The sequence below is a fragment of the Streptacidiphilus melanogenes genome (genome assembly GCF_000787835.1).
Lineage (GTDB): Bacteria > Actinomycetota > Actinomycetes > Streptomycetales > Streptomycetaceae > Streptacidiphilus > Streptacidiphilus melanogenes.
In genome coordinates, this window is record NZ_BBPP01000041.1 from 27,432 (window position 1) to 78,406 (window position 50,975).

Genomic DNA, 50,975 nt, shown 5'->3' on the forward strand with positions numbered 1-50,975 from the left:
GGCCTGCAGCGCGGCCAGCGCCCCCGGGTCGGCGTGCGGGGCGACCGCCAGCGCGACCCGCGCCGGCCGGGCCACCGGCGCGCCCTGCGACTGCTCGCGCTGCGGGCGCGGATAGATCGCGGGCCCGGACGTCGATCCGGTCGCCGACGTGGTGTCACCGTCCACCGGCTGTGGGCTCGTCCCCTGCGTCGACACCTGCGCGGCCGCCCGCGGGCCGACGTCGGCCAGGGCGGAGGGCGCGCTGCCGACCAGCCCGCTGCCGACGACGGCCGCGACGGTGAAGGCGGCGCTCGCCTTGAGCGCGGCGCTGCGGGTCCGCACCTGCGCGCGCACCTGCTCGGGGAGCATGCCGAGCAGCGGTGCGGTGCCCTTGAGCTGGGAGATCAGCCGGTCGGCGGTTTCCGGCGCCAGCCGCCGCGCCGTCCGGGCGGCCGTCCGCCGCGCCGTCAGCACGGTCGTGGACCTCAGCAACTGCTGCAGCGCCTGATGCTCCGCCACCGTCCGCCGCAGGCTGCTGCCCAGAGCGGCGACGAAGCCGTCGGAGCCTGCTGCCGGTTCGGGCCGGTGGTCCACGGGGACTCCTGATGCCGTGTCGGGTGTGTGCGTCACTGCATGCTGTTCTGTGGTGCGTGCTTCGTCTTCTGCGGCAGGGGCGAAAAAAGCCCGGGGGCGCGGGCAGCCGTGCGATCGTCGCCCCGCGCCGAAAAACGGCTCGTCAGCGGTGTGTCGCACAGCTCCCCGCGCCCCCGGAAGCCGTTCCCGTCCGGCCAGGACCAGCGGTCCGGCCGAACTCCTCAACCCCACCATCCCCGACCTTGGCATGTCAATGCACGGGCGTGTCCACTCGTATACGGGAGAGTGAACTCCGGTTGCCGGATCGTGCTCGAAGCGACCGGGTGCTCGCATCACCCGGTCGTCGGTGTCGCGGGCCCGGCCCGATGGGTAGGTGTCCTGGGCCGGTCGCAGCCGTTGAACCCAGGGACGCGCACTGCACCGAAACGCAGAGGAGAGCCTGTGGCACCCGAGGCCCACCGTCCCTTCCCCGCGGGCGCGAGTGCCCTGGAGACGCTGGCCCACGCCTACGGCGTGGACACCGAGTTCGAGGGCCGCGCCGTGCCGCCGGACACGCTGCGTGCGGTGCTCGCCGCGATGGGCGTGGACGCCGGCGGCCCCGAGGCGGCCGAGGAGGCCCTCGCGGGGCTGCACGCGCGCCGCGCGCACCGGCTGCTCCCGCGGGCGATCGTGCTGCGCGAGGGCGTGAGCGAGGAGGTGCCGCTGCCCGCCGCCGCCGAGGCCTGGGTGGAGCTGGAGGACGGACAGACCGTCACCGTCGTCACGCCCTTCCCGCGCGGCCTGCACATCAGCGAGGCGGGCGAGACCCGCCCGCCCCCCGCCGACCTCCCCGTCGGCCGCCACACGCTCTGCGCCCGCCTCGGCGACCGCGTCTCCACGGCCGCACCGCTGCTCGTCGCCCCGCACCGGCTGACCGGCCCGGTCGGGCGCAGCTGGGGCTTCCTGGTCCAGCTCTACTCCATGCTGGGCGAGCGCTCCTGGGGCATGGGCGACCTCGGCGACCTCGCCGACCTGACCGGCTGGTCGGGCCACACGCTCGGCGCCGGTTTCGTCCAGCTGAACCCGTTGCACGCGGGCATGCCGCCCGGCCCCGACGGCACCTCCGACCCCTCCCCCTACCGCCCCTCCTCGCGCCGCTTCGCCGACCCCGTCTACCTGCGGATCGAGGCCATCCCCGAGTACGCCTACCTCAAGCCCGAGGCGCGCGAGCGCGTCCAGGACGCGGCGCGGCGCGGCGCGCGGCTGCGCGAGGGCGTGTTGATCGAGGAGGCGCTGATCGACCGCGACGCGGTCTGGGCCGCCAAGCGGGAGGCCCTGGAGGTGATCCACGCCGTCCCGCGCGGCGTCGGCCGCGAGGCCGCCTACCAGGCGTTCCTACGCCGCGAGGGCGAGGGCCTGCTCCAGTACGCGACGTGGTGCGCGCTCGCCGAGGTCCACGGCCCCGCCTGGCGCGGCTGGCCGAGCGGCCTGCGTGACCCCGGCAGTGCGGCGGCGCTCCGGGCCCGCGTCGAGCTGGCCGACCGCGTCGACTTCCACGCCTGGCTCGCCTGGCTGGTCGACGAGCAGCTCGCCGCCGCGCAGGCGGCGGGCCGGGCCGCAGGCATGCCCGTCGGCCTCGTCCACGACCTCGCCGTCGGCGTCCACCCGGACGGCGCCGACGCCTGGGCGCTGCAGCACTGTCTCGCCGAGGGCATCAGCGCGGGCGCGCCGCCGGACGCGTTCAACGCCCACGGCCAGGACTGGGGCCTGCCGCCGTGGCGCCCGGACGCCCTCGCCGACGCCGGCTACGCGCCCTACGCCGAGCTGCTGCGCGCCAACCTGCGTCACGCGGGGGGCCTCCGCGTCGACCATGTGATGGGCCTGTTCCGGCTCTGGTGGGTCCCCGAGGGCCGCCCGCCGACGGAGGGCACCTACGTCCGCTACGACCACGAGGCGATGCTCGGCGTCCTCGCGCTGGAGGCGCACCGCGCGGGCGCGATCGTGATCGGTGAGGACCTCGGCACCGTCGAACCCGGCGTGCGCGAGCAGCTGTCCGCACGCGGCGTGCTGGGCACCTCCGTGCTCTGGTTCGAACGCGACTGGTCCGAACAGGGCGGCGGCTCCCCGCTCCCGCCGGACCGCTGGCGCGAGGACTGCCTGGCCACGCTCACCACGCACGACCTCCCCCCGACGGCGTCCCGCCTCAGCGGCGACCACGTCGAGCTGCGGCACCGCCTTGGCCTGCTGTCCCGCCCGCTGGCGGAGGAGCAGGCCGAGGACGACGAGGAACGTGAGGAGTGGCTGGGCGAGTTGGCCCGCGAGGGCCTGATGACCGTCCCCCCGTACGGCGAGGGCCCCGCCGCGGACCCGCTGGAACCCCCGGACGGCCGCCACCTCCCCGAGGCCGTCGCCGCCCTCCACCGCTACCTGCTCCGCACCCCCGCCAAGCTCGTCGGCGTCTGGCTCCCCGACGTCCTCGGCGACCCCCGCCCCCAGAACCTCCCGGGCACCTCGACCGAGTACCCCAACTGGCGCCTCCCCATCGCCGACGCCAACGGCAAACCCGTCACCCTGGAGCATCTGACGACCGCGGAGCGCACAGCGGAGTTCGGCGCGGTCATGCGCCAACCGTCCGACGACCCGGCCGAGTAGCCGCGCCCCACAGGGCCGCGAGGCGGTGCCGATGTGCGGCTCTGCCGCGTGGGCGCGGCGGTCGGTGTGTGCTGCTGCGGGTGGTTGCAGCACGCTGAAGGGGCGCGAGGAACTGCGCGACAAGCCACTCTTCGTGGCGTGTCGCTGCGCGAGCCGGGCCATCCGCACCGGGTGGTTGCTCGCGCCCACGCGGCGAAGCCGCAGATCGGTGCAGCCTCGCGCCCCTGGACAGTGCAACTACCGCTGTGCGGCCGCGCGGTCCGCCGCCTGGGCCTTGAGCGCGCGCTCGACGCCGCTGCGGCACTCGACGACCATGCGGCGCAGCGCCGGGGCCGGCGCGTTCGCGTCGAGCCAGGCGTCCGTCGCCTCCAGGGTCTCCGTGGAGACCTGGATCGTCGGGTACAGGCCGACGATGATCTGCTGGCCCATCTCGTGCGAGCGCTGCTCGAAGATGCCCTTGATCGCGGCGAAGTACTTCGCCGTGTAGGGGGCCAGCAGGTCCGCCTGCTCCGTCTGCACGAAGCCCGCGATGACCGCCTCCTGGACGGTGTTGGTGAGGGTCTCCGCCTCGACCACCGACGCCCACGCCGCCGCCTTCGCCTCGGCCGTCGGGCGCGACGCCCGGCACGTGGCCGCGTGCGCCTCGCCGGCCGCGGTGGGGTCGCGCTCGAGCTCCTCCATGACGGAGGCCTCGTCCGCGACACCCGTCGCGGACAGCCGCTGCAGCAGCGCCCACCGCAGCTCGGTGTCGACGGCCAGGCCGTCGATCTCGACCGACCCGTCGAGCAGGCCGGTCAGCAGGGCGAGGTGCTCCTCCGTGGACGCCGCCGCGGCGAACGCCCGCGCCCACGCCAGCTGGTGGTCGCTGCCGGGCTCGGACGCGCGCAGCAGCCGCTCCGCGGCCTCCGCCCAGGTGGACCGGCCGGTCGGACGCCACTCGGGCGCGGCGTAGAGCTCGATCGCCAGGCTCGCCTGGCGCTGCAGCGACTGCACCACGCCGATGTCCGACTCGCGGCCCACGCCCTGCAGCACCAGCTCCAGGTAGTCGCGGGTGGCCATCTCGCCGTCGCGGGTCATGTCCCAGGCCGCGGCCCAGCACAGCGCGCGCGGCAGCGACTCCGCGAAGTCGGCGATGTGCCTGGTGACGTTGGCCAGCGAGAAGTCGTCCAGGCGGATCTTCGCGTAGGAGAGGTCGTCGTCGTTGAGCAGGATGACGGCCGGACGGTCGCGGCCGACCAGCTGCGGGACCTCCGTCAGCTCGGCCGCCTCGATGTCCAGCTCGATCCGCTCGACTCGCTTGAGGGCCGAGCCCTCCAGCTCGTAGAGGCCGATGGCGATACGGTGCGGCCGCAGCACGGCCTCGCCGCGCGCGCCGGCGGGCAGCGCCGGGGCCTCCTGGCGGACGGCGAAGGAGGTGATGACGCCGTCGGCGTCGACCTCCAGCTCCGGGCGCAGCACGTTGATGCCGGCCGTCTCCAGCCAGGACTTGGACCACGCCTTCAGGTCGCGGCCGGAGGTCTGCTCCAGCGCGCCCAGCAGGTCGGACAGCCGGGTGTTGCCCCAGGCGTGGCGCTTGAAGTAGGCCTGCACGCCCGCGAAGAACGCGTCCTGGCCGACGTAGGCGACCAGCTGCTTCAGCACCGACGCGCCCTTGGCGTAGGTGATGCCGTCGAAGTTGACCTGGACGTCCTCCAGGTCGTTGATCTCCGCCATGATCGGGTGGGTGGACGGCAGCTGGTCCTGGCGGTAGGCCCAGGTCTTCATCTGGTTGGCGAAGGTCGTCCAGATGTTCGGCCAGCGGGTGCCCTCGGCCTCGGCCTGGCAGACGGTCTCGGCGAACGTCGCGAACGACTCGTTCAGCCAGAGGTCGTTCCACCACTCCATGGTGACCAGGTCGCCGAACCACATGTGCGCCAGCTCGTGCAGGATCGTGGTCGCGCGGCCCTCGTAGGCGGCGTCCGTCACCTTGGAGCGGAAGACGTACTGGTCGCGGATGGTCACCGCGCCCGCGTTCTCCATCGCACCCGCGTTGAACTCCGGCACGAACAGCTGGTCGTACTTGGAGAACGGGTAGGCGAAGTCGAACTTGTCCTGGAAGTAGTCGAAGCCCTGCCGCGTCACGTCGAAGATGTGGTCCGCGTCCAGGTACTGCGCCAGCGACGGACGGCAGTAGACGCCCAGCGGCACCCGCTGCTCCCCGTCCGGGCTCACGTACTCGCTGAAGACGCCGTGGTACGGGCCCGCGATCAGCGCAGTGATGTACGTCGACATGCGCGGGGTGACCGGGAACCGGTGCAGCTCGGTGCCCTCGACGGCGCCCTTCTCCGGGTCCGGGGAGACCTCGTTGCTGATGACTTTCCACCCGGTCGGCGCGGTGACCGTGAACAGGAAGGTGGACTTGAGGTCCGGCTGCTCGAAGGAGGCGAAGACGCGGCGCGCGTCCGGCACCTCGAACTGGGTGTACAGGTAGGTCTGCTGGTCGACCGGGTCGACGAACCGGTGCAGACCCTCGCCGGAGCTGCTGTAGGCGCAGTCGGCGACGACGCGCAGCTCGTTCTCGGCGGCCAGGCCCGGCAGCGCGATCCGGCTGTCGGCGAAGACCTCGGCCGGGTCGAGCGCGACGCCGTTCAGCGTCACCTCGTGCACCGCGGGCGCGACCAGGTCGATGAAGGTGGAGGCGCCGGGCGTGGTGGCGGTGAACCGGACCACGGTGGTGGAGCGGAACGTGCCTCCCTCCGCGGCCGTGCTCAGGTCGAGCTCGATCTCGTAGGCGTCCACGTGGAGGAGCTCTGCCCGGGTGCGGGCCTCCTCACGGGTCAGGTTGGTGCCAGGCACGCTGGGTGACTCCTTTGTCGACTGTGTCTTCGCTGGCATCTTTGCACGTCCGGGGTGACGCCCTCAGTGCATTACGCGCAGCTTGACGGTGATGCCCGTCGTGGCGCGGATAGGGTGACAACCCGTATGTGGGGACGAAGGGGGCATCCGCATGGACGGGTCTCGCGCGCCGGGATCACCGGGCGGGACGGTCGACGACCTGCAGTCGCTCGACGCGTTCACCGTCGGCATCGACTACGGACGCGAGCACGCGACCTTCTGGGTCACCCCGGCGGGACAGTCCGAACCCGTGGTCCGGATGCACAAGGACCATCCCTACGACGTCGCCGTCCGCCCCTACTACGTGTACCCCGTGGCCGCACCGGAGCAACTGCTCGGCTACGTGAAGATGGGCAAGGCCTGGGACGCGCAGCAGACCGAGATCGGCGCGGTCGGCGACATGCGGAAACCCCAGCGGATGCACCAGGGGCCGATCGTGCAGCACGGCCTGGGCGCGCTCACGCCCACCCGGCCGGGTGTGCGGGGCACCGTGCACAAGGTGGCCGCGTTCGTCGAGGACCTGGTCGGCGGCGGTCTGCTGACCGACCACGACGTCCTGGACGCGGCGATCGCCGCCCACGTCCACTGCGCCGGCCCCACCTCGCAGGGCTTCGAGCTGACCCGCAGGGCCGGCGTCACCGCCACGTACGAGGTCGTCGTCCGTGACCCCCGCGTCTCGCGGCTGCTCATCCTCGCGTACGTCGACTGCTTCAACGACCACTCGGCCTTCGACCTGCGCCATGTGCGCGCCACGCTGTCGACCAACCCGCTGCGCAACATCACCGAGAATCGCCGGATGAAGCTCGAAAAGCAGCAGCGCGAGCGGTCCTAGGCTGGGCGTATGCCGCCCTCCAGCGAACTCGTCCCCACCGACGCGGGCGACGCCCGCGTCACCTGGCACCACCGCGACCGCGCGTCCGACGGTGTGCTCCTGCTCGGCCACGGCGCGGGCGGCGGCATCGAATCCCCGGACCTCCAGGCCATCGCGTCCGGCCTCGGCTTCCTGTCCGTCGCCCTCGTCGAACAGCCGTGGCGCGTCGCGGGCAAGCGCATCGCCCCGGCTCCGAAGACCCTGGACGCGGGCTGGCTCCCGGTCGTGGCCCACGTGCGCGCCGAGGTCGGCGACTCCGCCCCGCTCTTCGTCGGCGGCCGCAGCGCGGGCGCCCGCGTCGCCTGCCGCACGGGCGCCGCGACGGGCGCGGCAGGCGTGATCGCCCTGGCTTTCCCCCTGCACCCGCCGGGCAAGCCGGAACGCTCCCGGGCGGAGGAACTCCTGCAGACGGACCTCCCCACCCTCGTCGTCCAGGGCGCCCGCGACGCCTTCGGCACTCCGGCCGAATTCCCGCCGCTGCCACCGAAGACGCACCGTCTCGTCGGCCTCGATGCGGGGAACCACGCATTCGCCGTACGCAAGACGGAACCTGACGTGGTGCCGGATGTGGTGCGCGCGGTTGCGGATTGGCTGCAGGGTCAGATCCGGTAGGGAACTTGTCCGTGGTCGTCCCTATGATGTGTTCGGGCTGTCAGCCGAATAACGGGGAGGCACTCGGTGAGTGGATACGAAGTAGATCTGAGCTACCTGCAGGACACAGTCAAGAAGCTGCAGGGTGTTGCGGACGGCATGGATGACGCGAACCAGAAGGCGCAGTACCAGACGAACCTGACGCGCACCCAGGTCGGCGGCACCATGTTCGTCGAGGCCGGCAACCTCCACACTGCTCACGACAACATGAAGTCGCAGTTGGCGAACATGATCAAGACGCTTCAGACGATGATCCAGGAGTTCACCGACAAGACCGGCAGCGCCCACGACCAGTATTCGGCGCAGGACACCCAGACCGGCCAGAACTTCTCGAGGGGGGCCTCCTGATGGCTGACGCGGCAGCCGATTACCAGTACGCGCAGCAGCAGGCCAAGGCGCGGCAGCAGGCCCAAGCCCAGGGCGACAAGGACTGGAAGAAGTACCTCGACCAGAACAAGGGCGGCAAGACCGGCTACGACGGCTACACGACGGACTTCGAGTCCGCAGGCGGCTACGACGGTCTCCGCAAGATGATCGAGGACGCCGACCCGGGCGCGATGACGACGGTCTCCCAGCACTGGGGCTCGATCGCCTCGATGCTCACCGAGACGGCCGGCGCCCTCGGCACCCACGTCAACAACATGCTGGAGCACTGGACCGGCGACAGCGCGGACGCGTTCCGCTCGAACGCCCAGGACCTGAGCACCAGCCTGACGAACGGTTCGCAGTACGCCAAGATCGCCGAGGGCGCGATGAGCCAGGCGAGCACGGCACTGACGACCGCGAAGGCCCACTTCCCCGGCCCACCCAGCAACTGGGACAAGTTCACCCACTCCGGGGGCAGCGATGCCCAGTTCCACGAGGACGCCCTGAAGTACGGCCTAACCAAGGCCTTGCAGATGGACGGTGGCGACCTCAGCGCCTGGGAGCGGGTGCACCAGCAGGCGGTCGTCGTCATGCAGTCGTTGGGCACCTCGTACAACGACTCGGCGGCCCAGATGGGGAACACGCCTGGATCTCTGGCCAATTACGGTGTCTGGCCCGCGCCTCCGGCGGATGCAACGCCCAGCCCGATCTCGCACACCGGCGGTACGCCGGAGGGCCCGAACGGCGGAGGAGACGTCGGCCTGAAGCCGATCACCGGTGGTGACGGTGGCGTGCACGACAATTTCAAGCCCGGTCAGAACGGCGGAAACGGCTTCGTGCCGGGCGGCGGCGGGGTCGGCGGTGTCCACGGCGGCGGAGGAGGGGTCACTCCTCCCAAGATCGGTGGCACGCTTGACGGCACGCCAGGCGGCCTGAGGACCGGCACCGGTGTGGGCGGTGGTATTCCCGGCGCTGGCGGTGTCGGCGGTGTCTCCGGCCTTGGTGCGGGCGGCGGCGGCGGTGGTGGCGCCTTCGGCGGCGGCGCCGGGGGTCTGAGCGGTCTCGGGGCCGGTGGACTCGGCGGCGGCACTGGTATGGCCGGCGGCGAGAGCGCCAACGGCTTGTCGGCTGAAGAGAAGGCCGCGATGGGCGCCGAAGGCGAAGGCGCCGGCGGCGCCGGCCAGGGCGAAGGCATGGGCATGGGCGGCGCAGGCGGCCTGGGCTCCGGCAACCGGAAGAAGAAGCAGCGCAAGGCCCGTGCCGGTTATCTGGTGGAGGACGAGGAGACCTGGAACGACAACGCCGCGTCGAACCCGGGCGTGATTGAGTTCTAAGTGTCAAGTAGTGTCCTGTTCGTCGGTTGAACGAAGACGAGCGGGGTGACGGTATGGGCTTCAGTCGAGCACTGCGAAGTTTGGGAGGGGCAGCGCTCGCTGGAGCCCTCGTCGTCGGTGTGGCACCGATGGCCCACGCTGACGAGGCCCGAAGCGCCCAATGGCCCATTTCGGAATACCAAGCGAGTAAGTACGTATGGCCCAAGAGCACCGGCAAGGGCGTCACTGTCGCGGTGATCGACACTGGTGTGCGGGCCACTCACATCGACCTGGCTGGGCAGGTGCTGTCCGGTAAGGATTTCGCGTTCGGTGGCGACGGCGAGACCGACCATTCCCCTGAAGGCCACGGGACCGCGGTCGCCAGCCTCATCGCGGCGCACGGGCACGGTCCGAGCGACGCTGACGGGATCATCGGCTTGGCCCCCGGAGCCAAGATCCTGCCGATCGGCGTGGGTGCTGGAACCGGCGGGGGCGGAACCGACTACGTTCCCCAAGCCATCCGCTATGCGGTCGATCACGGTGCGCAGGTCATCAACATGTCACTCGGCGGTGCCACCGCACCTGCCGATGAGGAACAGGCCATCGCCTACGCGGAGCAGCACAACGTCGTAGTCGTGGCTGCCGCAGGCAACGAAGGCATCAGCGTTCCGCAGTACCCGGGCTCCTACCCGGGTGTCATCAAGGTGGGAGCGGTCGACCAGAGCGGAACGCTCTGGCCCCAGTCCAACACCGGCGGCATCACCGTGGTTGCACCGGGTGCGGGGATCGTCGGCGACGGGGCTCAGAGCGATACCGGATACGGCAAGGGCGACGGAACCAGTTTTGCGACGGCTTATGTCTCGGCGATCGCGGCGATCTACCGCTCCGCGCACCCGAACCTGACCGCTGGCCAGATCGTCAACTATGTCATCAAGACGGCCATCATGCCCAAGGGGATGACGGCACCCGATTCGGCCTACGGCTACGGGATCGCGTCGCCCGATCTCAACATGAAGGTGGCCGCCGGTCCGGCCGCAGGGCCGCTGCCGCAGGCCACTCCGTCGGCGGGTGGCGGCTCGTCCGACGGTGGCAGCAGCGCGGCTCCCGGAACCTCGACGACCGCGTCCGACTCCTCCAGCAGCGGCTCGATGGGGATCATCCTCGGGGTCCTGGGCGGGCTCGTGGTCCTCGTGATCATCATCGTGGTCATCGCGCGTAATCGCCGTGGTGGCGGTGGTGGGAACGGCGGAGCCGGTGGGGGCGGGGGACAGCCCGGGTACCCGCAGCAGCAACAGCCGCAGCAGGCGTACCAGCCGCCGACGGGGCAGTACGGCGGCCAGAGCCCGTACGGTCAGCCGCCGCAAGCGCAGAACCCGTACGGCGGGGGCAATCAGCCGTATCCGCCGCAGCAGAACCCGTACGGCAACCAGGGGCGGTAACAGCAACGAAGAGGGCGTCAACCGAGCGGTGCTCGGCTGACGCCCTTTCGTGTGTCCTGGCCCAGCGGCTACTTGAAGAGCTGCACCGCCTTGCCGGTGGCGTCGGGAGTGGCCAGCAGGACCTGGCCGTTGGGCAGGAGGTAGACCGTGCCGGGGCTGTAGTCCACCGCGGTGAGGTCCGACGGGAGCTTGGCGATGACCGTCGACTTGCCGGAGGCCGGATCGAGGGAGACGATCTCCGGGCCGGAGTTCGAGCTGTAGCCCGGTACGAAGGAGATCGCGTACACCTTGCCCGTGCTGCCAGAGCCCGAGCCAGAGCCTGAGCCGGAGGCGCTCTGCGGGGTGCGGACGAGGACCGCGCCGCCGTGCGACTCGCCGTCGTAGGTCCAGAGGGCGACGCCCGTGCTCGGGTTGACCGCCGTGATGCCCTGCTTCGACGAGCTGCTGTTGGTCGGGACGAGCAGGGTCGAGGAGTCGACGGACACCGCGCCGGAGTCGGCGCTGTTCAGGCGCATCGGCGCCTGGACCGGGTTGGGCAGGGAGAGAGCCGTCGCGTTGCCGCTGCTGTCGTAGCGGTACGCGGCCTGGGAGCCGCCGCTCTCCGTCGTGGCGACGATCGGCGACCCGGTCATCACGCTGCTGATCTGGGTGTGGTCGGACTCCTGCTTCTGCCAGATCTGCTTGCCCGTCGCCGCGTCCAACGCGGTCAGGGTGTAGGTGGGGCTGACGTCGGCGCAGTAGTCGTCGACGATGACCGTGCCCGCGCCGCCGTAGGGGTAGGCGTTGCAGTACTGGCCGCGGGCCTTGTAGCCCCAGACCACGTGGCCGTTCGTCAGGTTGACGCCACCCAGCACGTTGTCGTTGACGATGACGCCGACCTGGTTGTCGACGAAGGTCGACGTGGAGGACGCCTCGGAGTGCCCGGACGAGGTGAGGGAGGTGGACCACAACGTCTTGCCGGTGTTGGTGTCGACGCCGACCAGGGTCGTGCAGCTGTCGGCGTTGGGGCCGAAGCCGACCGTGCCGATGCCGGAGGCGGAGACCGTCGGCGACATGGCGCAGGGGACGCCACCACCGGAGAGCGGCTGGGCCGTCCACGCGGGGGCGCCGTTGCTGAGGTTGTAGGCCTTGACGCCGGCCGAACTGGCGCGGACCAGGTACTGGTTGGTGACCCAGGTGCCGATCTGCTCGTCGGAGACGCTGCCCGACACCGTCCACCCCGCCGCCAGCGTGCGCACGGAGCCACCACCGCCGCCTCCGGTCCCGCCACCGCCACCGCCGCCACCGGAAGCGAGTGCGACGGCCGCCACCGCGACGACCACCAGGGCGACGCCGCCGGCGATGATGCCGGTGATCGCGTTGCGGCTCAGGCCGCTCCGCGGGGGAGCGGCGGGCTGCGGGTAGCCGGGGTAGGGGTACCCGGTCTGCGGCTGACCCTCCATCGGGAGCGGCGGCATCTGCGGCCACGGTCCCTGTCCGTCGGGGCCCACCCCGGGTTGGCCGTACGGCGGCTGCCCGTAGGGTGCCTGCCCGGACGGCTGCTGCCCGTACGACGGCTGCCCGTACGACGGCTGCTCGTACGGCGGCTGCCCGTACGGTGCCTGCCCGGACGGCTGGGCGAACTGCCCCTGCTCGAACGGCGGCTGGCCGTAGGGGGCTTGCTCGTACCCGGGCTGCGGGCCGTAGGGGGACTGCCCGTACGGGAGCTGTGCCATCGGCTGGCCCATCGGCGGCGCCATCGGGTTGGGCACCGGATCGCCCATCGGCGGTAGCGGGTAAGGCTGCTGGGCGGGGGCCGCGCCGCCGTCGGCCTGCGGCGGCGCGCCGGGACCGGGGTAGCCGTAGCCCTGCGTCGGCGCGGCCGCGAACGGCTGCTGCGGGTGCGGGAAGCCGTACCCGGCTCCCGGCGGCATCTGGCCCGTACCCGCCCCCGCAGCGCCCGGCCCTGCTGCGCCCTGCGCCGGTGCCGACGTGTCAGCGCCACCCTGGGTCTGGTGCGGGACCTGCGGTGTGGCCATCTCCGTCGGGGTGTAGGCCCAGCCGGGTTGGCCGGAGAGCTGCGGCGGAGGGCCGTCCGTTCCGGCCCCGCCTGCCGCGTCCGCTGTGGACTGCGGCACCGCGTCCTGTGGCGTACCCGCCGACAGGCGGTAGTCGTCGTCTCTCTCGTCCGAGCCCGAACCGTGGTCTGTCATCCCGTGCGCCTCTCCAACACCGTCGACTGACGATCAGCCAACGCGAGGGCATGCAGCGCCACGCCCCCGTCCAGCCAGCCTAGCGGGGCCGGACAGACGGGGGCGAAACACTCCAGGAGATGGACTCAGCGCGCGTCGCAGACCTGCGCGCGCAGCGCGCGGGCGAGGTCGTCGCGGCACTCGCGCACGAGACGGCGCAGCGCGGGGGCTGCGTCCTCGTGCTCCGCGAGCCACTGGTCGGTGCGGGCCAGCGTCGCGTCCGTGCTGATCAGGCGCGGGAAGAGGCCGTTGACGATGCGCAGCGCGATCTCGATGGACCGCTCCGCCCAGACCTTCTCCAGCACCTCGAAGTACGGCTCCGCGTACGGGGCGACGAGCTCGCGCTGCGATGCCTGCTGGAAGCCGGCGATCTCCGCCTCCAGCAGGGCGTTCGGCAGCTCGTCCGTCTCCACGACCGCATGCCAGGTGCGGGCCTTGGTCTCGGCGTTCGGCGCGGCCGCACGGGCGGCGGTCTCCAGGCGCTTGCCGCTGGCGGTGTTGTCGCGCTGGAGTTCCGCCCGCAGTTCGGCGTCACCCGCGCGGCCGCTCGCGACCAGCGTCTGGAGCATCGCCCAGCGCAGCTCCTGGTCGACGTCGAGGCCGTCGACGCGGGCGGTCCCGGCCAGCAGCCCGGCCACCAGCTGGAGTTCGGACTCGACGTGCGCGGACTGCGCGAAGAACCGCGCCCACGCGAGCTGGTGGTCGCTGCCCGGCTCCGCCGCCCGCTGCTCCGTGAGCGCGCCCGCGGCGATGGCCTGGGCGGCGGCCTCGCGTCCCTCCGGGACGACGTACTGCTCCAGCGTCAGCCGGGCCTGGGTGTGCAGCTGCTGGAGCACGCCGATGTCGCTCTCCAGGCCCGCGAAGCGCAGCACCAGGTCGAGGTAGTCGCGGGCCGGCATCAGGCCGTCGCGCGTCATGTTCCACACGGCCGACCAGCACAGGGCGCGGGCCAGCGGATCCTGGACGGTGCCGAGGGAGGCCCGCAGCGTGTCCAGCGACTCCTCGTCGAAGCGCATCTTGCAGTACGTCAGGTCGTCGTCGTTGACGAGCACCAGCGCCGGACGCGGCGCGCCCGCCAGCTCCGGCACGGACGTCCGAGCCTCGGCCCGCACGTCCACCTCGACGCGCCGGCTGCGCACCAGGCGGCCGTCCTCCGTCAGGTCGTAGAGGCCGACGGCGACGCGGTGCGGGCGCAGCGTCGGGTAGTCCTCGGCGGCGTCCTGCAGCACCGCGAAGTCGGTGATCCGGCCCTCGGCGTCGACGGTCAGCTCCGGGGTGAGCGCGTTGACGCCCGCCGTCTGCAGCCAGGCGCGGGACCACTGCGCCATCGCCTCCTCGCCGCGACCGCTGGTCTCGGCGAGGACGGCCAGCAGGTCGTTCAGCGTGGTGTTGCCGAAGGCGTGGCGCTTGAAGTAGCGACGCGCGCCCTCGAAGAAGGCGTCCCGGCCGACGTAGGCGACCAGCTGCTTCAGCACCGCCGCACCCTTGGCGTAGGTGATGCCGTCGAAGTTGAGCTTCGCGTCCTCGAGGTCGCGGATGTCCGCCGTGATCGGGTGCGTGGTGGGCAGCTGGTCCTGACGGTAGGCCCACGCCTTGCGACGGTTGGCGAAGGTGATCCAGCCGGACTGGTACTTGGTCGCCGCGACCTGCGAGAACGCGCCCATGAAGTCCGCGAAGGACTCCTTCAGCCACAGGTCGTCCCACCACTGCATGGTGACCAGGTCGCCGAACCACATGTGGGCCATCTCGTGCAGGATGACGTTGGCCCGGCCCTCGTACGCCGCCTCGGTCACCTTGGAGCGGTAGATGAACTCCTCGCGGAAGGTGACGCAGCCCGGGTTCTCCATGGCGCCGATGTTGTACTCGGGCACGAACGCCTGGTCGTACTTGCCGAACGGGTACGGGTAGTCGAACTCCTCGTGGAAGAAGTCCAGGCCCTGCTTGGTGACGTTGAAGATCTCGTCCGAGTCGAAGTACTGCGCCAGCGACTTGCGGCACAGCGCACCCAGCGGGATCTCCAGCGTCGTGCCGTCCGGCAGCTCGCGGCTGTAGTGGTCGCGGTCGACGTGGTACGGGCCGGCCACGATCGCGGTGATGTAGGTGGAGATGCGTTGCGTCGGCGCGAAGCTCCAGGTGCGCGACCGGTCCTCGTTGCGCTTCGGCTCGCCCGTCGCGGCGGAGTTGGAGAACGCCTCCCAGTGCGCGGGCGCGGTCACCGTGAAGGTGAACGGCGCCTTCAGGTCCGGCTGCTCGAAGTTGGCGAAGACGCGGCGAGCGTCGGCCGGCTCGTACTGGGTGTAGAGGTACACCTCGCCGTCGACCGGGTCCACGAACCGGTGCAGGCCCTCGCCGGTGTGGCTGTAGGCGCAGTCGGCGTCGACGACCAGCTCGTTCTCGGCGGCCAGGCCCGGCAGGGCGATCCGCGACCCGTCGAAGACCTCGGCCGGGTCAAGCTCCCGCCCGTTCAGCGTCACGCTGCGCACGTGCGGCGCCAGCAGATCCGCGAACGAGTCCGCGCCCGGCTCGGAGCAGCGGAACCGCAGCGTCGTCCGCGAGCGGAAGACGCCGCTGTCGCCGAGCGCGCTGCGCACGTCGAGCTCGACGGTGTACCCGTCGACCGCGAGGATCCGTGCCCGCTCGCGGGCCTCGTCACGGGTGAGATTGGTGCCGGGCACGTCGGTTACTCCTCGTGCTGATGGGGCGCGCCGGGGTGGTGGCGCGGCTTAGCCGTGGATCTCTTGTCCTGGCATCTTGTCACGCCCAGTGGTGCTGGGAATGGTGTCGTCGGCGTGTGCGTTCGTGAGGGGGAGGAGCGGTTCCGGCGTCGTATCGTGACGACCGGGCACGACTCGGACAAGCAGGACAGACAAGCAGGTCAGACAGCAGGACAAGGGAGCACGTACATGTCCGTGGACGCCGCAGCAGCGCCCGTCACCGCAGACTTCTGGTTCGACCCGCTGTGCCCGTGGGCGTGGATGACCTCACGGTGGATGCTGGAGGTCGAGAAGCAGCGCCCGATCAAGGTCAGATGGCACGTGATGAGCCTCGCGGTGCTGAACGAGGGCCGTGACCTCCCGGAGAAGTACGCGAAGCTGATGGACGAGGCCTGGGGCCCCGTCCGCGTCTGCATCGCCGCCGCCCAGAAGCACGGCGAGGGCGTCCTCGCCCCGCTCTACACCGCCCTGGGCACCCGCTTCCACAACGGCGGCGAGCCGCGGAACCGCGAGACGGTCGAGGCCGCGCTGGTCGAGGCCGGCCTGCCGGCCTCCCTCGCGGACGCGATGGACTCCACGGACTACGACGACGCGCTGCGGGTCTCCCACAAGGAGGGCATCAGCCTGGTCGGCGAGGACGTCGGCACGCCGGTCATCTCCGTCCCCGGCCCGACGGGCGAGCGCATCGCCTTCTTCGGTCCCGTCGTCACCCCGGCCCCGAAGGGCGAGGCGGCGGGCCGCCTCTGGGACGGCACCATCCTGGTCGCCTCGACGCCGGGCTTCTACGAGATCAAGCGCACGCGTACTCAGGGTCCGATCTTCGACTGAGGTCGGTGGCACTACCTCAGGGGCGCGGGGAACCGCGCCCCTGGACGTGTCTGCACCTACCTCTTGCGCGCCCAGAGCAGGCCCAGTCCCGACAGGACCCCCGTCGCGCCCAGCGTCGTCGCCAGCTGGACGCGGTTGCCGTGGCTGAGCAGCATCAGGGCGAGGACGGCCACGACGCCCGCCAGGGTCACCCAGGTGAGGTACGGGAAGGCCCACATCTTCACCGTCAGCCGTTCCGGCGCCTCGCGCTCGACGCGCTTGCGCATCCGCAGCTGGGCGACGCAGACGAACGCCCACACGACGAGGACCGCCGCCCCGACGGCGTTCAGCAGCCAGGCGAAGACCGTCGTCGGCCACCAGAAGTTCAGCAGCACCGCGAAGAAGCCGAAGGCCGAGGACGCCAGCACGGCGAGCCGGGGCACACCCCCGCGCACGCGGGCCAGCGCCTTGGGGCCGAGGCCGCGCTGGACGAGCGAGTACGCCATCCGGGACGAGCCGTAGATGTTCGCGTTCATCGCGCTCAGCAGGGCGATCAGGACGACCACGTTCATGATCTGCGCCGCCGCCGGGACGCCGATGAGGTTCAGGGTCGCGACGTAGGGGCCGGTTTTCACCACGTTCGGGTTGTTCCAGGGCAGCAGGGTGACGATGACGGCCATCGAGCCGACGTAGAAGATCGCGATGCGCCACATCGCGGTCCGCACCGCATTGCCGACGCTGCGCACGGGGTCCTTCGACTCGGCCGCGGCGATGGTGACCGTCTCCAGACCGCCGTAGGCGAAGACGGACGCGAGCAGGCCGGTGACCAGGCCGTTGACGCCGTGGGGGAGGAAGCCGCCGTGGCCGGTCAGGTTGTCCAGGCCGGGGGCGCCCTTGCCGACGACGCCGAGCACGGCGAGCACGCCCAGCACCAGGAAGCCGACGATCGCCGCGACCTTGATCGCGGCGAACCAGAACTCGAACTCGCCGAAGTTCTTCACCGCCGTGAGGTTGCTCGCGCAGAAGAAGGCCATGAACAGGGCCACCCACATCCAGGTGGGCGTGCCGGGCAGCCAGTTGGTCATGATGCCGGCGGCGCCCGTCGCCTCGGCGGAGACGCCGACGCAGAGCAGCAGCCAGAACAGCCAGCCGGAGGCGAACCCGGCCCAGGCGCCGATCTCCTTCTCCGCGTGCACCGAGAAGGAACCGGAGGCGGGTCGCGCGGCGGACATCTCACCGAGCATCCGCATGACGAGCATGACCAGCACGCCGGAGGCCGCGAAGGCCAGCACGATGGACGGGCCCGCCGCGGCGATGCCGGCTCCGGAGCCGACGAAGAGGCCGGCGCCGATGACGCCGCCGAGGGCGATCATCGAGAGGTGGCGCGGCCGGAGGCTGTGGGACAGGCCCGGCGTCGCGGGCCGGCCGGTCTGCGGAGTGCTCTGCTGCGAGGGCTGAGGTGCGGTCGTGGTGCTCATCTGTCCTGCAGGTAGGTGTTCGAATACTGAACCGGTGTGCTCACTATTCGGGCAATGGTGCCTGCGTCGGCAGGGATCCCGGCCCGCGCGGCCAGCATGCGAACGGCGAAATCACCCAGCGCGACGCTTCGACCGCTTTCCGTTGTCGAGCCGTCGGGCTTGCCTAAGCCTTGACCTGCGGTTTTGTGGGAAGCGCCCTAAGCGCTCGGCTCGCCCGTGGGGATAGGTTCACGATCGTTCACTCCTTGCCCGACACCCACCCACCACCCCACAGGACCACAGGAGCCCAGCCGTGAGCCTCGCCGCACCGATCGCCCGTCCCGGCGCCGTCCTCGCCGACCTGCTGCCCGCCGCCGGGGCCACCCGCGGTCGCGCGCGAGTCCGCGACGCCGCGCTCGTCCTCGGCGGTGCCGCGTTCACCGGTCTGGCCGCGCAGCTGTCCGTGCCGGTGCCGGGCTCGCCGGTGCCGGTGACCGGTCAGACGCTGGCCGCGCTGCTCGTCGGCACCGCCCTCGGCACCAGCCGCGGCGCGGCCTCGATGGCGCTCTACCTGCTGGCCGGCATCGCGGGCGTGCCGTGGTTCCAGGGCGGCAGTTCCGGCGCGACCGGCGCGGTGCTGTACACCCTTGGCTACGTCGCCGGCTTCGTCGTCGCGGGGGCGCTCGTCGGCGCGCTGGCCCGGCGCGGCGCCGACCGCTCGCCGCTGCGCACGGCGGGCGCGATGGCACTCGGCAACCTCGCCATCTACGCCGTCGGCGTCCCGTGGTTGGCCGCCGCCGCGCACGTCTCCCTCGCCCAGGCCGCCTCCCTCGGCCTCTACCCGTTCCTCCTCGGCGACGCCCTCAAGATCGCTGTCGCGACCGGCCTCCTCCCCGCCGCTTGGAAGATCGCCGGCCGCCGCGCCTCCGGCGACCAGGGCTGACATAATCGCGCCATGCGCGTCTACCTGGGATCCGACCACGCCGGTTTCGAGCTCAAGCAGCACTTCGTGAAGTGGCTGACCGAGGCCGGCCATGAGCCGATCGACTGCGGTCCGCACATCTACGACGCGGTCGACGACTACCCGCCGTTCTGCCTGCGTGCCGCCGAGCGCACCGCGGCGGACCCGGAGGCCCTCGGCGTCGTCATCGGCGGCAGCGGCAACGGCGAGGCCATCGCCGCCAACAAGGTGAAGGGCGTCCGCGCCGCGCTGGCCTGGAGCCTGGACACGGCCAAGCTGGGCCGCGAGCACAACAACGCCAACGTCATCTCCATCGGCGGCCGCATGCACAGCGTCGAGGACGCCACCTCCTTCCTGGAGGTCTTCCTCAACACGCCGTTCTCCGCCGAGGAGCGCCACATCCGTCGCATCGACATGCTGACGGAGTACGAGACCACCGGCGAGCTGCCGCCCATCCCGGCCCACCACCCGCAGGGCTGAGCAGGGACGCCGCAGCAACCGTGCCCGAGGGCCACACCATCCACCGACTGGCCGCCGAATACCACCGGGTCTTCGGCGGCCAGGCCGTTGCCGTCTCCAGCCCGCAGGGCCCGTTCGCCGAGGCCGCACGGCAGTTGGACGGCCACGAGCTGAGCGCGACCGACGCCAAGGGCAAGCACCTCTTCCTCGGCTTCGGAGCCGCAGGCTGGGTGCACATCCATCTCGGCCTCTACGGCAAGGTCTTCTGGGGCCACGGCCCCGCCCCTGACCCCGTCGGCCAGGTCCGGCTGCGGATCGCCTCCGACGAGGCCTACGCGGACCTGCGCGGCCCGAGCCGGTGCGTGCTGGTCACCCCCGGCGAGAAGCAGGAGGCCGAGGCCCGCCTCGGGCCCGACCCGCTGCGCTCCGAGGAGACGGGCGACGCGGCCTGGAAGCGGATCAGCGGCAGCCGCACCACCATCGCCGCCCTGCTGATGGACCAGAAGGTCCTGTGCGGCGTCGGCAACGTCTACCGCGCCGAGGTCCTCTTCCGACAGGGCGTCGACCCGCACCGCCCGGGCCGCAGCCTGGACCGCGCCGAGTGGGACGCGATCTGGAACGACCTGCGCCCGTTGATGCGTGACGGCGTCCGCCTGAACCGCATCGACACCGTCCGCCCCGAGCACACCCCCGAGGCGATGGGCCGCCCGCCCCGCGTCGACGACCACGGCGGCGAGGTCTACGTCTACCGCCGAGCAGGCCGACCGTGCCTGGTCTGCGGCACGGAGGTCCGCACCGAGGAGCACGCGGCCCGCAACCTCTTCTGGTGCCCCCGCTGCCAGGCCTGACGGCCCGTCAACGATCAGTTTCGGCGGGCGACGTCACGAGGTCACGAGGTGGTGAGGGTGAGCACCAGGGCCATCACGCCGAACACCCCCGCGCCCACCAGCAGCGCCAGCACCGCGAAGCCCAACCGTCCCGCCCCGCGCGCGGCCCGGGGGCTGTGCTCCGCCCGGCGGCCCAGCAGGGCGGAGGGCAGCGAACCCGCCAGCATCAGGCCGAACAGGATGAGCGCGAGCCAGCCCACCGAGTGGGACAGGCTGATCGGGCCGTAGTCACCGGCGCCGAGGCGGTCGACGTCCAGCGTGTGGCCCTTGGCGGGATGGCCGGAGGCCGGGACCGTCGCCACCGGGTCCGTGACCGAGCCGTCCGTGGCGCGGAACACGCCCGTGCAGCCGCCGGTGCCGGAGGCGCCGCACGAGGCCACAGTCAGCGTCCCGGGCGTCCCGGCGAGCCCCGTGGAGTACGCGGCCCGGTAGCCGCCCAGGAAGACCAACCCCAGCCCTATGACGGAGATCACCAGAAGCAGCGGCAGGCTGGCCTTCACCTGCGCGGGGCGGGTCCTGCGGTCGGTCGCGGTAGACATACGCCGACGCTATCTTGAGCCGGGCGCGACGGTCTCGTCAGGGCCGCCGCCCGCGACCGGCTCGGGGTCCGCCTCAAAATGGCGCGATCGCTGCAGCCCGCAACCGCGACACGTCGACGTGCGGCGGCGGCGGTCGGTAGGGTCTCCGGAACATGGCACGCCGCGACGCCGGGGGACACCCGGTCGACACCCGTACGGTCCGCCTGCGCAGGGCGCAGCGACGGGCCTGGCGACGGGTGCGCAGGGCCGCCGTGGACTACTTCCGCGGGGACGGCGCGGACTGGATCGCCTTCGTCTCCCTGCTGCTCCTCGTGCCGTTGCTCACGTTCGCCACCGTCTCGCTTCCGGTCTGGTTCCCGCCGACCGTGCTCGTCATGCCGGTGATCTCCGGCGCATTGCTGCTGCGGCCCAGCAGTCTCGTGCTTCTGTACGCCGCCGCGGCGGCGGCCCTCGCCGCCGAGTCGGTGCTGCTCGGGCCCTACGACGGCGGGGACTTGACCCGGGTGACGCCGGGGAGCGTGCTGACCGTCGGCGCGGTCGGCGCCGTCGGGCTGGTGCTGGCGCAGTTCCGCAGCCGCGTCGGGGTGCCGTGGCGACGCGGCGGGTCGATGCTGTTCGACCTGCGCGAGCGGCTCAAGGTGCAGAGCCGGATCCCGGCCCTCCCGGCGGGCTGGCACGCCGAGATGGCGCTGCGTCCGGCCGGCGGCCAGTCCTTCTCCGGCGACTTCGTCGTCGCCGCCCGGACCGGCACGGGCAAGCGGGTGCTGGAGGCGGTGCTCGCGGACGTCTCCGGCAAGGGCATGGACGCCGGTTCGCGCGCGCTGCTCCTCTCCGGCGCGTTCGGCGGCCTGTTGGGCTCACTGCCCCCGCACGACTTCCTCCCGGCCGCCAACGGCTACCTGCTGCGCCAGGGTTGGGAGGAGGGCTTCGCCAGCGCCGTCCACCTGGTGCTGGATTTGGACACGGGCGAGTACGAACTACTGTCGGCCGGTCATCTCCCGGGCATGCAGCGGGTCAACGGCACCGGTCGTTGGCAGACGCAGGAGGCCGAGGGGCCGCTGCTCGGCATCTACGACGGCGCCAAGTTCGAGGGCGTGCGCGGCGTGCTGGCCCACGGCGACGTGCTGATGCTCTGCACGGACGGCATGGTCGAGGCCCCCGGCCGGGATCTGTCCGAGGGCATGGACCGACTCATGGGCGAGGCCGACCGGTTGATCGGCAGTACCTTCGCCGGCTCCGCCTGGCGGCTGATCGAGAGGGTCGCCAAGGACCGCAGCGACGACCGGGCCCTTCTGCTGCTCTGGCGCGAATAGGCGTATCGCTGGCCGCACTTGTACCATCCGTCACACGATCTTCGGACAATCTCGGCTGATAGTGCACTCCGGCAGTGCAGTGTGAGCCAGAACCGCTTTACGGAGCCCGTTGATCCGGAGAGACTGACTAAGCGGGCGAGCGTGAGCTGGGGGTGGTGCCGTGGTGACGCGGTGTGGCCTCGGCGCCGGGCGTCCCTCAGCTGTTGACGTAGCCGTCGTCACGCTCGAAGCGAGGAAGTGGGGCCCGTGACAACCTTCTCCATCTCCGCGGTGGTCCTGTTGGGGATCCTGCTCGTGGTGTTCCTCAGGAACAAGAGCATCAAGATGAGCTACACGGCTCTCGCGGTGCTCTTCGGCTTCTTCCTGGCGAAGACCTCGGCCGCGGCCCCGATCCAGACCTTCCTCACCCAGATCGCCGACACGATCAACCAGATCACGAAGTGAGCCCCTCGGCACGGGCTCGGCACGGCCGGCACGAGTTCGTGTGACCCACCTGAGCGGTACGGCGGGATGAATCAGAGCAACCGGCGCAACAGGGCCATGGGCGCGGGCGGCTGACTCCGCGTCCGCGCGTCGCCCAGCGGCGTCGCGTCCGACGGTCCGGAGGGGGTCTTCGGCGACGCGGTCTCCGCATCGCGCAGGGCGTCCGGGTCGCGCGTGAGCAGCAGGTGGCACCGAGCCCAGGCAAGGTGCTCCCCGCGTGGCCAGTCGAGCGCACGCAGGGCCGCCGATGCGGCGGGCACCGGCTCGCCGTCGACGCGCACCTCGGCGATCTCGTCGTTGGCGCGCCCGCCGAAGAACAAGCGCACTCCGTGCAGCACGCGCTCGTCCAGATGCGGCAGTACCTCCACGGCCAGCGCGGGCAGCAGGTGGTTGCCCTCCACCCAGGCACTGAGCGGCTCGCTGCGGAACCCGAAGACGGCCGCCGGCCCTTGCACCGAGTACCAGCCGGGCACCCCCGCGGGCGCGCCGGGCGGGAAGACGTCCCCGTGCACGCCGCGCCGCTCCAGCAGCTCGACGACCGCCGCCGCGGTCGTGGTGCGCCACATCCGCACCCCGTTCTCGAGCCGCTGCTCCTCGGTGCGGCCCAGCCCGCTCACGCAGTCCCAGACGACCGGCCCCTCGCCGTCGCCCAGCCGCAGCGCGTAGCCGAGGTCGAGATGCGGCACGGCCCCGGCGTCCGCACCCGGGTCGCGGTGCTCACGCACGGCCACGGCCGTGCTCCCCGGGCCGTGCACGACCTGCTCGTCGACGTGGAACCGACGTCCGAGCGCGGCCATCTCCCGCACCACGCTGCGCCGTATCACGTCCAGCCGCTGCTCGGCTCGCAACCTGCCGCCCCTCGTGAAGCCCCTGTGAAGCCGCGCCGAGCGTACCGCGAGCAGCTGTTCACGACTCCTGCGGGACGCAGGGTTCTTCGCCGGGACGGGCCCGGCCGCTCACACGCCGCGCTGCGCCAGCGCCGCGGCGCCCATCGCCAGACCTTCGGCCGCCGTCACCGCCGGCAGCGTGTTGATGCGGAACACGTCGCCCCAGGCCAGGGCCACCTCCATGATCGGCGCGAAGCTCTCGGCCTGGAACACGACCACGACCGCCGGACTCTCACCGCCGAGCCAGTACTCGCCCTCCGCGGAGAACCCCGCGGGGTACTGCCACTCAGCCCTGCGCGCCAGCGCGCCGTCCCGCTGCTCCCGGGTGAGCCCGGGCTGCCACTCGAACGTCATCACGTACAGCACGATGCCTCCCTCGGACGAGGGACGAGGGGATGCCTGCACCGTCCACGCTAGGAGCGCCGCACGCACCCCGCACTCCGGGAGGCGGAACAGCCCCGGCTCCCTCCCGCATGCCCGGCTGGGGCGAGCTGCGTAGCGTGGAAATGCCCGGCGTTCTCGTCACAGGCAGAGGGGCGTGCCATGGATGTCATTCTCGTCCCGGCGGGCGGTGGCGAGGTGCTGGCCGAGTCGACCGGGATGCGCATTCTGGAGGACGGCTCCCACACCGGGCACCGGGTGGGGGTCATGGTGGACCGTCTGCCCCCCAACAGCGGCGGGCCGCCCCAGCACATCCACCGTCGGCACTCCGAGACGTTCTACGTCCTGTCCGGCACGATGCGCTTCACATCGGCCGGCGAGCACGTCGACGTGGCCGCCGGAGGCGTGGTGACCGCGCCGATCGGCGTTCCGCACACCTTCTCGAACCCGGACCCCGCCGAGTGGGCGTCCTTCAGCTGCACGGTGGCTCCGGACCTCTACATCGGCTACTTCCGCGACCTGTCCGCCCTGATCGCGCAGTACGGAAGCCCGGACGAGGTGGAGGAGAGCGCCATTCTCCAGGTGATGGCCCGCTACTCGACCGAGCCGTACCTGCCGCCGGGGTCGTGAGCGACCACCATCCGGCTCGGGGCGCGCGCACCAGGGTGCCGGGCCCCTGGAACGCGAAAGGCCCAGGCCGGGGAGAACGTCCCTGACCTGGGCCTTCGGCGTACGAGCGGGCGACGGGAATCGAACCCGCGTAGCTAGTTTGGAAGACTAGGGCTCTACCATTGAGCTACGCCCGCGGGGCTTGCGCCGTGGATCAGGGTAGCGGACGCGGGCGGGCGGATGCACACCACTTGACCTGCGCGGCGTCGAAGTCGAATTCGCTCGGGTGGCGACCCTGCAGCATGTACGCTACGTCTCGCGAGACGAACGGGGTGTGGCGCAGTTTGGTAGCGCGTCCGCTTTGGGAGCGGAAGGTCGTCGGTTCGAATCCGGTCACCCCGACTGCGCAGGGCATGTGAACGTGCGAAAGCACCCATGCTGAGCTGCGAAAACAGCTGCCCGGGCCGTGGGGGCGAAGGCTGATTGTGGTACCGGTAGGATGGGTCGCTGGTGGCGTCTGCGCACCGCGGCGATGGTCGCGGGTGTGTGGGGTCCACCGACACAGCCCGGCGGGCGATTAGTCAACAGGACGCATCACCCGTCTCGCCGCGTGCCCGAAGACCGGGCCGTGGCGGACACACCGACCGTAAAGCCCCCAAGGAGACCCAACCGTGAAGAGCGCCGTGGAGACTCTGAACCCGACCAGGGTTCGACTCACCGTCGAGGTGCCCTTCGAGGAGCTCAAGCCCAGCCTCGACGCGGCGTACAAGAAGATCAACCAGCAGGTCACGGTTCCGGGTTTCCGTAAGGGCAAGATCCCGGCTCGCGTCATCGACCAGCGTTTCGGCCGCGGTGCCGTGCTGGAGGAGGCCGTCAACGACGCGCTGCCGAAGTTCTACGGCCAGGCGGTCGAGGAGGGCAAGATCGACGTCCTCGGCCAGCCGGAGATCACCGAGATCGAGGGTGTCGAGAAGCTCGCCGACGGCGGCGACCTGAAGTTCACCGCCGAGGTGGACATCCGTCCCGAGATCACCCTGCCCGACTTCGGCACCATCGAGGTCGAGGTCGACCCGATCGAGGTCACCGACGAGGACATCGACAAGAGCCTGGAGCAGCTGCGCGAGCGCTTCTCCTCGGTCAAGGCCGTCGAGCGCGCCGCCGCCGAGGGCGACGTCGTGGTCGTGGACCTCGAGGCCAAGGTCGACGGTGAGGTCCCCGAGGACGGCACCGCCACCGGCGTGACCTACGAGATCGGCTCCGGCCGCCTGCTGGACGGCATCGACGACGCGGTCATCGGCCTGGAGGCCGGCGGCTCCGCGACCTTCACCACCGAGCTCAAGGGCGGTTCCGCCGCGGGCAAGGACTCCGAGGTCACCGTCACCGTCACGGCCGTGCAGGAGAAGGAGCTCCCGGAGCTGGACGACGAGTTCGCCCAGATGGCCAGCGAGTTCGACACCCTGGACGAGCTGAAGGACGACTCCCGCAAGCGGCTCGCCCGCATGAAGGAGTTCGACCAGGCCACCCAGGCCCAGGAGCGCGTCCTCGACAAGCTGCTCGAGCTCGTCGAGATGCCGTACCCGGAGAAGCTCCTCGCGGACGAGATCGAGACCCGCAAGCACAACCTGGAGCACCACCAGCTGCCCCAGATGGGCATCGACATGGACGCCTGGCTGAAGCTCCAGGAGAAGTCCGCCGAGGACTTCCAGGCCGAGCTCGAGGACCAGGCGAAGAAGGGCATCAAGACCCAGTTCGTCCTGGACGCCATCGCGGCCAAGGAGGAGCTCGGTGTCAGCCAGGAGGAGCTCACCGAGCACCTGCTGCGCCGTGCCGCCGGCTCCGGCATGACGCCGGACCAGTTCGCCCAGCAGGTCGTCCAGGGTGGCCAGGTGCCGCTGCTCGTCGGTGAGGTCGTCCGCGGAAAGGCCCTGGCGTCCGTCGTCGAGGCCGCCAAGGTCGTCGACACCGAGGGCAACCCGGTCGACTTCGCGGACGACGAGGACGAGGACGCCGAGGTGTCCGAGGCCGCCCCGACCGTCGAGGTCGAGGCTGCGGCCGAGGAGACCGAGGAGGCCTGAGCCTCAGCAGTCTGAAACAGCAGGGCCCGGACCGCGTCACGCGGTCCGGGCCCTGCGCCGTTCCGGTGTTCCCCTGTTCGCGCAGAGCACGACACGTGACGCTCAAAGCGAACAGGTCGGTTTTGAGGGATGGCCGGACCAGCACTGCGCGTTAGGGTCGGTGGAAACGCTGTGACGGCGGCCCTCGACGACCAGCCGTCGTGTCAACAACGAGCAGGTGGATACGTGACGATTCCGCAGATCTCCATGCCCGGGCTTGTGACCCCGCGTGCCGCCGGTGACATCGGCGGTGGCGGTCTGGGAGACCAGGTCTACAACCGTCTGCTCAACGAGCGCATCATCTTCCTCGGCCAGCAGGTCGACGACGACATCGCCAACAAGATCACCGCGCAGCTGCTGCTGCTGGCCGCGGACCCGGAAAAGGACATCTTCCTTTACATCAACTCCCCGGGCGGCTCGGTGACGGCCGGCATGGCGATCTACGACACCATGCAGTACATCAAGAACGACGTGGTCACCATCGCGATGGGCATGGCCGCCTCGATGGGCCAGTTCCTCCTGACGGCCGGCGCCAAGGGCAAGCGCTTCGCGCTGCCGAACGCCGAGATCCTGATGCACCAGCCCTCGGCCGGTCTCGGCGGCTCGGCGACCGACATCCGCATCCAGGCCCAGCAGCTGGTCCGGATGAAGCACCGGATGGCCGAACTCATCGCCGAGCACAGCGGTCAGACGGTGGACCAGATCACCAAGGACTCCGACCGCGACCGTTGGTTCACCCCGGTCGAGGCCAAGGAGTACGGCCTGATCGACCAGATCATGCACAGTGCCTCGGACGTCCCCGGTGGCGGCGGCACGGGCGCCTGAGCCCTCGGCAGCCCCGGCACCACCACCAGTCGCCACCCAGTCGACCATCGTCCCGGAGGACGGAAGAACCCGATGAACATCCCCAGCCTGTCCGCCGCGCAGTCGCGCGTCGACAACATGATCGCCGAGGGCCGGTACATCCTGCCCAGCTTCGTCGAGCGCACCTCGCAGGGTTACCGCGAGTACAACCCCTACGCCAAGCTCTTCGAGGAGCGCGTCATCTTCCTGGGCACCCAGGTCGACGACGCCTCGGCCAACGACATCATGGCCCAGCTGCTGTGCCTGGAGTCGATGGACCCGGACCGGGACATCTCCATGTACATCAACTCGCCCGGCGGCTCGTTCACCGCGCTGACGGCGATCTACGACACCATGCAGTACGTCAAGCCCGACATCCAGACGGTCTGCATGGGCCAGGCGGCCTCCGCAGCGGCCGTGCTGCTGGCGGCAGGCACGCCGGGCAAGCGCATGGCGCTGCCCAACGCCCGCGTGCTGATCCACCAGCCGTACACCGAGACCGGCCGCGGCCAGGTCTCCGACCTGGAGATCCAGGCCGCCGAGATCCAGCGCATGCGCGAGCTGCTGGAGGTGCTGCTCTCCAAGCACTCGAACAAGAGCCAGCAGGAGATCTCCGAGGACATCGAGCGCGACAAGATCCTCACCGCCGAGGAGTCCCTGCAGTACGGCTTCATCGACCAGATCATCTCCACCCGCAAGACCGAGGCGGTCTGATCCCGACCGCCCTGCGCGTCGAGTGATGCTCCGGGCGCGGTCCGTGACCGCGCCCGGACTCGTCCGGCCCGGCCGAACGCCGGCTGAGACCAGCACCACGCAGCCAGACCGCCCCCCGCTCTTGGAGCCCGGGGCGACGCCTGGCACCATCGTCAGTACCGACATCCTGATCCGGCCGATTCGTTTATTCGCCCAGGGCGGAAGTGGGAAGCCGTCGAACACGGCGAATCGCGGCTCCTGACGGAGTACCGTCGGATACCAAGCACCAGGCTCCGCCCCTTGAGGAGCCTTTGGCGAAGGGGAAGCACCTCGTGGCACGCATCGGTGACGGTGGCGACCTGCTCAAGTGCTCGTTCTGTGGCAAGAGCCAGAAGCAGGTGAAGAAGCTCATTGCCGGGCCAGGCGTGTACATCTGCGACGAGTGCATCGACCTGTGCAACGAAATCATCGAGGAAGAGCTCGCGGAGACCTCGGAGGTGCGCTTCGAGGAGTTGCCGAAGCCCCGCGAGATCTACGAGTTCCTCGACGGTTACGTCGTCGGCCAGGAGGTCGCCAAGAAGGCCCTCTCCGTCGCCGTCTACAACCACTACAAGCGCGTGCAGGCGGGCGAGAACGGCAAGCACGGCCGCGACGACGGCATCGAGCTGGCCAAGTCCAACATCCTGCTGCTGGGCCCCACCGGCTCCGGCAAGACGCTGCTGGCGCAGACCCTGGCCCGGATGCTGAACGTGCCGTTCGCGATCGCGGACGCCACGGCGCTGACGGAGGCCGGCTACGTCGGCGAGGACGTCGAGAACATCCTGCTCAAGCTGATCCAGGCGGCCGACTACGACGTCAAGAAGGCCGAGACCGGGATCATCTACATCGACGAGATCGACAAGGTCGCCCGCAAGAGCGAGAACCCGTCGATCACGCGTGACGTCTCCGGCGAGGGTGTGCAGCAGGCGCTGCTGAAGATCCTCGAGGGGACGACGGCCTCGGTGCCGCCGCAGGGCGGGCGCAAGCACCCGCACCAGGAGTTCATCCAGATCGACACCACGAACGTGCTGTTCATCGTGGGTGGCGCCTTCTCCGGTCTGGAGCGCATCATCGAGGGCCGCGCGGGCAAGAAGGGCATCGGCTTCGGCGCCCCGATCCGCTCCAAGCACGAGATCGACTCCAGCGACATGTTCCGTGAGGTCATGCCGGAGGACCTGGTCAAGTTCGGCATGATCCCCGAGTTCATCGGCCGTCTGCCGGTGATCACCTCGGTGCACAACCTGGACCGGGACGCGCTGCTGCAGATCCTCACCGAGCCGAAGAACGCGCTGGTCAAGCAGTACCGGCGGCTCTTCGAGCTGGACGGCGTGGAGCTGGAGTTCACCACCGAGGCGCTGGAGGCCATCGCCGACCAGGCGATCAAGCGCTCCACCGGCGCCCGCGGTCTGCGCGCGATCATGGAGGAGGTGCTGATGTCCGTGATGTACGAGGTCCCCTCGCGCAAGGACGTCGCCCGCGTGGTCGTCGACGAGGACGTGGTCCTCAAGCACGTGAACCCGACGCTGGTCCCGCGCGACCTGCGCGCCCAGCGCGAGCGCCGCGAGAAGAGCGCGTAAGGAACGAACCGAAAGGGGTCCGGGGCTTCGCCCCGGACCCCTTTTGCGTCACTGCTTGGTCACCGGCACCGAGTTGATCACGACGGTGTCGTTCGGCTTGCCGTCGCCCTGGCCGTTGGAGTTGTCACTCCCGTCCTGGGCGATGTGGTTCAGGATGTCCAGGCCCGAGGTGATGGTGCCGAACGGCGTGTAGTTCGGCGACAGCTGGCTGTCCTTGTAGACCAGGAAGAACTGCGAACCGTTGGTGTTGGGGCCGGAGTTGGCCATCGCCAGGGTCCCGGCAGGGTAGGTGCCGCCCTGGATCGCCGCGTCGTTCAGGTTCTCGTCGGCGAACTTGTAGCCCGGGCCGCCGGTGCCGGTGGCCGTCGGGTCACCGCACTGCAGCACGTAGATGCCGGCGGTGGTGAGCCGGTGGCAGTGGGTGTGGTCGAAGAAGCCCTGCTGGGCCAGGAAGACGAAGCTGTTCACCGTCTTCGGCGCGTGCGCGGCGTCCAGCTTCAGGCCGACGTCGCCGCAGGATGTCTTCAGCGTGGCGGTGTAGTTCGCCTTGGTGTCGATGCTCATGGCGGGCGGCTGCGACCACTGCTTGGTGGTCGGGCTGCCCGAGACGACGTTCCCGCAGAAGGCCGTGCTGGAGGCCGCCGTGCTCGACGACTTGGACGAGCCGCCCAGCGTCGCCCACAGGATGCCGCCCACGACCAGCAGCAGCACCAGCACCGCCGCGCCGATGCCCAGCGTCCTGCGCTTGCGTGCCTTGGCCTGCTCCTGGGCGCGCAGCGCCTCGATCCGCGCCCGCCGCATGGCGCCCGGGTCCTCGCTCACCGTTCGCTCCTTCTGACTCTCGTGCCCCGTTGCCTACCTGTCGGTACACAAGTGTGACCGGTGCGGGCGACGGGGCACGAACGGGGCGCGCGTACGGTGGCGTCGGTGCGGTTACTTCTTGACCTCGGCGACCTGCCGGAAGGCCAGAGTCATGGCGGCGGTGCCGCTCAGGTCCGAGGAGCCGGCACGGGAGTAGTCCATGATCGAGCCGAAGCCGCTGTTGTCGGCCCAGACGCAGACGGGCAGGTTCTTGCCGAGCGAGTCCAGGTGGACCTGGGCGCACTGCATGCTGCCGCCCTGGGGTCCGGCCGCCTCGTTCGTCTGGTCGCTGACCGACACGCCCTGGTCGCCGCCCATGCCCTTCCAGAAGTCGCTGATCCCGAACTGGGCGCCGAGCGTGCTGCCGTAGCCGCCCATGAAGAGGAAGGACGGGCTGCTGCTCGTCGCGGAGCTTCCGTAGATCGCGACGGTGGGCGTCAGGTGGGCCGTGGTGGCCAGGGTCTGCGCGCTGCTCTGCACGGCGGCGAGGTTGGGGTTGGCGTCCTGGCGTGCGTAGGACTGGAACGAGGCCGGCGGGACCAGCTTGTTCGCCCCGACGGACTTGGCCACGTCCATGGCCAGGTACACGACCACGCCACCGCCGACCAGCACCACGGCGGCCAGAATCAGCAGCACGTTGCGCAGCGTGTGCGACCGCTTGGGCGGTACGGGGGAGTAGCCCCAGGCGGCGGCGCCCTGGTCGTATCCCGGCGGCGGGTACGCCTGCTGGTATCCCTGCTGCTCGGAACCCTGCTGCTCGTAACCCGGCTGCTGGTAGGGGGACTGCTGGTACGGCGGCTGGGAGCCCGGCGCCGGGTAGCCCTGCGGATACTCGGGCTGGGGATAGCCGCCCGGAGGCGGATTGGTCGACATGGTCGATTATCAGACCAGCGTGGCCGGTCCCTGTCCATCGCCTTATCGTCCCGGACCGTGCGGGGCCGTTGTTCACGGAGCGAATGCGTTCGTGACCATGGACACCCGCCCTCTAAACTTGCCGTCGTGACCGAAATGAACCAGCACCCCGCCGACGCCGGGGTCGACAGCGCCCTCGAGACATTGCCGACGCAGTACACGCCGGCTGAGGTAGAGGGGCCGCTGTACGAGCGCTGGGTGGAGCGCGGTTACTTCGCGGCGGACGACAAGAGCGAGAAGCCGCCGTACACCATCGTCATCCCGCCGCCGAACGTCACCGGCTCGCTGCACCTGGGCCACGCCTTCGAGCACACCATCATCGACTCGCTGACGCGCCGCAAGCGTATGCAGGGCTACGAGGTCCTGTGGCAGCCCGGCATGGACCACGCCGGCATCGCGACGCAGAACGTCGTCGAGCGGGAGCTCGCCAAGGAGGGCAAGTCCCGCCACGACCTGGGCCGCGAGGCCTTCGTCGAGCGCGTCTGGCAGTGGAAGGCCGAGTCCGGCGGCCAGATCAGCGGTCAGATGCGCCGCCTGGGCGACGGTGTGGACTGGTCGCGTGAGCGCTTCACCATGGACGAGGGCCTGTCCCAGGCCGTCCAGACCATCTTCAAGCGCCTCTACGACGACGAGCTGATCTACCGCGCCGAGCGCATCATCAACTGGTGCCCGCGCTGTCTCACCGCGATCTCCGACATCGAGGTCGAGTACCAGGACGACGAGGGCGAGCTGGTCTCGATCCGCTACGGCGAGGGCGAGAACTCCATCGTCGTCGCGACCACGCGTGCCGAGACGATGCTGGGCGACACCGCGGTCGCCGTCCACCCGGACGACGAGCGCTACAGGCACATGGTCGGCACCGAGATCGAGCTGCCGCTGACGGGCCGTCGGATCCCGATCGTCGCCGACGCGCACGTCGACCCGGAGTTCGGCACCGGCGCCGTCAAGGTGACGCCCGCTCACGACCCCAACGACTTCGAGATCGGCCAGCGGCACGACCTGCCGGCCGTCACCGTCCTGGACGAGCACGGCGTCATCACCGCGCACGGCCCGTTCCTCGGCCTGGACCGCTTCGAGGCCCGCTCGGCGATCGTCGCCGCGCTGCGCGCCGACGGCCGGATCGTCGCCGAGAAGCGCCCGTACGTCCACAGCGTCGGTCACTGCTCGCGCTGCAAGACCACCATCGAGCCGCGGCTGTCCATGCAGTGGTGGGTCAAGGTCGCCCCGCTGGCCAAGGCGGCCGGCGACGCCGTCCGCGACGGCAGCGTCAAGATCCACCCCGAGGAGATGGAGCCCCGCTACTTCGCCTGGGTCGACAACCTGCGCGACTGGTGCATCTCGCGCCAGCTGTGGTGGGGCCACCGGATCCCGGTCTGGTACGGCCCGAACGGCGAGATCGTCTGCGTCGGCCCCGACGAGGAGCCGCCGACGGGCGAGGGCTGGCACCAGGACACCGACGTCCTCGACACCTGGTTCTCCTCCGGCCTGTGGCCCTTCTCCACGCTGGGCTGGCCCGAGCAGACCCCGTCGCTGGAGAAGTTCTTCCCGACGTCCGTGCTGGTCACCGGCTACGACATCCTCTTCTTCTGGGTCGCCCGGATGATGATGTTCGGCCTGTACGCGATGGACGGCACCCCGCCGTTCCACACCATCGCCCTGCACGGCATGGTCCGCGACCAGTTCGGCAAGAAGATGTCGAAGTCCTTCGGCAACGCGGTCAACCCGCTGGACTGGATGGACGCCTACGGCGCGGACGCGCTCCGCTTCACGCTCGCCCGCGGCGCCAACCCCGGCACGGACGTGCCGATCGGCGAGGACTGGGTCCAGGGCTCGCGCAACTTCTGCAACAAGATCTGGAATGCGACCCGCTTCGCGCTGATGAACGGCGCGACGGTGGAGGGCCCGCTGCCCGCCGCGGAGCAGCTGAGCGCGGCGGACCGCTGGATCCTGTCCCGGCTCAACAGCACCGTCGCGGAGGTGGACGCCCTCTACGACGACTACCAGTTCGCCAAGCTGACGGACGCCCTGTTCCACTTCGCCTGGGACGAGGTCTTCGACTGGTACGTCGAGCTGACCAAGTCCACGCTGGCCGAGGGCGGCCCCGCCGCGGACGTCACCCGACGGGTCCTCGGCGAGGTCCTCGACGTGACGCTGCGTCTGCTGCACCCGATCACGCCGTTCGTGACGGAGACCCTGTGGACCACGCTGACGGGCGGCGAGTCCGTCGTCATCGCCGAGTGGCCCGCCGACAGCGGCTTCCGTGACGCCGCGGCGGAGCGGGAGATCGAGCTGCTGCAGCAGGTCATCACCGAGGTCCGCCGCTTCCGCAGCGACCAGGGCCTCAAGCCCGGTCAGAAGGTCGCGGCGCAGCTCTCCCTGGAGGGCACGTCGCTGGGCGCCCACGAGGGCGCGCTCCGGTCCCTGGCCCGCCTCACCCCGGCGGAGGAGGGCTTCCACGCGACGGCCACCCTCCCGATCGCGGGCGCGACGGTCGCCCTGGACCTCTCCGGCGCGATCGACGTCGAGGCGGAGCGCAAGCGCCTGAGCAAGGACCTGGCGGCGGCGGAGAAGGAGCTGGCGCAGGCCGAGGCCAAGCTCGGCAACGAGGCGTTCGTGGCCAAGGCCGCCCCGGCCGCGGTCGACAAGATCCGCGGCCGCCTCGCCAAGGCGACCGAGGACATCGAGCGCCTGACCGCCCAGCTGGAGGCCCTCCCGAAGGGCTAGTTGCACCTGCCCAGGGGCGCGGGGAACTGCGCGAGCAAACCACCCAGTCGGGATGGCCCTGCTCGCTCAGCGACACACCACCTCGGTGGCTTGTCGCGGAGTTCCCGGCGCCCCTTGGCGTTTGCCGGGTGCTGCGGGAGCGTAGGCATCCCTTCTCGCGCCCGCGCGGCGGAGCACCGGATCAGCAGAGCCCCGCGCCCCTGAATCGTGCAACTACCTGCGGGAGCGCCGGCTCGCAACATCCGTACACTTGCGCCGTGAGCGACACTGAGCTGACCGCGGTAGCCGCGGAACTGGCCGCCAAGTGGCCGGAGACGAAGATCGATCCCTCTCTGGAGCGGATCAGGGCGCTGATGGACATCCTGGGCCAGCCCCAGCGGTCCTATCCCTCCATCCACATCACCGGCACCAACGGCAAGACCAGTACGGCTCGCATGATCGAGCAGCTGCTGCGCACCTTCGAGCTGCGCACCGGCCGCTACACCAGCCCGCACGTCGAGTCGATCACCGAGCGCATCAGCCTCGACGGGGAGCCGATCAGCCCCGAGCTGTTCGTGCAGACGTACGAGGACATCAAGCCGTACGTCGCCATGGTCGACGCCCAGCAGCCGGTCCCCATGTCCTTCTTCGAGGTGGTCACCTCGATGGCGTACGCCTGCTTCGCCGACGCGCCCGTCGACGTCGCGGTCGTGGAGGTCGGGATAGGGGGCACCTGGGACGCGACCAACGTCATCGACGCGGTCGTCTCCGTGATCACCCCGATCTCGCTGGACCACATGGACCGCCTCGGCGACACGCACGCCGCGATCGCGGGGGAGAAGTCCGGGATCATCAAGAAGGGCGGGCTCGCCGTCGTCTCCCAGCAGCCGCTGGACGCCGCCGAGGTGATCCTGCGCCGCGCGGTCGAGATCGACGCGACGGTCGCCCGCGAGGGCCTGGAGTTCGGCGTGCTGCGGCGCGACCTCGCCGTCGGCGGCCAGATGATCACCCTGCGGGGGATCGGCGGCCACGAGTACGAGGACATCTTCATCCCGCTGCACGGCGCCCACCAGGCGCAGAACGCGTCGCTCGCGCTGGCCGCGGTCGAGGGCTTCTTCGGCGTCGGCGCCGCGCACCAGGAGCCGCTGGATATCGACAAGGTCCGCGCGGCGTTCGCCGGCGTCAGCTCGCCGGGCCGGCTGGAGGTCGTCCGGCGCAGCCCGACCATCGTCCTGGACGCCGCCCACAACCCGGGCGGGGCGCAGGTGACCGCGGAGGCGATCGGCGAGTCCTTCGGCTTCACCCGCCTGGTCGGCGTCTTCTCGCCGAGCGGCGACAAGGACGTCCTCGGCGTCCTCGAGGCCCTGGAGCCGGTCCTCGCGGAGATCGTGGTCACCCAGAACAGCACGCAGCGTGCGCTGGACGTCGACCGGCTGGCCGAACTCGCGGTCGAGGTCTTCGGCGCGGACCGCGTCCACGTCGAACCCCGCCTCGACGACGCGATCGACGCCGCGGTCACCCTCGCCGAGGAGGAGGGCGACCTCGGCGGCGCGGGCGTGCTGGTCACGGGCTCCATCATCACCATCGGCGAGGCGCGGATCCTGCTGGGCAGGAAATAGGACGCAGCCTGCTGGGCAGGAAACAGGACGCAGCCTGCTGGGCAAGCGCTGAGCGGACACTCTGAGCCGACAGGGGGGCGCGGGAAGCCGTGCGACCCGTGCCCCTTAAGCTTGCTCTCGTGCGTACCCTCTGCTCCTCCACACTGATCAGCGAAGCGATGGTCATCGGCTTCGCCGCGCTCGTCGCGATGCGGCTCTCGCATGTCTCGTCGGCGACGCTGTGGTCGGTGTCGGGTGCGGCGATGGTGCTGTGCGTGCTCCTGTGCGGGGTGCTGAACCGCCGCGGTGCCGTCACCATCGGGTGGGCGCTGCAGATCGCGCTCATCGCCAGTGGCGCGATCGTCGGCATGATGTACGGCCTCGGCGTGATCTTCGCCGGTCTGTGGTGGGCGTCCGTCCACTACGGCCGGAAGATCGACGTCATCAAGGCGGCCCGGGCAGCGGAACCTGCCGCCGCCGCACAGGCGTAGCACAGCCCCCCGGCGGGTGAATCCAATAGGGCTCCCGCTGCAAAGGATGAGACACCACTCCGGTAGTCTCGTGTCGATCATCACATCACGAAACTCCGGGAGCCGTCCCATGTCCTCGACGTCCCAGCGCACGCTGATCCTGCTCAAGCCCGACGCCGTGGCCCGGGGCCTGATCGGCGAGATCGTCTCCCGCATCGAGCGCAAGGCGAACTGGCGCATCGCGGCCATGGAGCTGCGCACCCTGGACAGCGCGACGCTGGAGCAGCACTACGCCGAGCACGTGGGCAAGCCGTTCTACGAGCCGCTGATGGGCTTCATGTCCTCCGGTCCCTCCGTTGCCATGATCGTCGAGGGTGAGAGCGTCATCGAGGGGATCCGTCTCCTCGCCGGCAAGACCAACCCGCTCGAGGCCGGCCCCGGCACCATTCGTGGCGATTTCGCCACGATCACCCGGGAGAACCTGATCCACGCCTCCGACTCCGAGGAGTCCGCGGCGCGCGAGATCAAGATTTTCTTCCCCGGTCACGCCTGACGCACCCGGCGCACACCTTTCTCACGGAATTTCCACGGTCCGTACCCGGACCGTGGAGAACCGAACGCCGACACACGGCGTCCCAATGGCGGGATATCCGATCGTCTGCACGGACAATGGCGATAAAGATCCCGTCGCTACCATGGTGACTGCCCGACGGCAGCCTCGTTCATGGTCGTTCATGGTCAGCAACTGACGGCCAGTGAGTCGGCGTAACGCCCGCATTCCGCTGCCGTCGCCCCCCAAACCGCGAGCCCGGGAAGGCCCCCACCCCATGGCGAACAACATGTCGTTCATCGGCCGTGACATGGCTGTGGACCTCGGTACAGCCAACACGCTGGTGTACGTCAGGGGCCGAGGGATCGTCCTCAACGAACCGTCAGTGGTGGCCGTCAACACGAACACCGGCGGAATTCTCGCGGTCGGCGCCGAGGCCAAGAAGATGATCGGGCGCACGCCCGGCAACATCGTGGCCATCCGCCCGCTGAAGGACGGCGTCATCGCCGACTTCGAGATCACCGAGCGGATGCTCCGCTACTTCATCCTGAAGATCCACCGCCGTCGTTACCTGGCCCGGCCGCGCGTCGTGGTCTGCGTGCCCAGCGGCATCACCGGCGTCGAGCGCCGTGCCGTGATCGAGGCGTCGGCGCAGGCCGGCGCGCGCCAGGTGCACATCATCGAGGAGCCGATGGCGGCGGCGATCGGCGCGGGCCTGCCGGTCCACGAGGCCACCGGCAACATGGTCGTCGACATCGGCGGCGGCACCACCGAGGTGGCCGTCATCTCCCTCGGCGGCATCGTCACCGCGCAGTCCATCCGGGTGGCCGGCGACGAGTTGGACAACGCGATCATCCAGCACATCAAGAAGGAGTACTCGCTCCTCCTCGGTGAGCGCTCCGCCGAGCAGATCAAGATGACCATCGGCTCCGCCTACCCCGTCGAGGGGGACAACGAGGAGCACAGCGAGATCCGCGGCCGCGACCTGGTCAGCGGGCTCCCCAAGACGGTCGTCATCTCCGCCGCCGAGGTGCGCGAGGCGATCGAGGAGCCGGTCAACACCATCATCGACGCCGTCAAGACCACGCTGGACCAGTGCCCGCCGGAACTCGCCGGTGACATCATGGACCGCGGCATCGTTCTCACGGGTGGCGGCGCGCTGCTGCGCAGCCTCGACGAGCGGCTGCGCCGCGAGACGGGCATGCCGGTGCACATCGCCGAGAACCCGCTGGACTCCGTGGCGCTCGGCTCCGGCAAGTGCGTCGAGGAGTTCGAGGCGCTCCAGCAGGTCCTCGACGCCCAGCCGCGCCGCTGATCCCCCAGCACAGCCAATCCGCTCATGTTCTGTCGTTGATAATCCCGCGGTACGACTTGAAGGGCTCCGCCGAGAATCGTGAGGGACACACGAGAGAGCCGACTCCTGCTGATCCTGCTGGTGGCGGTCGCGTTCGCGTTGATCACCGTGGACATCCACGGGGGTGACGACTCGCCGCTGAACGGCCCGCGCTCCGCCGCCGCCTCGCTCTTCGGGCCGGTGGAGAGCGGGGTCTCGCGGGTGGTCAGCCCGGTCGCGGACGGTCTGCACTCGCTGCGGGACTCCGGCAGCCAGGCCGACCGGATCCGGGCGCTGGAGCAGCAGAACGAGCTGCTGCGTCAGCAGCTGTCCTCCAACGACCTGGTGAAGTCCCGCGACGGCCAGCTGAGCAAGCTGCTCGGTCTCGCGGGGGCCGGTCAGTACACCATCAAGGTGGCGCAGGTGGTGGCCATAGGGTCCAGCCAGAACTTCTCCTGGACCGTCACCATCGACATCGGCAGCAACGACGGCATCCAGCGCGACATGACCGTCATCAACGGCGACGGTCTGGTCGGGCGGGTCACCACCGTCGCCCCGACCACCTCCACCGTGCTGCTCGCGGTCGACCCGCGGTTCACCGTCGGCGCCCGGCTGGAGACCAGCGGCGAGGTCGGCTTCGGCACCGGCGAGGGCGACGCCCCCATGCGGGTGGAGCTGCTCAACGGGCACGCCAACGCGAAGGTCGGGGACCGGCTGGTCACCTTCGGCTCGGAGAGCGACAAGCCGTTCGTGCCGGGCGTCCCGTTCGGCACGATCACCCAGATCGTCAACACCCCCGGCGAGCTGACCAAGACGGTGCTGGTCCAGCCCTTCGTCAGCTTCACCAAGCTGGACCTGGTCGGCGTCGTGGTGCAGCCGCCGGCGACGGACCCGCGCTTCGCGGTGCTGCCGCCCAAGCCCGCCGCGCCCGCCCCCGCACCGTCGAGCATGCCCAGCCCCTCGGCCTCGGCGTCCGCCACGCCGTCCGGCGCCGCGACGAAGAAGAGGTGACGGCATGATCCAGCGCTTCCTGCTCTCCGCGGGGCTCATCGTGGGCGCGATGGTGGTCCAGGTCAGCATCCTGGCCCGGCTCGGCCTGCCCGGCGCGGTCCCGGACCTGCTGCTGCTCGTCGTGATCGGCCTCGCGCTGGTCTACGGGCACGTCACCGGGTGCCTGATCGGCTTCTTCGGCGGCCTCTTCATCGACCTCGCGCCGCCGTCCGACCACGCGGTCGGCCGGTACGCGCTGGTGCTGTGCGTCGTCGGCTATGTGGCCGGCCTGCTCAAGCCGGAGACGGGGCACCTGCGTTCGGTGCTGACGCCGCTGATGGTCGTCGCCGGCGCAGCCGTCGGCTCCACGCTGCTCTACGCCGGCGTCGGCGCGCTGGTCGGCGACACCGCCGCTCGGCACGTCGGGCTGACCGGGCTGCTGGTCTCGTCTCTCATCTACGACGTGCTGCTCGCGCCGTTCGTCGTGCCCGGCGTCATGGCGCTGGCCCGACGCACCGTCACCGACCCGGCCGCCGGCGGCGCCGGGCAGGGGCCCGCGCCCAAGCCGCGCCGGATCGGTCTGAACCGCCGCGGCACCTTCTTCGCCGACCGGGGCACCCGCACCGGCGGTACGGCCGGTCTCGGCACCGTTCCGGGCTTCGGTCCGGGCTCCGGCGCCTCCACCAAGCCGAGCCGGAGCGGCAAACTCAGCCGCCTCGCCGGCAAGTCCCTCAAGAACTGACGCCGCGCGAGCGGCTGTACTCGACCCAGCGGAAGCCAGGAGGGGAAACCCGTGGGCAACATCCCGGAGACGGGCCGCACCCGGAAGATCACCGGCCGGCTGCTGGTGCTCCAGGTACTGGTCCTCTCCCTGCTCGGCACGCTCGGCGGCCGGCTCTGGTACCTGCAGATCCGCAACGGGGCCTCCTACGAGCAGCAGGCCTCGTCCAACCACATCCGCACGGTGGTCGTCCCGGCTGTGCGCGGTGAGATCCTCGACGCCAACGGCGTGCCGCTGGCCACCAACACCACCAAGCTGGTCGTCTCCGTCTCCCGCACCTCGTTGATAGGGCAGAAGGACGGCGGCGTGGCCGTACTGACCCGGCTCGGGCAGGTGCTCGGCATGAGTCCGCAGCAGGTGGAGGACAAGGTCCGGCTCTGCGACGCCAAGACACCGGCGCCGTGCTGGAACGGCTCGCCCTACCAGCCGATCCCGGTGACCCAGACCGCCACCACCCAGCAGGCCATGCAGATCATGGAGCGCCAGGAGGACTTCCCCGGCGTCACCGCCACCCCGGCCGCCGTGCGCACCTACCCGGCGCCCGACAAGGCCAACGCGGCGCAGATACTGGGTTATCTCTCCCCGGTCACCCAGGACGAGATCAACGCCGCGACCGACTCCAGCGGCAAGTCCTCGCTGTCGCCCTCCGACCAGGTCGGGCGGGCCGGACTGGAGTTCCAGTACGACAAGTACCTGCGCGGCTCCAACGGCACCAGCAACCTCGAGGTCGACAACCTCGGCCGGGTCATCGGCACCGCCGGCGGTGACGCCGCGGTCCCCGGCGACTCGGTGGTGACCAGCCTCGACGCGCGTATCCAGGCCATCTCCGAGCAGCAGCTCCAGCAGGCGATGGTCACCCTGCGCAAGACCTGGGACCCGGTCACCCACGAGAACTTCAAGGCCGACTCGGGCGCCGTCGTCGTCATGAACGTGCACACGGGCGCGATCATCGCCATGGCCAGCGCCCCGACCTACGACCCGAACATCTGGTCCGGCGGCATCTCGGCGAAGGACTACGCGGCGCTGAACAGCACGTCGTCCGACTACCCGATGCTGAACCGGGCGATCCAGGGCCAGAGCGCCCCGGGTTCGACCTTCAAGGTGGTCAGCACCACCGGCGCCCTCAACGCCGGCTACGGCTTCGACTCGACATTCCCCTGCACCTCGTCGATGACCATCGGCGGCCGCGTGTTCAAGAACTTCGAGGGTGAGAACTTCGGCGCCATCAACCTGTCGAAGGCCCTCGAGGTCTCCTGCGACACCGTCTTCTACAACATCGCCTACCAGCAGTGGATGAAGGACGGCGGCACCAAGCCGAAGAACCCGAAGGACTGGCTGTACAAGACGGCCCACCAGTTCGGCCTCGGCGCCCTCACCGGCGTCGACCTGCCGGGCGAGGTCAAGGGCCGGGTGCCGGACCGTCAGTGGCACGTGGACTACTACAACGCCATGAAGGACATCTGGTGCCGGCAGGCCAAGACGGAGACCGACGCCTACCTCAAGGCCATCGCCACCGAGGACTGCGCGGACTTCGCCACGCTGCGAGCCGGTGACGAGGTCAACTACGCGATCGGCCAGGGTGACACGCTGGTCACCCCGATCCAGATGGCCCGGATCTACTCGGCTCTGGCCAACGGCGGCACGCTCTACCAGCCCGAGCTGGCCAAGGCGATCGTCAGCCCCGGCGGCAAGTCGGTCCAGATGGTCAAGCCGGTCGTCCAGGGCCGCCTGCCGGACACCCCGAAGATGATCAACTACATCGACCAGGCCACCGCCAACGTCGTCACCAGCGGTACCGCCGCCTGGAAGTTCCAGGGCTGGCCGCAGGACAAGATCCAGCTGCACGCCAAGACCGGTACCGCCGAGGTCGTCGGCAAGCAGACCACGTCGTGGTTCGACACGTACACCAAGGACTACGCGATCGTGATGACGATCTCCCAGGGTGGTACGGGTTCCGGTGGCTCCGGTCCGGCCGTGCGCAACATCTACAACGCGCTCTACGGCATCCAGGCGAACAACTCGATCGACCCGAGCAAGGCGATCCACCCGCCGGCGGAGAACCAGCTGCCCAACTTCCACGCGGACGGCACGGTCACCAGCCCGGTCGACTACACCGTGCAGCTGCCGCCGCTGGCCTCCACGCCGGACCGCCAGGCCCCGGTGCTGCCCGCGTTCGACATCGTCGCCCTCGCGCCCGAGAGGAGGGCCGACACGTGATCGAGCGAAGCGACATCACCAAGAGGAGGTGTGCTGCCCGCGAGGCGGCCGCCGAGCGAAGCGAGGGGGACGCATGAGCGGCCTGACGAGTCCGAGCTGGTCCACCCCCCGGTACAAGCCGCGTCGGGACGGGATGGCACGGCTGCTGGAGCGGGACTCCCCGTTCCGGCGGATGGACTGGATCCTGGTGCTGGCCGCGCTCGCGCTCTCCGGCATCGGCTCGCTGCTGGTGTGGTCCGCGACCCGCTCGCGGGTCGAGATCAACCACGGCGACCCGCAGTACTTCCTGGTCCGGCACCTGGTGAACCTCGCCATCGGGATCGGTCTGTGCACGGGCGTGGTGCTGCTCGGTCACCACCGGCTGCGCACCGCCGTGCCGTTCATCTACGGCCTGTCGATCCTCGGCGTCCTCGCCGTGCTGAGCCCGCTCGGCTCGACGGTCAACGGCGCGCACTCGTGGATCGTCCTGGGCGGCGGCTTCTCCATGCAGCCCTCGGAGTTCTGCAAGATCTCCATCATCCTGATCTGCGCGACGATACTGTCCGCCCGCGTCGACGCGGGGGAGATGCAGCGGCCCAACACCCGCTCCATCCTCCAGGCGCTGGGCCTGGCGGCGGTGCCGATAAGCATCGTGCTGATGATGCCGGACCTGGGCTCGACCATGGTCATGGTCGTCATCATCCTCGGCCTGCTGCTCAGCTCCGGGGCCTCCGGGCGCTGGCTCGCCGGCCTCACCGTGGTCGGCGCGATGGGCGCCACGGCCGTGGTCCAGCTGCACATCCTGAAGCAGTACCAGATCGCCCGGTTCGCGGCCTTCGCCGACCCGACGCTCGACCCGGCCGGCGTCGGCTACAACACCGCGCAGGCCCGCATCGCCATCGGCTCCGGCGGCCTGCTGGGCAAGGGCCTCTTCCACGGCACGCAGACCACCGGACAGTTCGTCCCCGAGCAGCAGACGGACTTCGTCTTCACCGTCGCGGGTGAGGAGCTCGGCTTCGTCGGCGGCATGGTCATCATCGGCCTGCTCGGAGTCATCCTCTGGCGCGCATGCCGGATCGCCCGCGAGGCGACGGACCTCTACAGCACGATCCTGGCCGCGGGCGTGGTGACCTGGTTCGCCTTCCAGGGCTTCGAGAACATCGGCATGACGCTGGGCATCATGCCGGTGGCCGGCATCCCGCTGCCGTTCGTCAGCTACGGCGGGTCGTCGATGTTCGCGATCTGGATCGGCATCGGGTTGCTGCAGTCGGTCAAGATGCAACGGTCGATAGCGGGCTGACGCCTCTCGTGCGCGGAACCCTCCGGTAGGGCGACGGAGCGAGTCCGCAGCTGCACGGCTTCGGCCTGGGAACTCCCGTGGCCCATGCGATCGAGAATCGGTCGCATGGGCCACGTTCGCTTTCCATGAGGGACCGACGACTTCGCCGCGTCCCGGGCGTCGCCCGGGGCGGGAGGTCAGCCCCGCTCCGGGAACCGGTACGCGTCGACCTCCGCCAGCAGCTTCTTGCGCCGACCCTCGTCCTCCTCCAGGAAGGAGGCCTCGAAGGAGTTCCGCGCCAGCAGCCGCAGCTGGTCGTCCGTCAACCCCAGCGCCGCGCGGATCCCCGCGAAGTTCTCGTCCACATACCCGCCGAAGTACGCCGGGTCGTCGGAGTTGACGGTCACCAGCAGGCCCGCCGCGAGCATCGCGGGCAGCGGGTGGTCGGCGAGGGTGTCCACGCAGCGCAGCCGGACGTTCGAGAACGGGCAGACGGTCAGCGGGATCCGCTCCCGGACCAGCCGCTCCACCAACTCCGGGTCCTCGATCGCCCGGATCCCGTGGTCGATCCGCTCGACCCGCAGCACGTCCAGCGCCTCGCGCACGTACTCGGGGCCGCCCTCCTCGCCCGCGTGGGCGACCAGCCGCAGGCCGGCCTCCCTTGCCAGCCGGAAGACGTCAGCGAACTTCGACGCCGGGTGACCGACCTCGGCCGAGTCCAGGCCGACGCCGTCGATCGCCACGCCGAAGTACGGCCGGCAGGCCTCGAACGTCGCCAGCGCCGACTCCTGCGGGAGGTCCCGCAGGAAGCACATGATCAGCTTGGTGCTGATGCCGTGCCGCTCCGCCGCCGCGTCCATGGCCCGCCGCAGGCCGCGGACCACCGCGTCCAGCTCCACGCCCCGCGAGGTGTGCGCCTGCGGGTCGAAGAAGATCTCCGCGTGCCGGACCCCCGCCGCCTCAGCGCGGGCCAGGTAGGCCTCGGCCAGTGCGGTGAAGTCGTCCTCGGTCCGCAGCACGTCCATCAGCTGGTAGTACAGGTCCAGGAAGGACTGCAGATCGGTGAAGGCGTAGGCGGCACGCAGCTGCTCCGGGTCCGCGTACGGCAGGTCCACCCCGTTGCGGTGCGCGAGCTCGAAGGCGAGTTCGGGCTCGAGTGTGCCCTCGATGTGCAGGTGCAGTTCCGCCTTGGGAATCGGTGACACGGTGCGCTACCTCTGAAGTGAGCTGTACGGGACATTCGGGTCAAACCACTTACCTTAGTCCCTGCGGTAACCTTGAGGGTCACCCCGGCGTCCACACGAAAGTCCTTGCCTCTCATGCCTGTCGAGTCGGTCTTCCCGCGCCTGGAGGCCCTCCTCCCGCACGTCCAGAAGCCGATCCAGTACGTCGGCGGCGAGCTCAACTCGACCGTCAAGGACTGGGACGCCTGCGATGTCCGCTGGGCCCTCATGTACCCCGACGCGTACGAGGTCGGCCTGCCCAACCAGGGCGTCATGATCCTTTACGAGGTGCTCAACGAGCGCGAGGGGGTCCTGGCCGAGCGCACCTACAGCGTCTGGCCGGACCTCGAGGCGCTGATGCGCGAGCACCGCGTCCCGCAGTTCACCGTCGACGCCCACCGCCCGGTGAAGGCCTTCGACGTGTTCGGCCTGAGCTTCTCCACCGAGCTCGGCTACACCAACATGCTCACCGCGCTCGACCTCGCCGGCATCCCGATGCTCGCGGCCGACCGCACCGACGAGGACCCGATCGTCCTCGCCGGCGGCCACGCCGCGTTCAACCCGGAGCCGATCGCGGACTTCCTCGACGCGGCCGTCGTCGGCGACGGCGAGCAGGCCGTCCTCGACATGACGGAGATCATCCGCGCCTGGAAGGCCGAGGGCCGCCCCGGCGGCCGCGACGAGGTGCTGCTGCGCCTGGCGCGTACCGGCGGCTTCTACATCCCGCGGTTCTACGACGTCGAGTACCTGCCGGACGGCCGCATCGCCCGCGTCGTGCCCAACCGTCCCGGCGTGCCGTGGCGCGTGTCCAAGCACACCGTCATGGACCTCGACGAGTGGCCCTACCCCAAGCAGCCGCTGGTGCCGCTGGCGGAGACGGTCCACGAGCGCATGTCGGTGGAGATCTTCCGCGGCTGCACCCGCGGCTGCCGCTTCTGCCAGGCGGGCATGATCACCCGCCCGGTGCGCGAGCGCTCCATCACCGGCATCGGCGAGATGGTCGAGGCGGGCCTGAAGGCCACCGGCTTCGAGGAGGTCGGCCTGCTCTCGCTCTCCTCGGCCGACCACACCGAGATCGGCGACATCGCCAAGGGCCTGGCCGACCGCTACGAGGACGACAAGGTGGGCCTGTCCCTGCCGTCGACCCGCGTGGACGCCTTCAACATCGACCTCGCCAACGAGCTCTCCCGCAACGGTCGCCGCTCGGGCCTCACGTTCGCGCCCGAGGGCGGCAGCGAGCGCCTGCGCAAGGTGATCAACAAGATGGTGTCCGAGGAGGACCTCATCCGCACGGTCGCCACCGCGTACGGCAACGGCTGGCGCCAGGTGAAGCTCTACTTCATGGCCGGTCTGCCGACGGAGACCGACGACGACGTCATGCAGATCGCCGAGATGGCGAAGAACGTCATCGCCAAGGGCCGCGAGGTCACCGGCACCAACGACATCCGCTGCACCGTCTCCATCGGCGGCTTCGTGCCCAAGCCGCACACGCCGTTCCAGTGGGCCCCGCAGCTGGGCGTCGAGGAGACCGACGCACGCCTGATCAAGCTGCGCGACGCGATCCGCGGCGACCGCAAGTACGGCCGCAACATCGGCTACCGCTACCACGACGGCAAGCCGGGCATCATCGAGGGCCTCCTCTCCCGCGGTGACCGCCGCGTCGGCGCGGTCATCCGCGCCGTCTACGAGGACGGCGGCCGCTTCGACGGCTGGCGTGAGCACTTCTCCTACGACCGCTGGATGCGCTGCGCGGACAAGGCCCTGGCCGGCGCCGGCGTCGACGTCGCCTGGTACACCACCCGCGAGCGCCAGTACGAGGAGGTCCTCCCCTGGGACCACCTCGACTCCGGCCTCGACAAGGACTGGCTCTGGGAGGACTGGCAGGACGCGCTCGAGGAGGTCGAGGTCGACGACTGCCGCTGGACGCCGTGCTTCGACTGCGGCGTGTGTCCGCAGATGCAGACCGAGATCCAGATCGGCCCGACGGGCAAGAAGCTGCTTCCGCTGACGGTCGTCAACCAGTAGCGCCCGCACCGCGTCACACCACGAGCGGCCCTGCCTTCCGGCAGGGCCGCTCGTCGTTGTTCGGGGGTGGGGTCAGGACAGTCGGCTGAGGCTCATCGCCGACGGGCCCTGGCCGGGCGTGTCGGTGCAGGACCAGTCGCCGGAGGGTTGGGCGGTGATGAGGGAGAGGCAGTGGCCGAGGGCCTGCTGGCCGTAGGCGTTGGGGTGGAACGACTCCTGTTCGGTGCCCTGGGTGGCGCCGGTGGTGAGGAAGCGGGCCCATTCGCTGGTCGCGGGGGAGGGCGGCTGGGAGGAGGTCGCGAGCTGGTCGTGGGTCGAGCAGACCTCGTGGCCCTGGAGGGCGTTCTCGAGGTCGAGGAACTGGACGCCCTTGGCGTCGGCGACGCCCCGCAGGGCCGAGGAGATCTCGGGGATCAGGGTGTCCCGCGCCCAGTCGGAGTCGCCGTTCCAGAACGGGCAGCCGCCGGTGTCGGTGCGGGACCAGCCGCTCTCGGAGTAGCGGTTCTCGCCGCTGCGGGGGATGGGGGAGGGGTAGGACTGGAGGATGATCCGGTAGCTGCCGGGCGCGTAGCCGTCGGAGGCCATCGCCGCGTTGACGGAGTCGATGGTCTTCCCCACGTTCGCCATCGCGCCGGGGAGTGCGGAGGCGATGGCCTGCTGCTCGGAGGGGTTGCAGTAGCTGTACCAGATCTCGTAGTCCTCGACGCAGGTGGTGATCACGTCGCTGAAGCCGAGGTCGTTGCCGCCGATCGAGAGCACGATCGTCTGCACGTCGTCGGTCGCGGCGATCTGGGCCAGCTGGTCGGCCTGCGGAGCCTCGCCCTTGAAGGACTGTCCGCCGTCCGCCGCACGCAGGACGTCGGCCGTGGTGGCGCCGGAGCAGGCGATGTTGACGCGGGTGGACTGGGCGAGGCCCGGCGCGCTGTTCACCTCGGCGGTGTCGGAGCGGTCGCAGCCGCTGTTGTAGGTCGGGCCGTAGACGACGGTGGGTTGGTAGCTGCCGCCCACATAGGCGCGGTCGGTGCCGTCACGGCTTCCCGAGTAGTCGTCGCTGTTGCCGAGCCAGCGTCCGGCCTCGCCGGAGATGTAGCTGTCGCCCATGGAGACGACGGCGGTCGGTCCGGTGACGGCCGCATGCGCGGTGCCGCTTCCGTTGAAGAACGCGAGAACAAGGGTCAGGGACGCGACGCCGAGTCGCATCCCTCTGGCGGAGCCAATCATGGGTGAACTCCAGGTGAGGGTTGGGGTTCACCGGCCGGTGCGCAGAATCTGGCACACGGCTGATTGCTACCGCAAGGTAACTACGGCACTTATTTCTTGAGGAGTCGTCCGGAAAGGGGCGCGTGGCAATTACGCCCCTTTCCGTAGCGAAATTCGGAACGCGTCCGGCCTCAGCAGGCACAGAGGCAGAACGGGTGGCCGGCCGGGTCCGCGAAGACCCGCCAGGACTTGGTGCCCGCCCAGTCCTCGAGGAGTGTCGCGCCGAGCGCGAGCACCTGCGCCTGCGCGGCGTCGAGATCGGTGACGCCGATGTCGATGTGCGCCTGCTGCGGGACGTCCTGCCCCGGCCAGGCCGGGGCGCGGAACGCCTCCGTCTCGACCAGCTGGAAGGCGAGCTTCGTGCTGTGGTCGCCGACCAGCTCCACCCAGCCGTCGCCCTCGTCGACGACCTTGCCGCCGACCAGCTCGGCGTAGAAGGCGGCCAGGGCCAGGGGGTCGGGACAGTCGAGTGCGTAGGCGCGCAGTGTGCCGATCATGTCGTGCCTCCCGTGAGCGTTACCGCAAGAAGCGGTCCAGAGGTAACTGCTGGCGTTACCGGATGCTGCCGCACTATCGGTAACATCGCAAGCATGGGAGACGCCCCGGAGCCGCTGCGGTTCGTCCAGGACCTCGTCAACACCCTCGACGTCGAGAGCGGTGCGGACGGTCTGGAGGCGTTCGTGGGCGAAGGCGTCGAGGTCGAGCGGGTCCGTGCCTTCCGGGAGCTGCTGCGGCTTATATGTATGGCGCATGGCGGCATGAATATGACTTCGGAGTTGATTGAGATATTCGAAGGCGAGCTCGCCACCGCTCCGCTTGTTCTCGCACTCCGCCCCGACGGGGAGGCGGAACTCGTCCCGGCCCCCGGACTTCCACCGACAGAGCTGCTGTTCGCGCAGGTCGCAGCCGCCGTCGCGGCTTCCGGAAAGGACTGGCTGCGGCTGAAGGCGTGCGCCGACGAATCCTGCCGCTGGCTTTACTACGATCGTTCTCCGGCCGGGCTTGGTCGCTGGTGCAGCATGGCCGTATGTGGAAGTCGTGCGAAGATGCGTGCTTATCGGGCCAGAGGAAATGTTTCTGCAGTACCTCCGGCCGAATATGCTGAATAGCATGGCCAAGACCCTGATCGACCTGGACGAAGAGGCGTTGGCGTTCGCAGCCGAGGTGCTCGGCACCAAGACCAAGAAGGACACGGTCAATGCCGCACTCCGGGAGATAGGGGCACGGGCCAAGCGTGAGCGGGCTCTGGAGCAGATGATCCAGCTGTTCGAGTGCGGGGCCTTCGACGACTCCATGCAGCGTCAGGGACGCCAGGGGGGTGCGCGGGTTTGGCCGGAGCAGGCGGCTTCCTGATCGACACCTCGGCCGTCGGGCGCATGATGCGCCCCGACGTGATCGAGCACTGGCGCGAGCAGACCGCGTCCGGCCAGGTCGGCATCTGTGACGTCACCCGGCTGGAACTGCTCCGCACGGCCCGCTCCGGCGAGGAGTTCACCCGGATGCGCGCCGGCGTCGAAGCCCTCTACACCTGGTGGCCGATCCCCGAGAAGGCCCTGCGCCGGGCCCTCGACTACCAGGAGCGGCTCGCGGAGGACGCGGGGCGGGGCGCCCTGCGCCTCGTCGGCACGGCCGGCCTGCTGCTGGCGGCCACGGCCGCCCACCACGGCCTGACGCTCCTCCACTACGACACGGACCTGGAGACCCTGGGCGGCCTCACCGGCCTGCCCACCCGCTGGCTCGCCGAGCCCGGATCCATCCCCTGACGCGCCCGCGTACCCTTGTAGGCGCACAACCGCCCCTACTCCCGAAGGACTGAGCGCACTGGCACGCCGCACGCCCGATGGTCCGCCGCCCGCACCCGTGGTCCAGCGGATCCGTCTCCGCTACACCAAGCGCGGGCGCCTCCGCTTCACCAGCCACCGCGACTTCCAGCGGGCCCTCGAGCGCGCCCTGCGGCGCTCCGCCGTCCCCATGGCCTACTCCGCCGGCTTCACCCCCCACCCCAGGATCAGCTTCATGAACGCCGCGCCCACCGGCGCCGCGAGCGAGGCCGAGTACGTGGAGCTGGCCCTCGCCGAGCATCGCGACCCGGAGCTGCTGCGCAAGCAGCTCGACGAGTCGCTGCCGCCCGGCCTGGACGTGATCGACGCCGTCGAGGCGCAGGGCAAGGACTTCATGGAGCGGCTCCAGGCCTCGGTCTGGCAGCTGAAGCTGGACGGCGTCGAGCAGGACGTCGCCCGTGCCGCCGTCGCCGGGTTCCTCGCCGCCGACGAGGTCACCGTGGAACGGCAGACCAAGAACGGCCTGCGCAGCTTCGACGCGCGCGGCGCGGTGATCTCGCTGCAGGTCGTGGATGCGCAGGTGGACGCGGGTGGCACCGCCCTACCGGAAAGTACGACCGATATCCCTGCAGGCCGCGCCTGTGCGATACTGCGGCTGGTTGTTCGGCACGCCACACCCGCCGTCCGACCCGACGACGTCCTGACCGGGCTTCGTGCGACGGCCGACCTCGCGCTGCCGGTCCCCGCTGGGGTGACCAGGCTGGCGCAGGGGCCGCTCGACGAGGAGTCCGGCGCGGTGACCGACCCGTTCGCGTCCGACCGCGACGCGGCTGCGGCCCTTGGAACCCACAGTTCCGAGGCGGCCGGGCCGCAGTTCGCGTAGCGGCGATCGGTCGGCGACGCGGCGTCGCCGACGCCCGACCGGCGCCCTGGGAGCCATCCGGGGCCGGGTCGAGGGGTGCGACCAGAAGACTTCGGCACGCCCGCGAGCCTCGTGGGGGTGCCACGACGACATACGCGAGCCCCCGTGCGGCGCCCGCCTCACCGGCGCGGCGCCCGGGGGCGTGACGGGAGAACCGCCCGCATGCCCGACATCACCGACAACGAATCCAACGAACGGCGCGACCAGAGCGACACGCAGGCAGCGGCCCCCAAGGCCGCTCCGCGCCGCCGCCGCGCCGCCAGCCGCCCGGCTGGCCCCCCGGTCGGGGAGGCAGCCGCCTCCGAGCCGCAGGCCACCGAGGCCGCCGCGCCGAGCGCGAACGTCACCGCCGCAGTGGCAGGTGCCGAGACCGCTCAGA

45 protein-coding genes and 2 tRNA genes are annotated in these 50,975 nt (G+C 70.4%); 33 read left to right on the top strand and 14 right to left on the bottom strand.

The genetic code is table 11. The features are described from left to right. Positions 1-573 (bottom strand): hypothetical protein (locus TR49_RS44130; protein WP_042387561.1); only part of this gene is annotated, 573 nt, incomplete at its 3' end. Positions 574-1,014: 441 nt separating this feature from the next. Here TR49_RS44130 and malQ point away from each other — a divergent pair. Further along, positions 1,015-3,204, top strand: a complete 2,190-nt coding sequence (gene malQ, locus TR49_RS31410; RefSeq protein ID WP_042387564.1) for a 4-alpha-glucanotransferase — start codon at positions 1,015-1,017, stop codon at positions 3,202-3,204. 237 nt (positions 3,205-3,441) lie between these two features. Here malQ and pepN (TR49_RS31415) read toward each other — a convergent pair whose 3' ends face one another. Continuing rightward, positions 3,442-6,039: an aminopeptidase N gene (gene pepN / locus TR49_RS31415; protein WP_042387566.1), complete on the bottom strand. Its 2,598-nt coding sequence runs from the start codon at positions 6,037-6,039 to the stop codon at positions 3,442-3,444. A gap of 151 nt (positions 6,040-6,190) precedes the next feature. On the opposite strand from pepN (TR49_RS31415), the gene TR49_RS31420 reads away from it, so the two are divergent. From TR49_RS31420 to TR49_RS31440, 5 genes are all read left to right on the top strand, one after another. Then, positions 6,191-6,910, top strand: a complete 720-nt coding sequence (locus TR49_RS31420) for a hypothetical protein (RefSeq protein WP_042387569.1) — start codon at positions 6,191-6,193, stop codon at positions 6,908-6,910. Between the two features lie 9 nt (positions 6,911-6,919). Continuing rightward, complete coding sequence (locus TR49_RS31425) at positions 6,920-7,561, top strand: alpha/beta hydrolase family protein (protein WP_042387571.1); 642 nt, start codon at positions 6,920-6,922, stop codon at positions 7,559-7,561. 66 nt (positions 7,562-7,627) lie between these two features. Further along, positions 7,628-7,948 (top strand): type VII secretion target, encoded by a 321-nt coding sequence (locus tag TR49_RS31430; protein ID WP_052434802.1) that lies wholly within the window; start codon positions 7,628-7,630, stop codon positions 7,946-7,948. Then, entirely contained in the window at positions 7,948-9,300 is a 1,353-nt protein-coding gene (locus TR49_RS46485; protein ID WP_052434803.1) for a WXG100 family type VII secretion target, read from the top strand. The genes TR49_RS31430 and TR49_RS46485 overlap by 1 nt, the downstream gene beginning before the upstream one ends. A gap of 53 nt (positions 9,301-9,353) precedes the next feature. Further along, positions 9,354-10,718, top strand: a complete 1,365-nt coding sequence (locus TR49_RS31440; protein ID WP_042387575.1) for a S8 family serine peptidase — start codon at positions 9,354-9,356, stop codon at positions 10,716-10,718. Positions 10,719-10,786: 68 nt separating this feature from the next. Here the strand turns inward: TR49_RS31440 and TR49_RS31445 are convergent, their stop codons facing one another. Together TR49_RS31445 and pepN (TR49_RS31450) are read right to left on the bottom strand one after the other, a co-directional pair. After that, complete coding sequence (locus tag TR49_RS31445) at positions 10,787-12,910, bottom strand: outer membrane protein assembly factor BamB family protein (protein WP_042387579.1); 2,124 nt, start codon at positions 12,908-12,910, stop codon at positions 10,787-10,789. A 125-nt stretch (positions 12,911-13,035) separates the two neighbouring features. After that, complete coding sequence (gene pepN / locus TR49_RS31450; protein ID WP_042387583.1) at positions 13,036-15,624, bottom strand: aminopeptidase N; 2,589 nt, start codon at positions 15,622-15,624, stop codon at positions 13,036-13,038. A gap of 228 nt (positions 15,625-15,852) precedes the next feature. Here pepN (TR49_RS31450) and TR49_RS31455 point away from each other — a divergent pair, with 228 nt between their 5' ends. Beyond that, positions 15,853-16,491, top strand: a complete 639-nt coding sequence (locus TR49_RS31455) for a mycothiol-dependent nitroreductase Rv2466c family protein (RefSeq protein WP_042387586.1) — start codon at positions 15,853-15,855, stop codon at positions 16,489-16,491. Positions 16,492-16,547: 56 nt separating this feature from the next. Here the strand turns inward: TR49_RS31455 and TR49_RS31460 are convergent, their stop codons facing one another. Further along, the gene (locus tag TR49_RS31460) at positions 16,548-17,948 is read right to left on the bottom strand and encodes an amino acid permease (RefSeq protein WP_042387591.1); all 1,401 of its coding nucleotides are present in this window, start codon (positions 17,946-17,948) and stop codon (positions 16,548-16,550) included. Between the two features lie 292 nt (positions 17,949-18,240). On the opposite strand from TR49_RS31460, the gene TR49_RS31465 reads away from it, so the two are divergent. Genes TR49_RS31465 through TR49_RS31475 form a run of 3 tightly spaced genes read left to right on the top strand, consistent with a single transcriptional unit; the run spans position 18,241 to position 20,195 of the window. Next, positions 18,241-18,870, top strand: coding sequence for a biotin transporter BioY (locus tag TR49_RS31465; RefSeq protein WP_042387596.1), 630 nt, complete (start codon positions 18,241-18,243; stop codon positions 18,868-18,870). Between the two features lie 12 nt (positions 18,871-18,882). Next, complete coding sequence (locus tag TR49_RS31470; protein ID WP_042387600.1) at positions 18,883-19,368, top strand: ribose-5-phosphate isomerase; 486 nt, start codon at positions 18,883-18,885, stop codon at positions 19,366-19,368. A gap of 20 nt (positions 19,369-19,388) precedes the next feature. Then, positions 19,389-20,195: an Fpg/Nei family DNA glycosylase gene (locus tag TR49_RS31475; protein WP_042387605.1), complete on the top strand. Its 807-nt coding sequence runs from the start codon at positions 19,389-19,391 to the stop codon at positions 20,193-20,195. 41 nt (positions 20,196-20,236) lie between these two features. Here TR49_RS31475 and TR49_RS31480 read toward each other — a convergent pair whose 3' ends face one another. Beyond that, positions 20,237-20,773 (bottom strand): hypothetical protein, encoded by a 537-nt coding sequence (locus TR49_RS31480; protein WP_042387608.1) that lies wholly within the window; start codon positions 20,771-20,773, stop codon positions 20,237-20,239. A 152-nt stretch (positions 20,774-20,925) separates the two neighbouring features. Here TR49_RS31480 and TR49_RS31485 point away from each other — a divergent pair, with 152 nt between their 5' ends. Further along, positions 20,926-22,086, top strand: coding sequence for a PP2C family protein-serine/threonine phosphatase (locus tag TR49_RS31485; RefSeq protein ID WP_042387611.1), 1,161 nt, complete (start codon positions 20,926-20,928; stop codon positions 22,084-22,086). A 246-nt stretch (positions 22,087-22,332) separates the two neighbouring features. Next, a complete protein-coding gene (locus tag TR49_RS31490) occupies positions 22,333-22,530 on the top strand; it encodes a hypothetical protein (protein WP_042370433.1) in 198 nt (65 codons plus the stop codon). A 71-nt stretch (positions 22,531-22,601) separates the two neighbouring features. Here TR49_RS31490 and TR49_RS31495 read toward each other — a convergent pair whose 3' ends face one another. Together TR49_RS31495 and TR49_RS31500 are read right to left on the bottom strand one after the other, a co-directional pair. Next, positions 22,602-23,417: a DUF6348 family protein gene (locus tag TR49_RS31495; protein WP_042387614.1), complete on the bottom strand. Its 816-nt coding sequence runs from the start codon at positions 23,415-23,417 to the stop codon at positions 22,602-22,604. A gap of 108 nt (positions 23,418-23,525) precedes the next feature. After that, positions 23,526-23,822, bottom strand: coding sequence for a DUF3303 domain-containing protein (locus tag TR49_RS31500; RefSeq protein ID WP_042387617.1), 297 nt, complete (start codon positions 23,820-23,822; stop codon positions 23,526-23,528). Positions 23,823-23,999: 177 nt separating this feature from the next. On the opposite strand from TR49_RS31500, the gene TR49_RS31505 reads away from it, so the two are divergent. Then, complete coding sequence (locus TR49_RS31505) at positions 24,000-24,467, top strand: cupin domain-containing protein (RefSeq protein WP_042387620.1); 468 nt, start codon at positions 24,000-24,002, stop codon at positions 24,465-24,467. A gap of 105 nt (positions 24,468-24,572) precedes the next feature. On the opposite strand, the gene TR49_RS31510 is transcribed toward TR49_RS31505, so the two are convergent. Then, positions 24,573-24,643 (bottom strand) — tRNA-Gly (locus tag TR49_RS31510). A 131-nt stretch (positions 24,644-24,774) separates the two neighbouring features. Between TR49_RS31510 and TR49_RS31515 the strand changes: the two genes are divergently transcribed. The 5 genes from TR49_RS31515 (at position 24,775) to clpX (ending at position 29,712) form a co-directional block, all read left to right on the top strand. After that, positions 24,775-24,848, top strand: a tRNA-Pro gene (locus TR49_RS31515). A gap of 269 nt (positions 24,849-25,117) precedes the next feature. Further along, positions 25,118-26,521, top strand: coding sequence for a trigger factor (gene tig, locus TR49_RS31520; protein WP_042387624.1), 1,404 nt, complete (start codon positions 25,118-25,120; stop codon positions 26,519-26,521). Positions 26,522-26,767: 246 nt separating this feature from the next. After that, complete coding sequence (locus tag TR49_RS31525; RefSeq protein ID WP_042370496.1) at positions 26,768-27,385, top strand: ATP-dependent Clp protease proteolytic subunit; 618 nt, start codon at positions 26,768-26,770, stop codon at positions 27,383-27,385. A gap of 72 nt (positions 27,386-27,457) precedes the next feature. Further along, entirely contained in the window at positions 27,458-28,117 is a 660-nt protein-coding gene (locus TR49_RS31530) for an ATP-dependent Clp protease proteolytic subunit (RefSeq protein ID WP_152627549.1), read from the top strand. A gap of 311 nt (positions 28,118-28,428) precedes the next feature. After that, on the top strand, positions 28,429-29,712 hold the full coding sequence (gene clpX / locus TR49_RS31535; protein WP_042387684.1) for an ATP-dependent Clp protease ATP-binding subunit ClpX: 1,284 nt from the start codon (positions 28,429-28,431) through the stop codon (positions 29,710-29,712). Positions 29,713-29,760: 48 nt separating this feature from the next. Here clpX and TR49_RS31540 read toward each other — a convergent pair whose 3' ends face one another. Together TR49_RS31540 and TR49_RS31545 are read right to left on the bottom strand one after the other, a co-directional pair. After that, positions 29,761-30,513: a peptidylprolyl isomerase gene (locus tag TR49_RS31540; RefSeq protein WP_042387686.1), complete on the bottom strand. Its 753-nt coding sequence runs from the start codon at positions 30,511-30,513 to the stop codon at positions 29,761-29,763. 132 nt (positions 30,514-30,645) lie between these two features. Beyond that, positions 30,646-31,446, bottom strand: coding sequence for a hypothetical protein (locus tag TR49_RS31545; RefSeq protein WP_042387627.1), 801 nt, complete (start codon positions 31,444-31,446; stop codon positions 30,646-30,648). Between the two features lie 135 nt (positions 31,447-31,581). Here TR49_RS31545 and TR49_RS31550 point away from each other — a divergent pair, with 135 nt between their 5' ends. From TR49_RS31550 to rodA, 9 genes are all read left to right on the top strand, one after another. Further along, the gene (locus TR49_RS31550; protein WP_042387629.1) at positions 31,582-34,209 is read left to right on the top strand and encodes a valine--tRNA ligase; all 2,628 of its coding nucleotides are present in this window, start codon (positions 31,582-31,584) and stop codon (positions 34,207-34,209) included. Positions 34,210-34,466: 257 nt separating this feature from the next. Then, positions 34,467-35,807 (top strand): bifunctional tetrahydrofolate synthase/dihydrofolate synthase, encoded by a 1,341-nt coding sequence (gene folC, locus TR49_RS31555; RefSeq protein WP_152627550.1) that lies wholly within the window; start codon positions 34,467-34,469, stop codon positions 35,805-35,807. A 119-nt stretch (positions 35,808-35,926) separates the two neighbouring features. Beyond that, positions 35,927-36,277 (top strand): DUF4233 domain-containing protein, encoded by a 351-nt coding sequence (locus TR49_RS31560; RefSeq protein WP_042387631.1) that lies wholly within the window; start codon positions 35,927-35,929, stop codon positions 36,275-36,277. Positions 36,278-36,386: 109 nt separating this feature from the next. After that, on the top strand, positions 36,387-36,809 hold the full coding sequence (ndk, locus tag TR49_RS31565; protein WP_042387634.1) for a nucleoside-diphosphate kinase: 423 nt from the start codon (positions 36,387-36,389) through the stop codon (positions 36,807-36,809). 286 nt (positions 36,810-37,095) lie between these two features. After that, positions 37,096-38,121: a rod shape-determining protein gene (locus tag TR49_RS31570; protein ID WP_042370503.1), complete on the top strand. Its 1,026-nt coding sequence runs from the start codon at positions 37,096-37,098 to the stop codon at positions 38,119-38,121. A 78-nt stretch (positions 38,122-38,199) separates the two neighbouring features. Beyond that, positions 38,200-39,150, top strand: coding sequence for a rod shape-determining protein MreC (gene mreC, locus TR49_RS31575; RefSeq protein WP_042387637.1), 951 nt, complete (start codon positions 38,200-38,202; stop codon positions 39,148-39,150). A gap of 4 nt (positions 39,151-39,154) precedes the next feature. Continuing rightward, positions 39,155-39,871 (top strand): rod shape-determining protein MreD, encoded by a 717-nt coding sequence (mreD, locus tag TR49_RS31580; RefSeq protein WP_042387640.1) that lies wholly within the window; start codon positions 39,155-39,157, stop codon positions 39,869-39,871. 51 nt (positions 39,872-39,922) lie between these two features. Then, positions 39,923-42,127, top strand: coding sequence for a penicillin-binding protein 2 (gene mrdA, locus TR49_RS31585; RefSeq protein ID WP_063770222.1), 2,205 nt, complete (start codon positions 39,923-39,925; stop codon positions 42,125-42,127). 73 nt (positions 42,128-42,200) lie between these two features. Continuing rightward, entirely contained in the window at positions 42,201-43,406 is a 1,206-nt protein-coding gene (gene rodA / locus TR49_RS31590; RefSeq protein WP_042387643.1) for a rod shape-determining protein RodA, read from the top strand. Positions 43,407-43,582: 176 nt separating this feature from the next. Here rodA and TR49_RS31595 read toward each other — a convergent pair whose 3' ends face one another. After that, positions 43,583-44,590, bottom strand: a complete 1,008-nt coding sequence (locus tag TR49_RS31595) for an adenosine deaminase (protein ID WP_042387645.1) — start codon at positions 44,588-44,590, stop codon at positions 43,583-43,585. A gap of 114 nt (positions 44,591-44,704) precedes the next feature. Here TR49_RS31595 and TR49_RS31600 point away from each other — a divergent pair, with 114 nt between their 5' ends. After that, on the top strand, positions 44,705-46,633 hold the full coding sequence (locus TR49_RS31600; protein WP_042387648.1) for a TIGR03960 family B12-binding radical SAM protein: 1,929 nt from the start codon (positions 44,705-44,707) through the stop codon (positions 46,631-46,633). 72 nt (positions 46,634-46,705) lie between these two features. Here TR49_RS31600 and TR49_RS31605 read toward each other — a convergent pair whose 3' ends face one another. After that, positions 46,706-47,854 (bottom strand): GDSL-type esterase/lipase family protein, encoded by a 1,149-nt coding sequence (locus TR49_RS31605; protein WP_084725631.1) that lies wholly within the window; start codon positions 47,852-47,854, stop codon positions 46,706-46,708. Between the two features lie 170 nt (positions 47,855-48,024). Beyond that, entirely contained in the window at positions 48,025-48,390 is a 366-nt protein-coding gene (locus TR49_RS31610) for a VOC family protein (RefSeq protein ID WP_042387650.1), read from the bottom strand. Positions 48,391-48,483: 93 nt separating this feature from the next. Between TR49_RS31610 and TR49_RS41905 the strand changes: the two genes are divergently transcribed. The 5 genes from TR49_RS41905 to TR49_RS31630 all read left to right on the top strand — a co-directional run. Next, positions 48,484-49,002: a CGNR zinc finger domain-containing protein gene (locus TR49_RS41905; protein ID WP_084725632.1), complete on the top strand. Its 519-nt coding sequence runs from the start codon at positions 48,484-48,486 to the stop codon at positions 49,000-49,002. Between the two features lies 1 nt (position 49,003). Beyond that, positions 49,004-49,246: a type II toxin-antitoxin system VapB family antitoxin gene (locus TR49_RS31615; protein WP_042370475.1), complete on the top strand. Its 243-nt coding sequence runs from the start codon at positions 49,004-49,006 to the stop codon at positions 49,244-49,246. Then, on the top strand, positions 49,222-49,656 hold the full coding sequence (locus TR49_RS31620; RefSeq protein WP_052434805.1) for a PIN domain-containing protein: 435 nt from the start codon (positions 49,222-49,224) through the stop codon (positions 49,654-49,656). Before TR49_RS31615 ends, TR49_RS31620 begins: the two co-directional genes overlap by 25 nt. Before the next feature lie 97 nt (positions 49,657-49,753). Further along, a complete protein-coding gene (locus TR49_RS31625; protein WP_042387653.1) occupies positions 49,754-50,557 on the top strand; it encodes a TIGR03936 family radical SAM-associated protein in 804 nt (267 codons plus the stop codon). Positions 50,558-50,758: 201 nt separating this feature from the next. Continuing rightward, the coding region (locus TR49_RS31630) for a hypothetical protein (protein WP_042387656.1) at positions 50,759-50,975 on the top strand (217 nt) is incomplete at its 3' end.

Bases quoted from the DNA above. Each gene is read 5' to 3' on its own strand.
- TR49_RS41905 (WP_084725632.1), top strand. From the start codon at position 48,484: ATGGGAGACGCCCCGGAGCCGCTGCGGTTCGTCCAGGACCTCGTCAAC.
- ndk (WP_042387634.1), top strand. From the start codon at position 36,387: ATGTCCTCGACGTCCCAGCGCACGCTGATCCTGCTCAAGCCCGACGCC.
- TR49_RS31470 (WP_042387600.1), top strand. From the start codon at position 18,883: ATGCGCGTCTACCTGGGATCCGACCACGCCGGTTTCGAGCTCAAGCAG.
- TR49_RS31530 (WP_152627549.1), top strand. From the start codon at position 27,458: ATGAACATCCCCAGCCTGTCCGCCGCGCAGTCGCGCGTCGACAACATG.
- TR49_RS31440 (WP_042387575.1), top strand. From the start codon at position 9,354: ATGGGCTTCAGTCGAGCACTGCGAAGTTTGGGAGGGGCAGCGCTCGCT.
- TR49_RS31420 (WP_042387569.1), top strand. From the start codon at position 6,191: ATGGACGGGTCTCGCGCGCCGGGATCACCGGGCGGGACGGTCGACGAC.
- TR49_RS31425 (WP_042387571.1), top strand. From the start codon at position 6,920: ATGCCGCCCTCCAGCGAACTCGTCCCCACCGACGCGGGCGACGCCCGC.
- TR49_RS31505 (WP_042387620.1), top strand. From the start codon at position 24,000: ATGGATGTCATTCTCGTCCCGGCGGGCGGTGGCGAGGTGCTGGCCGAG.
- TR49_RS31600 (WP_042387648.1), top strand. From the start codon at position 44,705: ATGCCTGTCGAGTCGGTCTTCCCGCGCCTGGAGGCCCTCCTCCCGCAC.
- TR49_RS31610 (WP_042387650.1), bottom strand. From the start codon at position 48,390: ATGATCGGCACACTGCGCGCCTACGCACTCGACTGTCCCGACCCCCTG.
- TR49_RS31525 (WP_042370496.1), top strand. From the start codon at position 26,768: ATGCCCGGGCTTGTGACCCCGCGTGCCGCCGGTGACATCGGCGGTGGC.
- TR49_RS31545 (WP_042387627.1), bottom strand. From the start codon at position 31,446: ATGTCGACCAATCCGCCTCCGGGCGGCTATCCCCAGCCCGAGTATCCG.
- TR49_RS31445 (WP_042387579.1), bottom strand. From the start codon at position 12,910: ATGACAGACCACGGTTCGGGCTCGGACGAGAGAGACGACGACTACCGC.
- TR49_RS46485 (WP_052434803.1), top strand. From the start codon at position 7,948: ATGGCTGACGCGGCAGCCGATTACCAGTACGCGCAGCAGCAGGCCAAG.
- TR49_RS31455 (WP_042387586.1), top strand. From the start codon at position 15,853: ATGTCCGTGGACGCCGCAGCAGCGCCCGTCACCGCAGACTTCTGGTTC.
- TR49_RS31605 (WP_084725631.1), bottom strand. From the start codon at position 47,854: ATGATTGGCTCCGCCAGAGGGATGCGACTCGGCGTCGCGTCCCTGACC.
- rodA (WP_042387643.1), top strand. From the start codon at position 42,201: ATGAGCGGCCTGACGAGTCCGAGCTGGTCCACCCCCCGGTACAAGCCG.
- TR49_RS31570 (WP_042370503.1), top strand. From the start codon at position 37,096: ATGTCGTTCATCGGCCGTGACATGGCTGTGGACCTCGGTACAGCCAAC.
- TR49_RS31540 (WP_042387686.1), bottom strand. From the start codon at position 30,513: ATGCGGCGGGCGCGGATCGAGGCGCTGCGCGCCCAGGAGCAGGCCAAG.
- TR49_RS31615 (WP_042370475.1), top strand. From the start codon at position 49,004: ATGGCCAAGACCCTGATCGACCTGGACGAAGAGGCGTTGGCGTTCGCA.
- TR49_RS31460 (WP_042387591.1), bottom strand. From the start codon at position 17,948: ATGAGCACCACGACCGCACCTCAGCCCTCGCAGCAGAGCACTCCGCAG.
- TR49_RS31550 (WP_042387629.1), top strand. From the start codon at position 31,582: ATGAACCAGCACCCCGCCGACGCCGGGGTCGACAGCGCCCTCGAGACA.
- TR49_RS31480 (WP_042387608.1), bottom strand. From the start codon at position 20,773: ATGTCTACCGCGACCGACCGCAGGACCCGCCCCGCGCAGGTGAAGGCC.
- TR49_RS31485 (WP_042387611.1), top strand. From the start codon at position 20,926: ATGGCACGCCGCGACGCCGGGGGACACCCGGTCGACACCCGTACGGTC.
- mreD (WP_042387640.1), top strand. From the start codon at position 39,155: ATGATCCAGCGCTTCCTGCTCTCCGCGGGGCTCATCGTGGGCGCGATG.